60 protein-coding genes, 3 pseudogenes and 3 riboswitches (1 of these 66 cut by a window edge) are annotated in these 57,145 nt (G+C 37.0%); of the genes and pseudogenes, 39 read left to right on the top strand and 24 right to left on the bottom strand.

The genetic code is table 11. The features are described from left to right. The 4 genes and pseudogenes from ACFFHF_RS19065 to ytvI form a co-directional block, all read left to right on the top strand. Positions 1-444: the 3' portion of a hypothetical protein gene (locus ACFFHF_RS19065; RefSeq protein ID WP_377058825.1), read on the top strand. Its footprint begins 333 nt before the window's first position; only the last 444 of its 777 coding nucleotides appear in the window; its start codon lies off the left edge, out of view; the stop codon is at positions 442-444. A gap of 13 nt (positions 445-457) precedes the next feature. Beyond that, positions 458-1,601, top strand: a pseudogene (locus tag ACFFHF_RS19060) (alcohol dehydrogenase catalytic domain-containing protein). Between the two features lie 92 nt (positions 1,602-1,693). Continuing rightward, positions 1,694-2,422 carry a spore coat transglutaminase TGL gene (gene tgl, locus ACFFHF_RS19055; RefSeq protein WP_377058824.1) on the top strand — a complete coding sequence of 243 codons (729 nt, stop codon included), beginning with the start codon at positions 1,694-1,696 and terminating at the stop codon, positions 2,420-2,422. A gap of 135 nt (positions 2,423-2,557) precedes the next feature. Next, on the top strand, positions 2,558-3,589 hold the full coding sequence (gene ytvI / locus ACFFHF_RS19050; protein WP_377058823.1) for a sporulation integral membrane protein YtvI: 1,032 nt from the start codon (positions 2,558-2,560) through the stop codon (positions 3,587-3,589). A 32-nt stretch (positions 3,590-3,621) separates the two neighbouring features. Here ytvI and ACFFHF_RS19045 read toward each other — a convergent pair whose 3' ends face one another. Continuing rightward, positions 3,622-3,918, bottom strand: coding sequence for a hypothetical protein (locus tag ACFFHF_RS19045; protein WP_160546352.1), 297 nt, complete (start codon positions 3,916-3,918; stop codon positions 3,622-3,624). Between the two features lie 293 nt (positions 3,919-4,211). Here ACFFHF_RS19045 and ACFFHF_RS19040 point away from each other — a divergent pair, with 293 nt between their 5' ends. From ACFFHF_RS19040 to ACFFHF_RS19030, 3 genes are all read left to right on the top strand, one after another. Then, positions 4,212-4,613 carry a hypothetical protein gene (locus ACFFHF_RS19040; protein WP_160546351.1) on the top strand — a complete coding sequence of 134 codons (402 nt, stop codon included), beginning with the start codon at positions 4,212-4,214 and terminating at the stop codon, positions 4,611-4,613. 162 nt (positions 4,614-4,775) lie between these two features. Further along, positions 4,776-4,883, top strand: coding sequence for a YjcZ family sporulation protein (locus tag ACFFHF_RS19035; RefSeq protein ID WP_119707305.1), 108 nt, complete (start codon positions 4,776-4,778; stop codon positions 4,881-4,883). A 33-nt stretch (positions 4,884-4,916) separates the two neighbouring features. Next, entirely contained in the window at positions 4,917-5,054 is a 138-nt protein-coding gene (locus tag ACFFHF_RS19030) for a YjcZ family sporulation protein (RefSeq protein WP_160546350.1), read from the top strand. 39 nt (positions 5,055-5,093) lie between these two features. Here ACFFHF_RS19030 and ACFFHF_RS19025 read toward each other — a convergent pair whose 3' ends face one another. From ACFFHF_RS19025 to ACFFHF_RS19005, 5 genes are read right to left on the bottom strand one after another with little or no spacing between them, the layout of a single operon-like run. Continuing rightward, complete coding sequence (locus tag ACFFHF_RS19025; RefSeq protein WP_377058822.1) at positions 5,094-5,864, bottom strand: TatD family hydrolase; 771 nt, start codon at positions 5,862-5,864, stop codon at positions 5,094-5,096. Beyond that, positions 5,861-6,607, bottom strand: coding sequence for an ABC transporter ATP-binding protein (locus ACFFHF_RS19020; RefSeq protein ID WP_340902963.1), 747 nt, complete (start codon positions 6,605-6,607; stop codon positions 5,861-5,863). Before ACFFHF_RS19020 ends, ACFFHF_RS19025 begins: the two co-directional genes overlap by 4 nt. Beyond that, entirely contained in the window at positions 6,594-7,367 is a 774-nt protein-coding gene (locus ACFFHF_RS19015) for an ABC transporter permease (RefSeq protein ID WP_340902966.1), read from the bottom strand. The genes ACFFHF_RS19020 and ACFFHF_RS19015 overlap by 14 nt, the downstream gene beginning before the upstream one ends. Beyond that, positions 7,364-7,657 (bottom strand): thiamine-binding protein, encoded by a 294-nt coding sequence (locus ACFFHF_RS19010; RefSeq protein ID WP_377058821.1) that lies wholly within the window; start codon positions 7,655-7,657, stop codon positions 7,364-7,366. The genes ACFFHF_RS19015 and ACFFHF_RS19010 overlap by 4 nt, the downstream gene beginning before the upstream one ends. Positions 7,658-7,668: 11 nt before the next feature. Continuing rightward, positions 7,669-8,664, bottom strand: coding sequence for an ABC transporter substrate-binding protein (locus tag ACFFHF_RS19005; RefSeq protein WP_340902969.1), 996 nt, complete (start codon positions 8,662-8,664; stop codon positions 7,669-7,671). Positions 8,665-8,766: 102 nt separating this feature from the next. Next, positions 8,767-8,877, bottom strand: a riboswitch (TPP riboswitch). A 190-nt stretch (positions 8,878-9,067) separates the two neighbouring features. On the opposite strand from ACFFHF_RS19005, the gene ACFFHF_RS19000 reads away from it, so the two are divergent. The 5 genes from ACFFHF_RS19000 (at position 9,068) to ACFFHF_RS18980 (ending at position 14,168) form a co-directional block, all read left to right on the top strand. Then, positions 9,068-10,648 carry a peptide chain release factor 3 gene (locus ACFFHF_RS19000; RefSeq protein ID WP_340902971.1) on the top strand — a complete coding sequence of 527 codons (1,581 nt, stop codon included), beginning with the start codon at positions 9,068-9,070 and terminating at the stop codon, positions 10,646-10,648. 171 nt (positions 10,649-10,819) lie between these two features. Then, positions 10,820-11,296 (top strand): hypothetical protein, encoded by a 477-nt coding sequence (locus ACFFHF_RS18995; protein WP_377058820.1) that lies wholly within the window; start codon positions 10,820-10,822, stop codon positions 11,294-11,296. Positions 11,297-11,422: 126 nt separating this feature from the next. Further along, positions 11,423-12,244 (top strand): DUF5667 domain-containing protein, encoded by an 822-nt coding sequence (locus ACFFHF_RS18990; protein ID WP_377058819.1) that lies wholly within the window; start codon positions 11,423-11,425, stop codon positions 12,242-12,244. Between the two features lie 116 nt (positions 12,245-12,360). Then, entirely contained in the window at positions 12,361-13,110 is a 750-nt protein-coding gene (sigI, locus tag ACFFHF_RS18985) for an RNA polymerase sigma factor SigI (protein WP_377058838.1), read from the top strand. Then, on the top strand, positions 13,107-14,168 hold the full coding sequence (locus ACFFHF_RS18980) for an anti-sigma factor domain-containing protein (RefSeq protein ID WP_377058818.1): 1,062 nt from the start codon (positions 13,107-13,109) through the stop codon (positions 14,166-14,168). Before sigI ends, ACFFHF_RS18980 begins: the two co-directional genes overlap by 4 nt. On the opposite strand, the gene ACFFHF_RS18975 is transcribed toward ACFFHF_RS18980, so the two are convergent. Both ACFFHF_RS18975 and ACFFHF_RS18970 read right to left on the bottom strand, forming a co-directional pair. Next, positions 14,165-14,362 carry an alpha/beta-type small acid-soluble spore protein gene (locus tag ACFFHF_RS18975; protein WP_119707319.1) on the bottom strand — a complete coding sequence of 66 codons (198 nt, stop codon included), beginning with the start codon at positions 14,360-14,362 and terminating at the stop codon, positions 14,165-14,167. The genes ACFFHF_RS18980 and ACFFHF_RS18975 overlap by 4 nt on opposite strands. A 113-nt stretch (positions 14,363-14,475) precedes the next feature. Then, positions 14,476-14,826, bottom strand: coding sequence for a DUF3905 domain-containing protein (locus ACFFHF_RS18970; RefSeq protein WP_160546341.1), 351 nt, complete (start codon positions 14,824-14,826; stop codon positions 14,476-14,478). A 135-nt stretch (positions 14,827-14,961) separates the two neighbouring features. Here ACFFHF_RS18970 and ykzP point away from each other — a divergent pair, with 135 nt between their 5' ends. Continuing rightward, positions 14,962-15,123 carry a protein YkzP gene (gene ykzP / locus ACFFHF_RS18965; protein ID WP_162927708.1) on the top strand — a complete coding sequence of 54 codons (162 nt, stop codon included), beginning with the start codon at positions 14,962-14,964 and terminating at the stop codon, positions 15,121-15,123. Next, entirely contained in the window at positions 15,123-15,263 is a 141-nt protein-coding gene (locus tag ACFFHF_RS18960; RefSeq protein WP_377058817.1) for a hypothetical protein, read from the top strand. The genes ykzP and ACFFHF_RS18960 overlap by 1 nt, the downstream gene beginning before the upstream one ends. 35 nt (positions 15,264-15,298) lie before the next feature. Here the strand turns inward: ACFFHF_RS18960 and ACFFHF_RS18955 are convergent, their stop codons facing one another. Together ACFFHF_RS18955 and ACFFHF_RS18950 are read right to left on the bottom strand one after the other, a co-directional pair. Beyond that, positions 15,299-17,044, bottom strand: a complete 1,746-nt coding sequence (locus tag ACFFHF_RS18955) for a B12-binding domain-containing radical SAM protein (RefSeq protein WP_377058816.1) — start codon at positions 17,042-17,044, stop codon at positions 15,299-15,301. 113 nt (positions 17,045-17,157) lie between these two features. Next, complete coding sequence (locus tag ACFFHF_RS18950; protein WP_377058815.1) at positions 17,158-18,192, bottom strand: acyltransferase family protein; 1,035 nt, start codon at positions 18,190-18,192, stop codon at positions 17,158-17,160. Positions 18,193-18,456: 264 nt separating this feature from the next. On the opposite strand from ACFFHF_RS18950, the gene ACFFHF_RS18945 reads away from it, so the two are divergent. The 4 genes from ACFFHF_RS18945 (at position 18,457) to ACFFHF_RS18930 (ending at position 23,887) form a co-directional block, all read left to right on the top strand. Continuing rightward, complete coding sequence (locus ACFFHF_RS18945) at positions 18,457-19,467, top strand: 2-oxoacid:acceptor oxidoreductase family protein (protein ID WP_160546339.1); 1,011 nt, start codon at positions 18,457-18,459, stop codon at positions 19,465-19,467. Further along, a complete protein-coding gene (locus tag ACFFHF_RS18940; RefSeq protein WP_377058814.1) occupies positions 19,467-21,761 on the top strand; it encodes a thiamine pyrophosphate-dependent enzyme in 2,295 nt (764 codons plus the stop codon). The genes ACFFHF_RS18945 and ACFFHF_RS18940 overlap by 1 nt, the downstream gene beginning before the upstream one ends. A gap of 147 nt (positions 21,762-21,908) precedes the next feature. Beyond that, a complete protein-coding gene (locus ACFFHF_RS18935) occupies positions 21,909-23,375 on the top strand; it encodes a PAS domain-containing sensor histidine kinase (RefSeq protein ID WP_377058813.1) in 1,467 nt (488 codons plus the stop codon). A gap of 14 nt (positions 23,376-23,389) precedes the next feature. Beyond that, positions 23,390-23,887 (top strand): methylated-DNA--[protein]-cysteine S-methyltransferase, encoded by a 498-nt coding sequence (locus ACFFHF_RS18930; protein ID WP_377058812.1) that lies wholly within the window; start codon positions 23,390-23,392, stop codon positions 23,885-23,887. A gap of 24 nt (positions 23,888-23,911) precedes the next feature. Here ACFFHF_RS18930 and mtnK read toward each other — a convergent pair whose 3' ends face one another. Both mtnK and ACFFHF_RS18920 read right to left on the bottom strand, forming a co-directional pair. Continuing rightward, on the bottom strand, positions 23,912-25,099 hold the full coding sequence (mtnK, locus tag ACFFHF_RS18925; protein ID WP_377058811.1) for an S-methyl-5-thioribose kinase: 1,188 nt from the start codon (positions 25,097-25,099) through the stop codon (positions 23,912-23,914). Positions 25,100-25,171: 72 nt separating this feature from the next. Next, a riboswitch (SAM riboswitch) is annotated at positions 25,172-25,330 on the bottom strand. 68 nt (positions 25,331-25,398) lie between these two features. Then, positions 25,399-26,175 carry a carbon-nitrogen family hydrolase gene (locus ACFFHF_RS18920; protein ID WP_377058810.1) on the bottom strand — a complete coding sequence of 259 codons (777 nt, stop codon included), beginning with the start codon at positions 26,173-26,175 and terminating at the stop codon, positions 25,399-25,401. A gap of 131 nt (positions 26,176-26,306) precedes the next feature. Between ACFFHF_RS18920 and ACFFHF_RS18915 the strand changes: the two genes are divergently transcribed. The 6 genes from ACFFHF_RS18915 (at position 26,307) to ACFFHF_RS18890 (ending at position 31,293) form a co-directional block, all read left to right on the top strand. After that, a complete protein-coding gene (locus tag ACFFHF_RS18915) occupies positions 26,307-27,479 on the top strand; it encodes a pyridoxal phosphate-dependent aminotransferase (protein WP_160546334.1) in 1,173 nt (390 codons plus the stop codon). A gap of 83 nt (positions 27,480-27,562) precedes the next feature. Beyond that, a riboswitch (SAM riboswitch) is annotated at positions 27,563-27,669 on the top strand. Between the two features lie 86 nt (positions 27,670-27,755). Further along, the gene (locus ACFFHF_RS18910) at positions 27,756-28,988 is read left to right on the top strand and encodes a 2,3-diketo-5-methylthiopentyl-1-phosphate enolase (protein WP_160546464.1); all 1,233 of its coding nucleotides are present in this window, start codon (positions 27,756-27,758) and stop codon (positions 28,986-28,988) included. After that, positions 28,985-29,647, top strand: a complete 663-nt coding sequence (locus tag ACFFHF_RS18905) for a 2-hydroxy-3-keto-5-methylthiopentenyl-1-phosphate phosphatase (protein WP_160546333.1) — start codon at positions 28,985-28,987, stop codon at positions 29,645-29,647. The genes ACFFHF_RS18910 and ACFFHF_RS18905 overlap by 4 nt, the downstream gene beginning before the upstream one ends. Beyond that, the gene (locus ACFFHF_RS18900) at positions 29,644-30,258 is read left to right on the top strand and encodes a methylthioribulose 1-phosphate dehydratase (protein ID WP_340902998.1); all 615 of its coding nucleotides are present in this window, start codon (positions 29,644-29,646) and stop codon (positions 30,256-30,258) included. Before ACFFHF_RS18905 ends, ACFFHF_RS18900 begins: the two co-directional genes overlap by 4 nt. 21 nt (positions 30,259-30,279) lie before the next feature. After that, positions 30,280-30,813 (top strand): acireductone dioxygenase, encoded by a 534-nt coding sequence (gene mtnD, locus ACFFHF_RS18895; protein WP_377058809.1) that lies wholly within the window; start codon positions 30,280-30,282, stop codon positions 30,811-30,813. A gap of 240 nt (positions 30,814-31,053) precedes the next feature. Further along, positions 31,054-31,293 carry a Spo0E family sporulation regulatory protein-aspartic acid phosphatase gene (locus ACFFHF_RS18890; protein ID WP_377058808.1) on the top strand — a complete coding sequence of 80 codons (240 nt, stop codon included), beginning with the start codon at positions 31,054-31,056 and terminating at the stop codon, positions 31,291-31,293. Positions 31,294-31,345: 52 nt separating this feature from the next. Here the strand turns inward: ACFFHF_RS18890 and ACFFHF_RS18885 are convergent, their stop codons facing one another. Next, positions 31,346-32,224, bottom strand: coding sequence for a YitT family protein (locus ACFFHF_RS18885; RefSeq protein WP_377058837.1), 879 nt, complete (start codon positions 32,222-32,224; stop codon positions 31,346-31,348). Positions 32,225-32,386: 162 nt separating this feature from the next. Further along, positions 32,387-32,881: pseudogene (locus ACFFHF_RS18880) on the bottom strand (ZIP family metal transporter); the annotation flags it as partial. 376 nt (positions 32,882-33,257) lie between these two features. Between ACFFHF_RS18880 and ACFFHF_RS18875 the strand changes: the two are divergent. From ACFFHF_RS18875 to ACFFHF_RS18855, 5 genes are all read left to right on the top strand, one after another. Continuing rightward, positions 33,258-34,079, top strand: coding sequence for an electron transfer flavoprotein subunit beta/FixA family protein (locus tag ACFFHF_RS18875; protein ID WP_160549489.1), 822 nt, complete (start codon positions 33,258-33,260; stop codon positions 34,077-34,079). 34 nt (positions 34,080-34,113) lie between these two features. Next, complete coding sequence (locus ACFFHF_RS18870; protein WP_160549488.1) at positions 34,114-35,142, top strand: FAD-binding protein; 1,029 nt, start codon at positions 34,114-34,116, stop codon at positions 35,140-35,142. Then, positions 35,135-36,430 carry an FAD-dependent oxidoreductase gene (locus ACFFHF_RS18865; protein ID WP_160549487.1) on the top strand — a complete coding sequence of 432 codons (1,296 nt, stop codon included), beginning with the start codon at positions 35,135-35,137 and terminating at the stop codon, positions 36,428-36,430. Before ACFFHF_RS18870 ends, ACFFHF_RS18865 begins: the two co-directional genes overlap by 8 nt. Beyond that, positions 36,430-36,714 (top strand): ferredoxin family protein, encoded by a 285-nt coding sequence (locus ACFFHF_RS18860; RefSeq protein WP_160549486.1) that lies wholly within the window; start codon positions 36,430-36,432, stop codon positions 36,712-36,714. Before ACFFHF_RS18865 ends, ACFFHF_RS18860 begins: the two co-directional genes overlap by 1 nt. A gap of 182 nt (positions 36,715-36,896) precedes the next feature. Continuing rightward, positions 36,897-37,145 (top strand): hypothetical protein, encoded by a 249-nt coding sequence (locus ACFFHF_RS18855; protein ID WP_160549484.1) that lies wholly within the window; start codon positions 36,897-36,899, stop codon positions 37,143-37,145. Between the two features lie 109 nt (positions 37,146-37,254). Here ACFFHF_RS18855 and ACFFHF_RS18850 read toward each other — a convergent pair whose 3' ends face one another. The 3 genes from ACFFHF_RS18850 to ACFFHF_RS18840 form a co-directional block, all read right to left on the bottom strand. Then, complete coding sequence (locus ACFFHF_RS18850) at positions 37,255-37,596, bottom strand: SAM domain-containing protein (protein ID WP_160549483.1); 342 nt, start codon at positions 37,594-37,596, stop codon at positions 37,255-37,257. Positions 37,597-37,892: 296 nt separating this feature from the next. Next, positions 37,893-39,122, bottom strand: coding sequence for an MFS transporter (locus ACFFHF_RS18845; RefSeq protein ID WP_160549481.1), 1,230 nt, complete (start codon positions 39,120-39,122; stop codon positions 37,893-37,895). A 168-nt stretch (positions 39,123-39,290) separates the two neighbouring features. Continuing rightward, positions 39,291-40,784, bottom strand: coding sequence for an ATP-binding protein (locus tag ACFFHF_RS18840; protein WP_160549480.1), 1,494 nt, complete (start codon positions 40,782-40,784; stop codon positions 39,291-39,293). 181 nt (positions 40,785-40,965) lie between these two features. Here ACFFHF_RS18840 and ACFFHF_RS18835 point away from each other — a divergent pair, with 181 nt between their 5' ends. After that, positions 40,966-41,415, top strand: coding sequence for a MarR family winged helix-turn-helix transcriptional regulator (locus tag ACFFHF_RS18835; RefSeq protein WP_377058807.1), 450 nt, complete (start codon positions 40,966-40,968; stop codon positions 41,413-41,415). A gap of 112 nt (positions 41,416-41,527) precedes the next feature. Next, positions 41,528-43,222: a M3 family oligoendopeptidase gene (locus ACFFHF_RS18830; protein WP_340903017.1), complete on the top strand. Its 1,695-nt coding sequence runs from the start codon at positions 41,528-41,530 to the stop codon at positions 43,220-43,222. Positions 43,223-43,267: 45 nt separating this feature from the next. Here ACFFHF_RS18830 and ACFFHF_RS18825 read toward each other — a convergent pair whose 3' ends face one another. Next, entirely contained in the window at positions 43,268-45,409 is a 2,142-nt protein-coding gene (locus ACFFHF_RS18825) for an ATP-dependent Clp protease ATP-binding subunit (RefSeq protein WP_160548696.1), read from the bottom strand. Positions 45,410-45,619: 210 nt separating this feature from the next. Here ACFFHF_RS18825 and ACFFHF_RS18820 point away from each other — a divergent pair, with 210 nt between their 5' ends. Further along, positions 45,620-46,666: a YkvI family membrane protein gene (locus ACFFHF_RS18820; RefSeq protein WP_340903019.1), complete on the top strand. Its 1,047-nt coding sequence runs from the start codon at positions 45,620-45,622 to the stop codon at positions 46,664-46,666. 23 nt (positions 46,667-46,689) lie between these two features. On the opposite strand, the gene ACFFHF_RS18815 is transcribed toward ACFFHF_RS18820, so the two are convergent. The 3 genes from ACFFHF_RS18815 to ACFFHF_RS18805 all read right to left on the bottom strand — a co-directional run bounded on the left by ACFFHF_RS18815 (position 46,690) and on the right by ACFFHF_RS18805 (position 48,380). Beyond that, positions 46,690-47,346: a DUF8580 domain-containing lipoprotein gene (locus ACFFHF_RS18815; RefSeq protein WP_160548697.1), complete on the bottom strand. Its 657-nt coding sequence runs from the start codon at positions 47,344-47,346 to the stop codon at positions 46,690-46,692. A gap of 78 nt (positions 47,347-47,424) precedes the next feature. After that, positions 47,425-48,036, bottom strand: coding sequence for a CPBP family glutamic-type intramembrane protease (locus ACFFHF_RS18810; protein WP_160548698.1), 612 nt, complete (start codon positions 48,034-48,036; stop codon positions 47,425-47,427). A 155-nt stretch (positions 48,037-48,191) separates the two neighbouring features. Then, the gene (locus tag ACFFHF_RS18805) at positions 48,192-48,380 is read right to left on the bottom strand and encodes a YkvS family protein (protein ID WP_066058257.1); all 189 of its coding nucleotides are present in this window, start codon (positions 48,378-48,380) and stop codon (positions 48,192-48,194) included. A gap of 213 nt (positions 48,381-48,593) precedes the next feature. On the opposite strand from ACFFHF_RS18805, the gene ykzS reads away from it, so the two are divergent. Both ykzS and ACFFHF_RS18795 read left to right on the top strand, forming a co-directional pair. Next, positions 48,594-48,764 (top strand): protein YkzS, encoded by a 171-nt coding sequence (ykzS, locus tag ACFFHF_RS18800; protein WP_377058836.1) that lies wholly within the window; start codon positions 48,594-48,596, stop codon positions 48,762-48,764. 16 nt (positions 48,765-48,780) lie between these two features. Next, the gene (locus ACFFHF_RS18795; protein WP_160548700.1) at positions 48,781-49,512 is read left to right on the top strand and encodes an SDR family oxidoreductase; all 732 of its coding nucleotides are present in this window, start codon (positions 48,781-48,783) and stop codon (positions 49,510-49,512) included. A 29-nt stretch (positions 49,513-49,541) separates the two neighbouring features. Here the strand turns inward: ACFFHF_RS18795 and ACFFHF_RS18790 are convergent, their stop codons facing one another. Then, a complete protein-coding gene (locus ACFFHF_RS18790; protein WP_160548701.1) occupies positions 49,542-49,925 on the bottom strand; it encodes a PilZ domain-containing protein in 384 nt (127 codons plus the stop codon). 467 nt (positions 49,926-50,392) lie between these two features. Here ACFFHF_RS18790 and ACFFHF_RS18785 point away from each other — a divergent pair, with 467 nt between their 5' ends. Both ACFFHF_RS18785 and ptsP read left to right on the top strand, forming a co-directional pair. After that, positions 50,393-50,656: a phosphocarrier protein HPr gene (locus ACFFHF_RS18785; RefSeq protein ID WP_160548702.1), complete on the top strand. Its 264-nt coding sequence runs from the start codon at positions 50,393-50,395 to the stop codon at positions 50,654-50,656. A 2-nt stretch (positions 50,657-50,658) separates the two neighbouring features. Beyond that, positions 50,659-52,374, top strand: a complete 1,716-nt coding sequence (ptsP, locus tag ACFFHF_RS18780; protein ID WP_160548703.1) for a phosphoenolpyruvate--protein phosphotransferase — start codon at positions 50,659-50,661, stop codon at positions 52,372-52,374. A gap of 24 nt (positions 52,375-52,398) precedes the next feature. On the opposite strand, the pseudogene ACFFHF_RS18775 reads toward ptsP, so the two are convergent. Continuing rightward, a pseudogene (locus ACFFHF_RS18775) lies at positions 52,399-53,075 on the bottom strand (GNAT family N-acetyltransferase). 135 nt (positions 53,076-53,210) lie between these two features. On the opposite strand from ACFFHF_RS18775, the gene ACFFHF_RS18770 reads away from it, so the two are divergent. Together ACFFHF_RS18770 and ACFFHF_RS18765 are read left to right on the top strand one after the other, a co-directional pair. Next, a complete protein-coding gene (locus ACFFHF_RS18770; protein WP_160548704.1) occupies positions 53,211-53,660 on the top strand; it encodes a hypothetical protein in 450 nt (149 codons plus the stop codon). Between the two features lie 67 nt (positions 53,661-53,727). Beyond that, positions 53,728-54,603: an NAD(P)-dependent oxidoreductase gene (locus tag ACFFHF_RS18765; protein WP_160548705.1), complete on the top strand. Its 876-nt coding sequence runs from the start codon at positions 53,728-53,730 to the stop codon at positions 54,601-54,603. 38 nt (positions 54,604-54,641) lie between these two features. Here ACFFHF_RS18765 and ACFFHF_RS18760 read toward each other — a convergent pair whose 3' ends face one another. Then, positions 54,642-55,796, bottom strand: a complete 1,155-nt coding sequence (locus tag ACFFHF_RS18760; RefSeq protein WP_160548706.1) for an aminotransferase A — start codon at positions 55,794-55,796, stop codon at positions 54,642-54,644. A 284-nt stretch (positions 55,797-56,080) separates the two neighbouring features. Here ACFFHF_RS18760 and ACFFHF_RS18755 point away from each other — a divergent pair, with 284 nt between their 5' ends. Then, on the top strand, positions 56,081-56,986 hold the full coding sequence (locus ACFFHF_RS18755; RefSeq protein WP_160548707.1) for a chemotaxis protein CheW: 906 nt from the start codon (positions 56,081-56,083) through the stop codon (positions 56,984-56,986). Positions 56,987-57,145: the final 159 nt, after the last annotated feature.

The raw sequence follows: 57,145 nt of genomic DNA, 5'->3' as shown, positions 1-57,145 counted from the left end.
GTATATGAAGAGGGAACGCCTGTACCCCTACCTGAAAATCCAAAAGTAAATGTGATAAAAACAACACCTGAACAAGAGCAGTTGCTTCAACTAGCTTGGGGATTTTCGAATACAAAAGGAGCCTATAAAACGATTAGCCTTTATAACCTCTCTAGAAGTGCTCCTTACTTACACGATGGCGGAGTGGCTGTTGGACCAAATGGAGAGGTTGGGGTAACCGAAACCATTTTACAAGGGAAGCTTCCTGATCCGTACCATAGTCTAAAAGCGATGGTTGACTCAAGGTTAAGAGAAATAGTGATTGAAAGCAATGCAACGAACAAGAGTTTATTCTCAGCGAATGTGACTGGTGAAGGACATTCCTTTTGGGTAGATGAAACGACAGGATTTTCTAAATCTGAGCAGGATGCACTTATTCACTACTTGCTCACTCTCACTGATTAGAAGGAGGAATAAGGTGAAGGCTGTTACTTATCAAGGGTTATTACATGTAGAAGTGAAAAATGTACCTGATCCAGTGATTCAACTTCCCGATGACATCATTGTACGAGTGACTGCATCTTCGATCTGTGGTTCAGATCTGCATTTATATCATGGAATGATCCCAAGCCTTGAAAAGGATTATGTGATCGGACATGAAGCGGTCGGAATCGTTGAAGAGATCGGGAGAGAGGTAACAGGAATCAAAAAGGGTGATAAAGTAGTTATCCCTTTTAATATTTCTTGTGGACATTGTTTTTACTGTGAGAATGGTTTGGAAAGCCAGTGTGATCTGTCGAATAAGGAGAAAAAGCCAGAAACTGGGGCGATGTTTGGCTGTTCACGTCTGTACGGAGATTATTCTGGAAGCCAAGCAGAATGGTTAAGAGTTCCGTTCGCTAATTTTACTCGGTTTAGAGTACCTGATGACAATGAGCTACAGGATGATGCATTAGTTCTACTAGCTGATGCGGTCCCAACTGCCTACTGGGGAGTAAGCAATGCAGATGTTAAGCCTGGTGATACGGTTATTGTTTTCGGAAGTGGTCCGATTGGGTTGTTATCACAGAAGTTTGCTTGGCTAAAAGGAGCAAGCCGAGTGATTGCTATTGACCGAATTCCTTATCGATTGGAACATGCAAAAAGAACGAATGGGGTTAAGGTATTTAATCTTGAAGAGATACATGAGCTAACAGACCTTTTGTTAGAGATTACAAAAGGTGGAGCGGATGTTGTCATTGATTGTGTTGGAGCAAGCGGGAAAATGACACCAATTGAACTAGCTGAAACAGCACTTTTTCTACAAGGGGGCGGCCTTACAGCGATTAAGATGGCGAGCCAAGTAGTTAGAAAAGGGGGAGTTGTTCAACTTGTTGGGGTGTATGGTCTTAGGTATAACGGATTTCCTTTGGGGGATTTTATTGCTAGAAATATTACTTTAAAAATGGGCTTTGCCCCTGCAATACGTAATATGCCATTCCTTTATGAGCTAGTTTTAGAAAGAGAAAATAAAGGTACACGATATTATCACTCATCGTATACCATTATCTGATGGTGTAAAAGCATATAAGTTATTCAATAAAAAGCAAGAAAATTGCTTGAAAATTATATTAAAACCGTAAGAGGGGCTCATGCTCTCTTTTTGCGTATTATGGATGCCTCTTTTCCCATTGGAGCATAGCATGTAGTAATGGAGAAAGGAGGTCAAGGATTTGTGATTATCGTTGCGGGAATGAATATAGAGATACCCCCTTTTCAATTATCCAGCAAACAAGCAGAAATTTTTCACTTCTTAAAAAACAGTAGTGAAGTGCATAGATATGTTCATAGTAGAGAGCTGTTGTTTGAATTGATATTACGAGAAAACATGATCAATAGTGCTATTGAAATGAACGAAAGTGAAGTGGAATTTTCCATATTTCATACATCAAAGTTCAACTCCATGTATTGGTTGAAAACATCAAGAGGTTATATTCTTAAGCCAAATGTATTGCCCTCCGATGCAATAAAAGATATTTTTCATAATGGGAAAGAGTACGGTTTTGAATGTACGACGGCTATTGTTGTCATTTTTTATTATGCTGTTCTTCAATCTATTGAGGAGAGAGCTTTTAATCGGCTTTTTAATCATCTTCTCGTTTGGGATTGGAGCTATGATGAGGACCTAGGAATTATTACAAGAGTCGGCTCGGATTTTATTCCGGGGGATGTAATGTATTTTTACAATCCAGATTATGATAATCCGGTTTGGATAGGAGAAAATGTTGTATTTTTAGGTGAAGGTAAATATTTTGGTCATGGAATTGGAATTGGTACAGCGGAAGAAACGATTAAAGCCCTTAATACTTTGCGAAAAGAAGGTGCAACGAGATCTGCTCACTTAATCCATCAGCATAGTCGCTTAAATTATAAGTATTTATCTCAGTTTTCTACGCAAATTTAAATTATTTGAAAAGGACAATTGATCCATTTGTCAGAAAAGGTCAGTGTCCTTTTATATTTATTTCATGTTAACTCTTTTTTCCATATGAAAATCGCTGTATACTAATACTATGGAAGGAAAGTAGGAGAGAAATACATGCTAAAAAAGCTTCTTATCGTTATCGTTTTGTGCAGTATTGGCTTTTTTTTACTGCCGTATAGTTTGCCGTTGGTTTTTGCTTTAATTACAGCTCTATTTTTAGAAGGATTAGTGGAGTTTTATAAAAATAAACTTAGGATTGCACGAGTGCATGCGGTATTAGCAGCATTCTTAACGTACATATTAGCTTTAGTAATCATTGGCTATCACTTTTTTACTTTAATCATTCAACAAACTCTTCGTTTGTCAGAGAGCACACCAACTTTTGTGAAAGATTTCTATCGAAGTACTATTTTACCAATAATGGGTAGCTTAGAGAGATATTTACAAACACTACCAGAAGAAGTATTAAACTCGATGGAAAACACCATAGAATCAAGTATCGCGTCCTTAGATGCCTTCTTACAAACTCTATTTGAAACGATCATATCTTTATTAACAGCCATTCCTGGTTTTTTAATTGAATTTTTAGTATACTTGGTTGCTTTATTCCTGTTTTCCCTAGAGCTACCTAGACTAAAAGAAAATATAAAAAGACATCTAACAGAGGGAAGTTTAAAGAAAGCATCCCTTGTCATAAACCAGCTTACCTGGGCAGGAGTTGGGTTTATAAAGGCTCAACTATTTTTAAGTGTAATTACCTTTGTGATGGCATTCACAGGATTATGGATTTTAGGAGTTTCAAATAAAACTCTTTTATCATTATTAATTGTCATTGTTGATATATTACCTATTTTGGGAACAGGCTCCGTTTTAGTCCCTTGGGGAATTGTGGCCATATTACAGGAGAATCAATTATTAGGAGTTGGCTTAATTATTTTATTTGGGCTAATCACCGTAATTAGAAGGATCATTGAGCCGAAGGTATATTCGAGTAGTCTAGGGATTTCACCTCTAGCATCCTTAGTAAGTTTGTACATAGGCTTTAAACTTATTGGTTTTCTTGGCTTATTTTTAGGCCCGGCTATCGTAATTGTTTACGATACGTTAAAAAAGGCAAATGTTATTAAAGTAAACTATAAAATATAAAAATGAAGCCATCGAAGGATGGCTTTTCATTTTTATTCCCAATCTTCATATTTGACAATTCCGCCTGTTAAATCAAGCTCTGATCGATCTCCTTTGTAGTACAGCTTTCCATTTTCAGATACAATCAAGTTTTCATACGTATAAACTTTTTTCCCGCTTGGTAAGATGATAATAATCTTTTCCCCTGGTTCGTCCTCCTTAGGTTGAACAGGGACGATAGTATTATTATCGTAAAGCTTTGCTACTAAAAGGAAAAGTACGATAAGACAAACTAGTAAAAAAACAATCCTCAAACTTACCCAAGTCATGTATCGCTTTAATCGACTCACGCTTTCTCCGCCTTTACTTCAATCTACCTTTAAATCTATGCAGGAATAAGATGAAAGTTTCCTTTTTTCATAAAATCTATTAAACTACTTTAGAATGGTATTTTTGAAAGCAAATGGTGAATTTACATCAATATTGGGAATGAATGATAGAAACATACAACAAACGTCCTGATATTGAATGAGAAAAAGAAATGTACGTGTATTCGTTAGGTCAATTGTCCAATTTTTTTATTCGACAAATTGTGATATGTTATGCATACATACGAAAATGAGGAAATAAAGGATCTGAAAAAATGAAAAAAAATATGGAATTAATTTTTAAAACAATTGATGGTGTTTCTCTTTGGAAAATTAATAGAATGCTAAAGAAGCTTTCTAAATCGAAATTAATGATATTAGAGCAAATGAAGGACGAAAAAATTGTTATTCATCTTCCTTCCAAACCGGAGAGAGAAGTAACGAGTCTTGAAATGAAAAGGGAATTACTTAGTGAAGTAGTTCAATTAGATGGTTTTGAATCCTTTAATGTAAGTGTATTAGAAAATTGTCGACCAGTTTACAAAGAACAAATCACTAAATATGGTCTGTATCGCTGGATTGAACTTCCCCTGCCAAATCAAATTCAATACGAATATAATTTTGCAGAAATGAAAGAATCTATTATTAATAATTATGAAGTGAGACCGATCATGTAGAAAACAAGAGCCTCCCAATTTTGGGAGGCTCTTGTTTATTATTCATAAAAACCACTGTACAAGTCGCCTCCGCTTTTTACCTAAAAAAGGGCGATTGACTATTCGCACATTTTGGGTTTCTTACATAGGATATATTGACTTACAACTAAGGAGGTAATTTAAATGTCAGAAACATTTGGTGGCTATGGCGGAGGTTTCGCTCTGTTAGTAGTTTTATTTATCCTTTTAATTATCATTGGTGCTTCTTGGGGCTATGGTTTCGGTTATTAATAATTAACTAAACAATAAAAGGGAGGAATATAAATGTACGGATACGGATATCCTTACAGCGGTTGCGGTTATCCAGCAGTTGGTGGAGTTGGGTACGGTGGTTGCTTCGCGCTAATTGTTGTACTTTTCATCCTATTAATCATTGTTGGTGCTGCATGCTTTAAGTGGTAATAAAAAAGAATGAAGGTGGGATTTCTCACCTTCATTCCTTTATAATCGAAAGAATTGTTTTGTATTTACATACAGTGTTTCATATGTCTTTTCCAGTGAGATAGCTTTCAATTCAGATAGCTGTTTTATTGTTTGATGAATCATATTAGGATGCGTCATTCTGCCACGAAATGGTCCTTCAAAGGGCCAGGGACCGTCTGTTTCCACCATGATCTGTGAAAGAGGAAAATGCTTAGCGATATGTTGAATTTCTTCTTCGTAAAAAAGGTCAGGAGTAAGTGATATGAAATGTCCATTTTGAATGATACGATCCATATCTGTTTCTGCTCCTTTAAACCAGTGGAAAAGTGCATGTTCAATACTATGTCTTTCTATCAGAGAGCAAACGGTGGGCACGTCATCATAAATGGCATGAAGCGAGATAGGCAAGTTTTTCTTGCTAGCCAGCTTTACCCACTCTTCAAGTAGTTCTAGATACGGTTCCAGAGAGGAGTTCCAGGAAGTTGAAGTCCGTAAATAAAAGGGGAGGCCAACCTCTCCAACCGCTATCATCTCATCAAAATGTGAGTACACCCATTGAAAAAGGTCTGCCATTTCTTTGTCTGAGCCTATTGCTTGTTCAGGGTGAAATCCAAACGCTGTTTTGACCTGCGGGTATACCTTTGAAATATGAGAGTTTCTTTTACAGGATTCTAAGTCATAGGAAACGCTTATGAGCATTTCAACTTCGTCAAGTGTCTCCATCATCGTATGAATTTCCTCATCTAGGTACTTATCTAGATGGATGTGGCTGTCAATTATTTTCCTCATTTTTGACCAACCTTTACTTTTAAAAAATCATGAATCCTTTTTTTGTAACCGAGAAATTCTTCAGAGAACATTATTTCCTCGTTTCTAGGTCGTGAGAAGGGAACAGTGACCTCCTGTTTGATTCTTGCAGGTTTATCGGATAATACAAGTATGCGGTCGGAAAGAAAGAGTGCTTCCTCGATATTATGGGTAACAAAAACAATTGTTTTTTTGTACTGTTCCCAAATCGAAAGTAGCCATAACTGCATTTCCTGACGAGTTAATTCGTCTAAAGCTGAAAATGGCTCATCTAAACAGATGATGGGCTGGGGACTAAGAAGTGCCCGTAAAAATGCCACCCTTTGCTTCATACCTCCTGAAAGTTCGTGAGGAAAAGCATTTCTATATTCTAATAGCCCCGCTCTTCGCAGCATCTCCATAGCCATTTCGTAATCTTTTTTAGCTTGTAGCTCTTGTCCAAGAACAACATTTTGAATAATTGTTCGCCATGGAAATAAGGAAGGGATTTGGGGCATATAACTAATATGTCCTCTGTTACCTGTAATGTTGTTTCCTTCGAGGATAATAGACCCTGTAAGAGGAGCCCGGAGCCCGCCGATTAACTGGAAAATCGTACTTTTTCCACTTCCAGAGGGACCAAGGACGGTTACGAATTCCCCGTTCTTAATAGAGAGGTTGAGATTCTGTAATATTGGTTTATCTCTATAAGAAAAAGACACATTATGTAATTCAAGATGCTCCACGATTTTTCCCCTCTGCTTTCCAACGAATAATAAATCTCTCTAACCAATTGATCATGATAAAAAATAACAAACTTAAAGCCATAATGAGAAATATGGCAACAAAGACACGATCTGTTCGAAATGATGAGGAAGAGAGTGTCATATAGACTCCAATCCCATTTTCTGATCCTAACCATTCAGATATTACAGCACCCATTACACTATATGTCGCTGAAATTTTCAGCCCTGAAAAGATGGAGGGCAGGGCAAACGGAAACTCGAGTTTCCAAAATAACTGACGTTTGGTTGCTCCTGCCATTTGCATATAATGAAAAAGCTCAGGAGCAACCTGGCGAAATCCATCCATGGCTGAAATCGTAATAGGAAAGAAACAAACCAGAGTAATAACAATTAGTTTTGGTAATAGGCCAAAGCCGAACCATATAACCAGAAGTGGAGCAAGTACAATAATAGGTATATTTTGCGATAATATAAGAAGCGGATATAAAGATTCTTTTAAAAAAGGAATATTATGTAATATAAAGGCAGTTAACAGACCTACGGTAACTCCAGAAACAAAGCCTAGTAAAATAAGCCGAATGGTGGAAGAAAGATGTACAGAAACACTGCTCCAGCCATTGATAAGTTCATTAAAAATTTGTGAGGGAGTTGGGAGCAGCCAAGTTGGAATCTCAGTGATTCTTGCAGTGAATTCCCAAACAAGGAATAAAAGGAGGAGAACAAAAGTTGGTCTCCACCCTTTTTGTAATTTTTGTATCATGAACGATATTTCTCCGTAAGAGTATCCATTGTTATACCAGTTGGCTGGTAAAGAATCTTCACCTGTGAAATAACATTACTGCTTCCCATTTCAATCATCTTTTCATTCATTTTCGTAATCACTGAAAATAGTTCCTGAAGATCACCCTCCATAGTTGTTTCTAAGGGATGAACCTCATACTTTACTCCTGACGCATCAATAACGGCTATTGCTTCATCTACGTAAGGAATCACATTTTCACCGTTTATTGTCTTAGGGATAATTTGTATACTAACAAGTGCGTTTGCCATATGAACAACTCCTATTGTGGTAAAAATTCATTAGTAAAGGCTTTTTCTGCATCTAACTCTGATTCTAGCAACCCGTTCTCAAGCATCCAAGAAGCATAGTTTTCCCATACTTCTAAACTTTGCTCACCCCATTGGTCTGCATCGTCTTGATATTTGGTAGCAAGCCATTCCTGACTTTTCTTTACAAGCTCTGCGTCAAGTTCTGGAGCAGCTTTGATTAAGACGTCAGCGGCATCGGAAGGATTGTCGATAGCAAATTCATAGCCTTTTGAAGCGGCATTAACAAAAGCTCTTACTGTTTCAGGATCGTTGTTAATCATGTTTTCGCTAGTGGTTAAAACAGGTGTATAGTAGTCTAACTTTTCGGAGTAATCGGTTAAGTAGACCATATTAATGTCTTCTCCTCGTAATTCCGCTTCTACGCCTGTCCAACCGTAGTATATCCAAGCAAAGTCAATATCACGTTTAACAGCGGTAAAGAAGTCCGCATCGCCTATGTTTACAATATTCACCTTTTCTACATCTGCTTGTTCTTGCTTCATAAGTGAGTCGATGACGGATTCTTCAACAGGTGAACCCCAACCACCGTATGTTTTTCCCTCAAAATCTTTAGGGGATTGAATATTTTTAGATGCCGGTGATGCGAAACCAGAAGTGTTGTGTTGAATAACCGCAGCTATAGAAACAAGCGGTACTCCTTGTACTCTTGCCTGTGTAATTCCTTCTTGATAACCTACACCAAAATCAGCTTTCTCAGAAGCAACAAGTTGGTCAGCACCAGCTTCTCCAGGCATCTGAATGGTCACATCAAGACCTTCCTCTTCAAAAAAGCCCTTTTCTTTTGCAACATATAGTCCTGTGTGATTCGTATTTGGAGTCCAATCAAGAACGACAGTCACTTTTTTTAAGTCAGCGCTTGACTCCTCTTGTTCTGTTTGCTGTTCATTTGTTTCTGAACAACCTGCGAGTAATACAGAAGCTGTTATTGCAGCTATCCATTTTTTCATTACTTTCTCCTCCAATGGTATAAGTAGGAACATGACCTGGCCCCATAGACGACAAAAAGCGCCGCAGTTTTTGAACCGGGCGCATATGTTTAAACAATATGATTGTCTAAAGAATATGTTCCCTACGCTGGTTTCATCCAGATCAGGTTCAAAGGGTCAGCATCAATGGGATGCACTCTCAACCGGTCTTCATCGGTTCCCCTACAATTCTTACCTATTTAGTTTCATTTCTATCTCATTATAGCAGAAATTATTTTCTTGAAAAGGAAGAACTTTCTTGGAAAATGAACATAATGATATGTTTGTTGTTGCTTTTGTAAAGAACACATTGCAAACTTTAAACAGTCACGATAAGATTGAAGTTATGGATGAATTTGTGTAAGGAAAGAAAGGAATTTCTATAATGGCAAAAAATTTTAAAGATGATGTACAATCGCGTCGCACATTTGCGATCATTTCCCACCCAGATGCTGGGAAAACGACATTAACTGAGAAGTTATTGTTATTTGGTGGAGCCATTCGTGATGCGGGAACAGTTAAAGGAAAGAAAACGGGTAAGTTTGCTACGAGCGATTGGATGGAAATTGAAAAACAACGTGGTATTTCCGTTACGTCGAGTGTGATGCAATTTGATTATAATGACTGTCGAGTAAATATTCTTGATACACCAGGTCACCAAGACTTCAGTGAAGATACGTATCGTACTCTTACAGCTGTTGATAGTGCGGTCATGATAATCGATTCAGCAAAAGGGATTGAGGAGCAGACCTTAAAGCTATTTAAAGTATGTCGAATGAGAGGCATTCCGATTTTCACCTTTATTAATAAGCTTGATCGTCAGGGGAAATCTCCATTAGAACTTTTAGCTGAACTAGAAGAGGTTATGGGAATAGAATCATATCCGATGAACTGGCCGATTGGAATGGGGAAAGAATTTCTCGGTATATATGACCGTTTTTACAAGCGAATTGAACAATTCCGAGTAGATGAGGAAGAACGTTTTGTTGGGTTAAATGAAGATGGAGAAATAGAAGGAGATCATAAATTAAAGCAATACTCCTTATATGACCAGACGTTGGAAGAAATCATGCTATTAAATGAAGCGGGGAATGAGTTTTCTCGTGAAAGAATAGCAAATGGGGAACTAACACCTGTATTCTTTGGTAGCGCCCTAGCGAACTTTGGTGTTCAAACTTTTCTAGAAACCTATCTTCAATTTGCACCTGCACCTCAAGCACGGGAATCTACAGAAGGAAAAATCGATCCATTATCAGAGGATTTCTCAGGCTTTATTTTTAAGATTCAAGCTAATATGAATCCTGCTCATAGGGATAGAATTGCCTTTTTACGTGTATGTTCAGGAAAATTCGAAAGAGGGATGACAGTCAATATCCCACGCTTAGGAAAGTCAATGAAGCTTTCTCAATCAACACAGTTTATGGCGGATGACCGAAACACGGTTGATGAAGCGGTTAGTGGAGATATTATTGGTTTGTACGATCCAGGTACGTATCAAATTGGAGATACATTGACTGTTGGAAAAAACAACTTTCAATATGAAAAGCTTCCACAGTTTACACCTGAACTCTTTGTTCGAGTTTCAGCTAAAAACGTAATGAAGCAAAAGTCTTTTCATAAAGGAATTCAGCAACTTGTACAAGAGGGAGCCATTCAGCTCTTCCGTACGGTTCGAACAGATGATTATTTGCTAGGGGCCGTAGGTCAACTTCAATTTGAAGTGTTTGAGCATCGAATGAGAAACGAGTACAATGCTGAGGTATTAATGGAAAGATTAGGCTCAAAAATTGTCCGTTGGGTCGAAAATGAAGAAATTAACGAAAATCTTTCTAGCAGTCGAAGCCTCTTAGTTAAGGATCGCTACGATAAGAAAGTATTTCTATTCGAAAACGATTTTGCCCTTCGCTGGTTCCAAGAAAAAAATCCAGATATTACACTTTATAATCCTATGGATGATTATCAATAAGTATAAGGGAGCCCTCAAGATTGAGGGCTTCTTTATTTTATATTCATTAGGAAGAGTGGTATGGAAAAAAAACCTAATGTCGAAAAATGTAGGAAAAGCCTTGCATGTTCAAGTGATAATTTTCTTTATTTCGTACAACCTATAAGTAATGAAAATTAGCTGGTGATTAGGATGAAAAAACAAGGGAAGTTAGAAGCTGTATTGTGGAGTATTGCGCTGCCTGGATTTAGTCAGCTTCTTAGTGGAAGCTACGTGAAAGGGGTACTATTTGTACTACTTGAGTTTGTTGTTAATGTAATGAGTAATTTTAATGAGGCCATTATGTTAAGTTTTTTATGGGAGATAGATAAAGCATTTGCAGTACTTGATTATCAATGGCTGATGTTTTACCCTTGTCTTTATATGTTCGCTATGTGGGATGCATATCGATCTGCAATGCCAGAAACGGAGGAATATTCTTATCTGCCTTTTGCCTTCGGAGCTTATTTTATTACGGTCGGGTTGATGTTATCTAAAAAAGTAAAATTATTTGGTGTCGTTTTTGGGCCAATTTTTCTTCCAATGATTTTTTTGGTTCCTGGATTGCTAATTGGTTTTGTAATCAGATACTTAATTTTAAGAGCAAAGGTACCAAAAGTGAAGTTCTAACTTTTTGTTAGAACTTTTTTTTGTTTTTTCTACTTTTACACCCCCATAGCATTCATTATTTGCTCGTAGGTATTTAGTGACTAGAAGATAGCGGCCGCTTCTTACAATACAACTGAGGTGAATGAAATGAACAAACATACTATTTTCGATTTTAACAAGATTACTAAAAGTGCCTTTGCTTTTGTTTTAGCAGGTTCACTTTCATTAACAGCAACAACTGCATTCGCAGAAGAAAATGAGAAGAATGAGTCGCAAGTAGTTGAAGAAACAGTAACAAACGAAGAAACAAATACGAACGAGGAAGTTATTTCTTTAGATGACGCACTTGTTGATGAGAATACAGACAAAGTAGAAGAACCAAAGTTGTTACCAGGAGATTTCTTTTATTTTGCAAAAACTGCATTAGAGAAAATCCAGTTAATCTTAACCTTTGATGACGTAAAGGAAGCAAAGTTACTAGCTGAATTAGCAACAGAGAGATTAGCAGAAGCGGAAGCTCTTTTCTCAGCTGGTCAAGAGGAAGAGGCTTTAGCTGTCATGGAGAAAGCTTTAGAAAACCTATCTGTGGCTGAAGAGACAGTAAGTGAAAATACAGATGCAACAGAGGAAACAACAGAGGAAGAAGTTGATCCTACAGAAGCAACAGAAGAAGATGTAGATGCAACGATTGAAATAGTTGAGAATGATGAAGTAGTTGAAGAAACAGAAGTACCAGTAGTAGAGGAATCAACTACAGAGGAAGTAGCTGTCGAAGAAAAAACTGAGGTAGTAGCGACTCCTGCTCCAGCAGCAAAGGCAACAAACCAAGTAAAGGTTGATCAAGCTCAAAAGAAAGCTGAGAAGCAAGTGGTAAAACAGGAGAAAAAGGGTGAAAAGGAACAAGGAAATAAGGCAAATAATCAGCAAAAATCAAATGCTGGTGAACAAAAAGGAAACGGAAAGAACTAAACATCTCTCTCTAAAAGAGGCCATTATTTGAATGGCTCTCTTTTTTTCCAATAGCTTACCCTTAAAAATCACAACAAAGTATCGTATGATATATGGTGATAAGTGAGGTGAAGCTGTTGTTAGGTTTATTGTTTTTACCTAAAAAGAAGAAACGTTCATTAGAAGAGACGGTATTAGCCATCCAAAATGGAGACCAAGTACTTCAAAATGAACTTATTTATCAATATAAACCCTTTATTGCAAAAACGGTATCTTCCGTTTGTAAAAGATATATTAGTGAAACAGACGATGAATTTAGCATTGGTTTAATTGCATTTAATGAAGCAATACAAAAATATAGTTCGGATAAAGGCAGCTCCCTGCTTAGTTTTGCAGAAGTTATTATAAAAAGAAGAGTGATTGATTATATCCGGCAGCAAATTAAGCACCAAAATCTGTCAATGGATGCAAATGACTTTGAAGAAAACGAGGATGAGGTTTCTCAGTCTAGTCTTGAAGCGAATATGTCACTTGAGGAATATCATAAGCAAACAGATGATGAATTAAGAAAACAAGAAATTATCCGTTTTTCAAAACTTTTAACGGAGTTTGATCTAACTTTTAAAGACTTGGTAGAGAATTCTCCAAAGCATGCAGATGCTAGAAAAAATGCCATGCTAGTTGCAAGGGAAATTGTTTCTAATGAAGAAATTAAGCAAATTTTAGTAGAGAAAAAGAGACTTCCAATCAAACAAATTGAGAATTCTGTAAGTGTTAGCAGGAAGACGATCGAACGGAATCGAAAATATATTATTGCTATTGCTCTTATATTAATGAATGACTATCTATATTTACAGGAGTATATAAAAGGGGTGTTGGAAACGTGAAACAAGGAATCATAATGGAAGTTAATGATCGTTTTTTAACATTATTAACCCCCGAAGGTGAATTTTTAAAGGCCCGTAATCAAAGTAGAAATTATCAAATAGGACAAGAAATCTCATTTGTTCCGTTTGAGAAAGAAAGTTTCTTGAGTGGTTGGGGCAAAGTTCTTCATAAAAAAACAGCAGGGGTACTTGTCGCGGCATCTCTTCTTCTAATATTTTCTTTCGTTCCATCTAGAGTGGATAATGAAGTGTATGCTTTCATGTCAATAGATGGAGAATCAAGCATTGAACTTGCTGTAAATAAAGATCTCGAAGTTATAGACGTAATTGCTTATAACGAGAGTGGAAAAGAAGTTATTGCTGACATTGATTGGGAAAATGAGCAAGTTGATAAAGTATCAACGGCAATTTTATCTAGTATTGAAAACCAAGAAGTACATTCTGATACACAGGAAATCGTCGTTGGTACGGTCTTGGCTGGTACTCAAGTAAACAAAACGGATGAAAAACTTCATCAAGTGATTGATTCCTTAAAGAAAGAGACAGAAGTGGAAATTGCTGATGTTCAAGCGACTGCTGAAGAAAGAAAAGAGGCAAAAGAACAAGGCGTTTCTGTTGGTAAATACAAAGCTCAGCAAGCAAAAGAGAAAGCAAAGGAAAAGAAAGAAGATAACGCGAAACAAGAGGAACCATCAGTAGAAACACCTGCACCTAGCGTGAATAATCCAGTTAACAACTCTACTGATACACCTGCAATGAATAATAACGGTAATGGAAAGGCCAACCCTAACTCAAATGCTCAAAAAAAAGATTTAAATAAACAAAATTCAGGGAATGGCAATTCTAAAAATAACAATCCTGGACAACAAAAAAAAGAAGTTGATTGGCAAGCTAAACAAAATGGTAACTCAGGAAGAAAACAAGAAATGAATCGGCAAGCTAAACAAAATAGTAACTTAGGAAAAAAACAAGAAGTAAAGAATAACGAAGTGCATAGTAATGAAGAAAAGCCCCGCAACAGCGGAGGCTTTTTGCCATTTGATATGAAGTTTTATTAAAAATTACGACCTGACATTTGTGCTTGTGCTTGTTTTACAAGTCGCTTTGTAATTTCTCCGCCAACTGAACCGTTCCCTCTTGATACTGTATCTCCACTTAACGTAACACCGAATTCTTGAGCGATTTCGTACTTAACTTGATCTAAAAATTGTTCCACGCCTGGAACTAAAAGCTTGTTACTATTTCTTGCCATAATATCAGCTCCTTTTTTTGTATTTACAGAGAAATCTTCTCTGTATGTGTAGTATGCAAGCATTGACTTGTTAACATAAGTGGTAAGTTTTCGTATTTTAGGGAAAAGTCGTATTAATCTTTTCCATGACTAACATCTTTTGTTGGGTGCATAAAAGGGTATCCCTTCGGTTTTTTCTTACTTTCCACAAGGTCTCTATTTTCACTTGTGTTCCAACCAATATCATTTGTCGGATGTACCCATTCGTCACCGGACATAACGGCTGGATCCGTATCTTCACTCCATTGTTCTAATGGGGAATTAGGTGAAGCATACAGGCTATCTCCAATAACAACGCCTTGAGAGTTAATAAATGGTGGTTCTATGGTAATGCCTGTTCCCTTAAAATCTGGAGAGTTTATTTGATGAGGTAGAGTTCCGTCGATTGAATAATTTTCTTCCAATTTTTTTCTCTTTTTGCTCATAACAATCATCCCTTTTTCTTTTATATTTTGTTGTCCATGGATTTTTATAAGTAGAAAATGAAGACAAAAAAAGGAAGAGTGAAACATAAAAGAAAAGTGAAACATATATGTAATTCCATTAAGGAGGAATGAAAAATGGCTAAAAGAAAAGCAGAGCGAGATGCTGCCGTAAAATATAGCAAAACACCTAAGAAAAATGTAAATGAATCTGAATTTTCAGCGGAATTTACTTCTGATGAGAACACGATGAAGGGATTTAATCGAAACTCTAAACAAGGAAGAAAAGGTAGATCCTAATGAAAAAGAAAAAACAAACCCCAAACGTTGAATTTGGAAGTGAGTTTGGTGATATCAATGCAGCCAAACATTATGAAGTCCTACTGATGAATAGTGATAAAAAGCAAGGCAATAAGAAAAAGCAAAATAAGAAAAACTAAGGAGGAGCTTATAAAGCCCTCCTTAGTTTTTCTTATCATTTTTTTGTTCCAAATAATTGCGATTGTTGCTTTGTCGGTTCAAAATAGGCTAAAAGACTCGTTTTTCCTCGTGAAAATATTCCTGAATGCATATACTCTTGATAGTCAAAAGAAAGCTCTTCTACGATGGAATGCTTGTAAAGCTCTTTTTCTTTAATCTCTAAAGCAGCAAAATCTTCTCCTAATATGCGAGGTTCCTCAAGGATCATGTGATATAGAGCAGACCTCTCATCCTTCTCAAGACGATCCTCCCACCACGATTTTCGTGGTTTGAATTTTGCGTTCTCCAAATAGTCAATCTTCATTAAGCTTAAGATAACATCTTGGTCAGGAAGATCTATGGATTTGATGAATTCAAACAAACGCTTAAATAAATCTTCAAGCTGGTGACCAATTCTAGACCAACCTCTATCTTCCCAATAAGAACCAAATTTTTGGAAAAATTCAAAAGGAGAAGAGAAGGAGTTCGTAACTAAATATTCAATCGTATGGTCCATACGATGATCATTCCAATACTTCTCTAGCACATCTTCCACTTGCTTGATTTTAATAATATCATCAAAGGACAGAACATTATTACCTAGAATTTCATACGGTGACTGGTCCATATAAATGTATTGGTGGTCATCGGCTCGTAAACGCAAGCCAGTACCTCTAAGCATTTTTAAAAATCCTAATTGTAGTTCTTCAGGTCTCATCTCAAATACATCGTTAAAGGTCTTTTTGAACGTATCATAATCTTCTTCAGGGAGACCCGCGATTAAGTCAAGATGTTGATCAATTTTCTTACCGTCTTTAACCATTGTTACCGTTCGAGTAAGCTTCTCAAAGTTTTGTTTTCTCATCACAAGCTCATTTGTATAATCATTTGTAGACTGAACACCAATTTCAAAGCGGAATAAGCCTGGAGGTGCTTCTTGGTTTAGAAATTCTATAACCTCAGGTCGCATGATATCGGCAGTTATTTCGAATTGAAAGACTGTCCCAGGTAAATGTTCGTCTATTAGAAAACGGAACATTTCTAGAGCATAACTACGGCTAATATTAAAGGTACGGTCAACAAACTTGATCGTTTTTGCACCGTTTTTCATTAAGTAACGGATATCTTCTTTAATTTTTTCACGATCAAAATAACGTACACCTACTTCAATAGAAGAAAGGCAAAATTGACAACTGAAAGGACATCCTCGGCTAGTTTCAATATACGACACACGCTTTCCTAGGTGCTCCATATCTTCTTTAAAACGGTATGGAGAAGGAAGTTCACGTAAATCAAGCTTATGACGCTGTGGATTTAATTTGATTTCTCCTGTTTCGGTACGGTAGGAAATTCCCGGCACTTGATGAAAATCTTTCTCAGAGTCTAGCTGCTGAAGAAGATTTTTAAATGTTTCCTCACCTTCACCAATGACAATAAAATCAAATTGAGGCACTTTTTCCATCCATTCCATCACATCATAAGTAACTTCGGGACCACCTACGACAATTTGAATCATAGGATTAATCTTTTTGATCATACTAACAACTTTGATTGTTTCTTCAATATTCCATATATAACAGCTAAACCCAATAATATCCGGCTTTCTTTGGACAAGATCGGTTACTATATTCATTGTTGGATCCTTAATTGTATATTCAGAAAGCTCGATCTCAAATTCAGGTTCAGCATAAGCTTTAAGATAGCGAATAGCTATATTTGTATGAATATATTTTGCGTTAAGTGTTGCTGCAATAACTTTCATTTTTTACTCCTTTATGTCTCTTTATACAATCAGTATATTTTATCATATTTTCTCCAAATATAGAGAAGGGAAAACATAACATACAAACGATAGAAAAAAAAGGAAGCCGAAGTCTAATGACTGAGCTTCCTTTTTTCTATATGTTTATGAAATCTTGTAACGAATTGCCTCAGGCGTGACATCTTTAGTTCTATCAATGGCTGTGCAAAAGTCGTAAAAAGCTTACTCGATAGTAACACTGTAATTACAAATGAAATTAATAGAAGCAGAAAGAAGGTTTCCACATTATAAAAATAATCCTGTACATCACTTTGCCTAAATGGCTGAACAATAAATCCGTGTAGCAAATATACGTAAAGTGTATTTTTACCAAACGGAGTAAAGAATAACTGCCTCTTAGGAATGAGTGAGAAAAAGGCTAGAACCAGCATAGTGCTAAGCAAAAGTAGCCCAAACCTCATGATAGGTGCAGTATAGATTTCTGCGCCTAATGCTTCGTATGGTTTTGATCCAAATAGCCATTGATAGTTCATATCAGGTGCTACAAAAAAACCAGTGAAGACGATAGCGAACAGTATAAGTGATGCAACTCGGTAAGGTGTACTTGAAAGAATTTTAAAATGCTCCTTTTTTAAATAAAACCCAAGTAAAAAGAGTGGGAAAAATACAAATGTCCTTGATAGACTTAAATAATTTGTCATCCAATCTACATACCCAACAAGTAAACTGAGAATAACAGCAAGCATCAGGGCAATTTTCCTATTCACTTTTGTAAAAGCAAATAAAAATAGATTCCAAAAGAATAGACTGATTAAAAACCAAAGTGACCAATGGGGATCAAATGGGTCCATCACAAAGGTCTCTTTTGAATCTAAAAAGAAATAGAAAATGGAATAGATTAGTTGAAAAATTAAATAAGGGATAATTAGTTTAAAGGAAATTTTCCTTAAGTAGCCTTCCTTCTCAAATCCTTTGGCAAAGTACCCTGAGATGAGAATGAAAGCTGGCATATGAAAAGTGTAAATCGTTTTATATAAAGTATAGACCGTATAGTGGTCTTGAATGAATGATTGAATTAAGTGACCAAACACAACAAAAAAGATTAATATAAATTTCGCATTATCAAAGTAAAAGTCTCGTTTTTTCATCTTATCCTCCTTCCGAAAGTCTACTATTTCTTACCCTCTTTTTCTAGTCATAAAACCTGACACTTTCTTCCAAGCCTCCCTTCTAACTGTTTTAATACATGTAAACGTCTGTTATATAACGGTTTTTGCTTGGCTTTATTGGAAAAATAACAAAAAAAAGCAGCTGTTTCATAAAAAAATTGCAATTGTTTGATATTTATCACAGCGTAAAGTGGCTCATTACCTTAAAATTTAAACAATTAACTTTCGTTTTGGGGGGAGCTTATGTCAATTTTACCTGTTAGAAATGAGTTAGGTTTTTTTGAAATACGATTGGAATCTATTGGAGGATTAGGTGCAAACCTAGCCGGAAAAATGCTAGCTGAATCTGGGGTGCTTGGGCACGGATTGAATGGTTCAAACTTTTCATCCTATGGATCAGAAAAGAAAGGTTCACCAGTAAAGAGTTTTATCCGGTTTTGCGATGCTGAAGTTGCCATCAGGGACCATAGCCCAATAGAACAGCCTCATGTAATTGGAGTTTTTCACGAGGCTTTATATAAAACGGTTGATGTGGTAAGTGGATTAACGGGTGACGGTATTGTACTGGTTAATTCAACTAGAGATTTTGATGACGTGAAAAAAGACTTGAAACTAAACTATGGTACACTGGCCATCGTTGATGCTCTCGGCATTGCTGTTGAAGAAAAAACAAAAGTGAATACTGCGATGCTTGGTGCCTTATTCCGCATTTGTAGTTTTTTAAACCCGGAAACCATGAGGAATGTTATACGAAAGACGTTTGAAAAGAAATATCCGCACTTAGTAGAACCAAACATTCGCACATTTGATCGTGGATATAATGAAGTACAATTCAAAACTTATGAGGTACCAGATCATGCGGAAGGACGATCCTTTACTAGACCTGTACCGCAGCTCGGATATAACACACAGGCTATTGGGGGAGTAATGATTTCTCAAGCGAATAGTATTTTGAAGGACTTAAGTGGATCTAGACAAGGGTTTGTCCCTGAATTTCATCAAGAAAAATGTATTAATTGTGCTGCTTGCGATACAGTTTGTCCTGACTACTGCTTTGTTTGGGAAGAAGGAGAAGATAAACGAGGTCGAAAGCAGACGTTCCTTAAAGGAATTGACTATCAATATTGTAAGGGGTGCTTGAAGTGTGTAGAGGCATGTCCGACAGATGCATTAAATGACCTTCGAGAAGTGATTGGTTATGCAAAAGAACATTCAGTAAAACAATACTTTCCATTTGTAGGGGGTGTAAGGTAATGGCAACTTTAGAAAAAGAATTACAAGCAATGGGTTTGCCTAAACAATTAGCTACATTTGAATCTGGAAATGAAATGGCCGCTATGGCTGCAGCTCAAATCAACTATCATTTAATGGGATATTTTCCTATTACCCCATCAACAGAGGTGGCACAGTATTTAGATCAGATGAAAGCTCGTGGAGAGCATACTATTAAATTAATAGCAGCGGATGGAGAGCATGGTTCTGCGGGCATTTGTTACGGAGCAGCTGTGACAGGTGCACGTGTGTTTAATGCGACAAGCGCAAATGGATTAATGTATATGCTTGAACAGCTCCCCGTTCAATCCGGCACTAGATTTCCGATGGTTATGAATCTCGTTACAAGATCTATTAGTGGACCGCTAGATATAAGAGGAGATCACTCTGATTTATATTTTGCGTTAAATACGGGTTGGGTGATCTTAACAGCAGGAACACCCCAGGCAGTTTATGATATGAACATAATGGCTTTAAAAATAGCTGAGCACTCAAAGGTTAGATTGCCGGTGATTGTCGCTTATGATGGCTTCTTTACCTCTCATCAAAAGCGTAAGGTAAACTATTTTAAAGATCGAAAAGTTGTACAAAATTTTGTTGGCGAATGTCCAACTAATTATCATTTTGCTCGAGACCCTAAAAAACCAGTCACTATCGGTGCTCATATGAATGGTGACGATCTATTAAACAACCATTTCCAGCAATCGGAAGCCATGTATGCGGCTGGCGAGGTTTTTAAAGAGGTAGCAGAGCAGTACAAAAAGATATCTGGAAGGGAATATCCGGTACTTGACTTGTACGGCATGGAAGATGCAGAAGTTGCTTTATTCTTATTAAATTCTGCGGCAGAGTCTGCAAAAGATGTAGTAGACCAACTCCGAGCTAAAGGAATAAAAGCTGGAGTAATCAGCCCAAATATTATTCGTCCATTTCCAAGCGAACAGATTCGTGATGCACTGAAAAATATAAAAGCACTTCTTGTTGGGGAACGAGCAGATTCATATGGAGCAAACGGACCAAACCTCACTCATGAGGTGAAATCTGCTTTACAGGAGGATAAAGAAAATCAAACACTTGTATTAAGTCGTGTTTTCGGACTGGGAGGAAAGGATTTTTTCGCGGATGATGCGACCAAGTTTTTTGAGATGACCCTTGATGCAAAGGAAAAAGGCTATGTTGAGAAGGCATTTGATTACTATGGTCATGTACCTGGTGAAGTTGAAAATGTGCTGAAACCAGTTATTGAACCTCAGTCTGGCGATGCATTCAAAACGGGGTTAATTGAAGTGAACCAAGATGAAGAGACGAAAAAGCTCAAGGTGAAAATTCCACCTTTACGAGCTTTGACGACAAAGCCAAAGAGACTAGCATCAGGTCATGGTGCATGTCCTGGTTGTGGAATCTTCCCAGGCCTTGAGTTATTCTTTAAAGGAATTGAAGGAGACGTGGTCGTTCTATTCCAAACAGGTTGTGCGTATGTAGTCACAACTGCTTATCCACATTCATCTCATAAGCAAACGATGATTCATAACTTATTCCAAAATGGTCCTGCAACTCTATCGGGAACACTAGAAGCATTTTTAGAGTTAAAGGAAAGAGGAGAAGTACCGGTTTCAGACGATGTCACGTATGTAATGATTACAGGTGATGGTGGGATGGACATTGGTATGGGATCTGCCATTGGAACGGCTTTAAGAAATCATAAGCTGATTATGCTTGAGTATGATAATGAAGGGTATATGAACACCGGATCACAAATGTCATATTCTACGCCATTGGGTCATATGACAAGCACAACAAATGTAGGGAAAGCACAACAAGGAAAGGCATTCCATCATAAAGATACAGCACAGATAATGGCTTCTACAAATATCCCGTATGTGTTTACGGGTACAGAAGCATTTCCACAAGACTTGATTAAAAAAGCAGCAAAAGCTCAGTGGTATGCCCAAAACGTGGGAACAGTTTACGGGAAGATCTTAATTACTTGCCCCTTAAACTGGAAGTCAGAGGAAAGATTTGGTCAAACTATTATGGAAGCAGCTGTTAATTCATGTTTCTTCCCACTGTATGAAGTGGAACAAGGGGAAACGACCATTACGTACAATCCAGAAGACAAGAAAAAGCGTATACCTTTAGCAGATTGGTTAGCCTACATGGGTAAAACCAAACACTTACTAAAGGAAGAAAACAAACCAATGCTAGATGAGTTTGGTAAGGAAATAGAGGCAAGATGGCAACGTCTTAAGGCGAAGCACGAAAATCCATTATTATAATAGTAAAGAGCAAAGTTAACTACTTTGCTCCTTTTACTTTTGGGTTTGAAATATTTTTCATTAGAAAACGTTCTTTTTTCCTATAGAGGAGTTTTGGGAATAGTGTAGAATTCATAATTAAGAAGTTCCTTTATAAGGAGAGATACCGTGAATACGTTCCTTTCAAGTATAGGTATAGAGAATGTGCGAATCAATCAAATGAAGAAAAATAATATAGAGATACCCATTGCAGACCTCTTTAAATCATTTTTTATAGAGTCTCTTGATGCAATTATTTTCTGGAATGAAAATATGAGCGTCATTAATGCAAACGATGCCGCCTGTCGCTTATTCGAATGTAGCCTTGATATATTAAAGCAATATCCAATAGATGCTTTTGTGTACGAAAAGGATGAAAAATATCATGCGATCATTCAAGACTTAAACAGAAGAGGTTCCGTTCGTGACGAATTGCTATTTCAAATGTACAATGGTCAAATGAAATATCTTGAGTTTTCAACCAAGCTTTATGTCGTTGATGGATATCATATGACCATTTTTAGAAATGTGACTGAACGGTACCAAATGGAAAAAAAGCTAAGAGAGAGTGAGCAAAAATTTCGAAAGATTTTTGAAGGCTCCCTTGACGGAATGTTATTATGGGATGAAAATCAAAGAATCATAGATGTGAATCCAGCCGGTGAAAAGTACTTGAAAGTATCTAAATATGAAGTTGTCGGAAAAACAATGCGTGATTTGCTGATCAATTGTCATTTTCCGGATGACGAGTTAAATGAAGTTATGAAAAATCTCATGATTGAAGGTCATACAACAGGTACGATAACATTAACGACAAGAAGTGGCAAGACTTTACATTATGAGTATTCCACCAAGCAAAATGTAGTAAGTAACCTAAGTTTAACAACTTTTAGGGATGTTACGGAAAAGCTTGAAATGGAGGCTAATCTTCATAAATCTGATACCCTTAGTGTAATCGGTCAGTTGGCAGCTGGAGTTGCACATGAAATTCGTAATCCTATGACTGCGTTGAAAGGTTTTATTCAGCTTTTAGAAGACTCCAGTGAAGGAAAGCATTCGATGTATTTTGATGTAATTTCAACAGAACTGAATCGTATTGACGCGATAATAAATGAATTTTTAATTTTAGCCAAACCACAAGCGATTAAATTTGTGGAGCATAGTATTACTCAAATCATGTCTGAAACGGTTAATCTATTAGGTGCACAAGCTGTTTTGTACAATGTTCAGTTCCTCCTTCATTATGATGATGATTTACCATCGTTAATCTGTGAGCCTAATCAGTTGAAAAAGGTTTTTATAAATATGATTAAAAATGGAATAGAAGTTATGCCGAGCGGTGGATTTATCACGATTACAATGAATCAAACTACAGATAATCGGATCCATATTTCGATAAAGGATGAGGGTTATGGTATTCCAGAGGAAAAGTTAAAGAAACTTGGTCAGCCATTCTATACGACAAAGGAGAGGGGAACAGGCCTAGGTCTAATGGTTTCTTATCGGATTATAGAGGAGCATGAGGGTACGATTAAAGTCGAAAGTGAAGTTGGAAAAGGGACGGTATTTCATGTGTATTTACCAGTCGGAAAATAAAGGTGGAGTCATGTATGAACAGATTGTATGGAACGGTTGAATCGGAGTTAGGGACCATTTATATAGTAGTTAAAGATGGACTGGTATCGGCCGTTCATATTGGAGTTGAAGATTTTAAGAGGCATGAAAGAGTTCACCAGCCGATTTTTTCACTTGATAATGAACTGGTAAAAGAAGCAGTGCAGCAAATGAAGGACTATTTTTCAAAGAGAAGACAGGACTTTGATTTGCCACTTCAGTTGGAAGGTACTGAGTTTCAACAATCTGTTTGGAACGTCCTCCACTCGATTCCATTTGGAACAACTTACAGCTATCAAGAAGTAGCAGAAAAGATAGGAAATAGTAAGGCGGTTCGTGCAATCGGACAGGCGAATAAAGCAAATCGTCTTCCTGTTATTATTCCATGCCATAGAGTAATAGGGAAAAATCAGAAGCTAACAGGTTATGCAGGAACACGTACAGATATAAAGGAAAAGCTCCTTACATTAGAAGGAGCTGGCTTTAAACGATAGTAAGATTACGAGTAGAGAATCATTCTACTCGTATTTTTTTGTTTGTAAAAATGTAACTAACTCTTCAATGGATGTGAATTCATTGCGCTTGAGAATTAATTCTCTACCTAACGCTAATGATTTTTCCTTCGCTGCAATTCGTTCCTTTTCATCTGGAAGACCATCCAAGTCTGCTACATGGGCAAGACCGATTGTTCTTCTTATTAGTTCGCATCCAGCAAAACCAACTGCATCCTGAAAGTATTTTTGTAGAGTAGAAGAAAGGAAACCGTCAATACGAGCAAATGGTTCTAAATTGTCATGTTCCCATAGGATTGAAAATTGATTTTGATACACATTCCAAAATGTTCTTACCTGTGAGTATATCGAATCGGATTTTTCTTCGAAGGCAATTGCTTGGAACAATAAATTGGCAATGACTTGACCAATATCAAAACCTACAGGACCAAAGTATGCAAATTCTGGGTCAATTACTTTTGTTTCTTCCTTCGAAACAAATAAGCTGCCTGTATGAAGATCACCATGTAAAAGTGCTTCCGCTTCCGTTAAGAAGCTTTTTCTCAGTAAGGCTACCTGAAGTTTTAACTCTGTATCCTTCCATAGTTTTTCAACGGTTGAAGTGAGCTGTGGTTCAAAATCATTGGTCTCTGCATCAAAGTAAGGATCGGAGAAAATTAGGTCCTCAGTAATTTTACATAATTCTGGGTTGATAAATTTTCCAACAAGCTCTTTCTTTTGTCCCTTATCCACCCCGAACTCTGATGTGAAAAAGGTTGTATTGGCTAAGTATGTGCCAAGATGACTTGCAAGCAGGGGATATTCGTTTCCGTCAATTAACCCTTTTCTAGAGATAGTCAAATGTGATAAATCTTCCATAATCGTAATAGCTAATACTTCATTCGTATAATACACGTCAGGAACAAAGTCAGGAGCATGCTTTTTAAATAGTTTTAATGCTTCTGCTTCAATAGTGGCACGTTTTAAAGTGAGTGGCCATGACTCACCTACTACTTTTGCATATGGAAGAGCTTGTTTTATGATGATGCCTTTTCCATCTTGATCTTTAATATGAAAAACTAAATTTAAATTGCCATCTCCTATTTCTGTACACGATAGAGTACTATTTTCGGAGAATAAATTTCTCTCTTTTGCTAATAAGATGGCTGTTTCTTCTGTTAATGGTTGATAAGTTTCTTGTATTACTGTTGACATAATGATTATCCTCCTATTGCATAAAAAAACCTCTTTCTACTAGAAAGAGGTTTGAGGCTTTAGTCAACAAACCTCTTATCTACCAGAAAGGAAATTTCTTTCTGTTGGAATTAGCACCGTGCCTTACGGATTTATCCGGCGCTAAATTGATAGCGCCCCATTTCACAATGGAATTACGGTCGGTTGCTGGGCTTCATCGGGCCAAATCCCTCTGCCTACTCTTGATAAGAGATGTAATTTTCAGTTAATATTCACTGATCAGAATCATATCAGCATAGTGTTAAAGTTGTCAACAGTTTTTAATATAAGTCTGTCCGACGGTCTGAAAATATCGGAATCGTGTTGCGGACTTTCTTTACTTCTGCCAAATCGATTTGACCAGTTACAATAGATTCAAGTTCGTCTCCCTCAGCAATTACTTCTCCCCAAGGATTAATAATCAATGAATGCCCAGCAAACACATTGTCGGGATCTGAGCCTGAACGATTGCATGCTATGACAAAGCATTGATTTTCAATCGCTCTAGCAATTAATAAAGATCTCCAATGGTTCAATCGAGGGAGAGGCCACTCAGCAACAACAACGATAGTTTCCGCTCCTTCTGTCGTATGAGCACGAATCCATTCAGGAAAGCGAATATCATAGCATATGAATCCTGCAAATAAATTCTTGTCTAGAGCAAACATCCCGTTTGTACTGCCTGATTGAAGATGTTCATGCTCATTCATTAGCTTAAAAAGATGCGCTTTACTGTATGTGGAAACAAGTTCTCCTTCGTTACTAATAACCAGCATGGTGTTGTATACACCGTTATTTTCTTGAGAAGCAACAGATCCTCCAACTATGTGCACATGATGTTTTTTAGCTAATTTCTGCAAAAATTCAATGCTCTTTTTTGCTTCTAAGTCAGCAAGAACATCGAGGCGAGTTAAATCATAGCCTGTGGTCCATAGCTCTGGAAGAATGACTAAATCAGGTTTTTCAGCCATTGCTGACTCTATTAATCTTTCCGCTTTTTGAAAGTTTTCTTCTACATTCCCAAAGCTTATATCCATCTGAATACATGAAACTCTCATAAGAAACCACCTTTTCTAAAAAATATTAGTAAAAATACTTTACAAGTTGTCATTTACGATATACATTTGTGACTAGTTTTTCAATATAAAAATTGCCAATTACCCGAATATTTAAAGTAGGTGGAAAAAAGATGATATATCCTCAATCAAAATTATTAAAAAGCTTACCTAAACAATTCTTTGCTTCACTTGTTGCTAAAGTAAATAAGCAAATCAGTGATGGCCATGATGTGATAAACCTGGGACAGGGAAACCCTGATCAACCGACAGCAACACATATCGTAAAAGCCCTGCAAGTGGCAGCAGAGAATCCGAATAATCACAAATACTCTCCTTTTCAAGGCTTTGCATCATTAAAAGAAGCTGCTGCGACCTTTTATAAAAGAGAATATAACGTAGATATCAATCCTGAGAAAGAAGTTGCCATTCTTTTCGGAGGAAAAGCTGGGCTTGTTGAAATCCCACAATGTTTATTAAACCCAGGTGAACATGTTCTCGTCCCGGATCCGGGCTATCCAGACTATTGGTCAGGGGTAGCACTTGCACAAGCAGAAATGATTACAATGCCATTGAAAGAGGAAAATCATTTTCTTCCCGATTATACGGCTCTTTCAGATAGCGATCTTGAAAAAGCGAAGCTTATGTTCTTAAATTATCCGAATAACCCGACAGGCGCAATAGCAAACGCTGAATTTTTTGAAGATACGGTTGCACTAGCTAAAGAACATGAGATTTGTGTTGTACATGATTTTGCATACGGAGCGATAGGCTTTAATGGTCATAAACCGATTAGTTTTCTTGAAACAGAAGGTGCAAAAGACGTGGGAATTGAAATATATACTTTATCGAAGACGTATAACATGGCTGGTTGGAGAGTAGGCTTTGCCGTTGGCAATGAGAGTGTCATTTCAGCTCTTAATTTGTTGCAAGACCATTTATATGTAAGTCTTTTTGGAGCTGTCCAAGAGGCGGCAGTGGCAGCATTAACAGATTCTCAAAGTTGTGTACGTGAGTTAAATGCATTGTACGAATCTAGAAGAAACGTGTTTATCGGAGGACTTCAAGAATTAGGTTGGAATGTCGAAGCACCGGAGGGTTCATTTTTTGCATGGCTGAAGGTTCCTAATGGTTATACATCTGAGCAATTTTCAGATTTATTACTAGAAAAAGCACATATTGCAGTTGCCCCTGGAATTGGATTTGGAAACTGGGGAGAGGGTTATGTTCGGGTGGGGTTACTAACTTCGGAAGCTCGTTTGCAAGAAGCGGTTGAAAGAATTTCAAAGCTCCAAATTTTTAGTTAATGTATTGACAGTTGAATTAAATTCTGGAATAATCAAAATCAATTGAAAGTATAAACAATAATACCATAATGAAAACATTCGTTTTCTTATCAAGAGCAGGTGGAGGGACGAGCCCGACGAAGCCCGGCAACCGACTTACAGTTTTGTAAGCACGGTGCTAATTCTTGCAGCAAAGGCTGATAGATAAGGAGATGTTAGTTTACGATACTAACCTCTTCTGATGACCAGAAGAGGTTTTTTATGTATACCCGTGTCGGAGAGAAAGGACGAAAGCAAATGAGTGAGATCATCGCAACGTACTTAGTACATGACGCCAAACACAACCCAGAAAAAAAAGCAGAGGAAATTGCGCTTGGTTTAACGGTTGGTTCATGGACTCAATTACAAAAGCTTGAGCAAGAGCAATTGAAAAAATATAAAGGTAGAGTTATTTCCGCAGAAAAATTACACATAGATGAACATACAAATGAAACGGTAGCGGTGTTAAAAATCGCTTATCCTTCAAATAACTTTTCGCTAGATCTTCCAGCTATTTTAACAACAGTGTTTGGAAAGCTTTCACTTGACGGGAAGATTAAGCTATTAGATCTTGATTTTTCAGAAGAGTTAAAAACAGCTTTTCCAGGTCCTAAGTTTGGTATCAATGGCCTAAGAGACAAGCTGGGTGTATATGATCGTCCGTTATTAATGAGTATTTTTAAAGGAATTCTTGGTAGAGATCTTCCATTCCTCATCAGCCAATTGCGCGAACAGGCATTGGGTGGAGTCGATTTTGTAAAAGATGATGAAATATTGTTTGAAAACCCATTAACTCCATTTGAACAAAGAATTACTGGAGGAAGAGAAGTTCTACAACAGGTCTATGAAGAAACTGGACATCGTACTTTGTATGCTGTGAACTTGACAGGACGTACGTCTCAATTAATTGACAAAGCTAAAAAAGCAAAAGAACTTGGTGCGGACTTACTATTGTTTAATGTGTTTGCGTATGGACTTGATGTTCTTCAGGAATTACGCGAAGAAGAGAATGTCGATCTTCCGATTATGGCACATCCAGCTGTGAGTGGAGCGCTCACTTCATCTGATGTGTACGGAATTTCTCATTCCCTACTACTTGGGAAATTGTTGCGTTACGCTGGAGCTGACTTGTCTTTATTCCCGTCTCCATACGGTTCTGTGGCTTTGGAAAAGAATGCAGCATTATCAATTGCTAAAGCGTTAACAGATCAGTCAGAATCTATGAATAAGAGTTTCCCAGTGCCTTCAGCTGGTATTCATCCTGGACTTGTTCCACTTTTACTACAAGATTTTGGCTTAGATAGTGTCATTAATGCTGGTGGTGGTGTACATGGTCATCCAGCTGGTGCGAAAGGTGGAGGTCTAGCTTTCCGCCAAGCTATTGATTTAAGTCAAAAAGGTCTGCCATTGAGAGAAAATTCACAGCAATATCCTGAACTTGCAAAAGCGATTGAACTGTGGGGAGTTACTGAGGTGGCAAAACCATCATGAGCAAGAAGATAGCTGTATTTTGTGATTTCGATGGCACAATCACCGAGAAGGATAACATTATTGCCATTATGAAAAGATTTGCTCCACCTGAATGGGAAGCACTAAAAGACGACATTTTGTCAGAGCGTATTTCCATTCGGGAAGGAGTTGGTAAGCTATTCTCGTTGCTTCCTTCATCTAAAAAGGAAGAAATCATTACGTATGCAATTGAAAATGTGAAAATACGTGAAGGATTTGCTGATTTTGTGAAGTTTTTGAAGGAGAAGAATATTCCTTTGTATGTTGTTAGTGGAGGTATTGATTTCTTCGTTTATCCTATTCTACAAGCTTATGGTCCTTTTTCAGGAGTCTATTGTAATGCTTCCGATTTTAGTGGAGAGTATATCAATATTCTTTGGCCAAATGCATGTGATGAGCATTGTCAGAACGATTGTGGCTGCTGTAAACCTAGTATTATTCGTGGACTTAAAGAAGATTTCTACAAAGTCGTTATCGGTGATTCAGTAACCGATTTGCAAGCAGCTAAGCAAGCTGATCTAGTGATTGCAAGAGAACTGCTATTAGAAAAATCGATAGAGTATGGATTGAATCATAGAGAGTTTGTTGATTTCTATGATGTGATCAAGCATATGTCGCAAGTAGAGGAGTTGATTGGATGAGTCAGTTAACTGAACGTTGGGAAGAGCTTGCTGATGTGAAGGATGAACTTGCTGTTCGAGATTGGTTTATGGGAACGAGCGGGAATTTAGCCATAAAGGTTAGCGACAATCCTTTACAATTCTTAGTAACAGCAAGTGGCAAGGATAAGAGGAAGCGAACGTCAGAGGATTTTCTGCTCGTCGATGAGAATGGAAAACCAGTAAATGAGACGCATTTGAAGCCATCTGCTGAAACCTTATTACATGTGGAAATCTATAATAAAACAGCTGCTGGGTGTAGTTTACACGTTCATACAATTGATAATAATATCATATCTGAATTATATGGCGATCAAGGAGAAATCACTTTTACTGGCCAGGAGCTTATTAAAGCATTTGATTTATGGGAAGAAGATGCCGTACTTCGAGTTCCTATTATCAGTAATCCAGCTCATATTCCGACACTAGCACAGGAGTTTAGTGAACATGTAAAAGAGGACAAAGGCGTTGTGTTAATCAGAAACCATGGAATAACAGTGTGGGGGAAAAATGCATTCGAGGCAAAAAAACTACTAGAAGCATCCGAATTTTTATTTCGTTATCATCTAAGACTTTTAGAATATAAAAAATAAAATATAAAGGAGTATGAAAAAATGGCACATATCGTTTTTCAAAGTACAAAAGAAGAGATTAGAGATCAAAAAGAAGTAGCAGCGTTTTTACAATCACAAGAGGTAATCTATGAGAATTGGGATATTACAAAACTACCTAGCAATCTTCAAGAGAAATATATTTTAACAGATGAAGAGAAAGCAGAAATCTTATCCGCATTCTCAACTGAAATTGCTGAAATTTCAGAGAAGCGTGGATACAAGGCCCAGGATGTTATTTCTCTTGCTGAACACACTCCAAACCTAGAGCAACTATTAAAGAACTTCCAACAAGAACACCACCATACAGACGATGAGGTACGCTTTATCGTTAGTGGACACGGGGTATTTATTATTCAAGGGTTAGACGGAGAATTTTTTGAGGTATTTCTAAATCCTGGTGATCTTATTTCAGTTCCTCCTAATGTTAGACATTATTTTACTCTTCAAGAGGATAGAAAAGTGGTAGCTATCCGTATTTTTGTAACTACTGAAGGATGGGTTCCAATCTACGAAAAGAACGAAGTAGAAGCTTAATAATAGTTATCAAGGCACTAGAGTCTATACTCCTAGTGTCTTTATTACTTTTGGTGGATAAAATCGATAATTGTCGAAAAGTAATAGGAGTTTTAGGGTGGTTTTTTGTCGTATTCCGAAATATTTAGAAAAATTTGTCTTATTTTGCGATTCTATTTACTTTTATTCGAATTCTTGCAATAATTCATCAAGTGATCATTTTTTTTAGGGGATTTAAGGGAGTATTAGGAGGTTAACGGGGTGCAGCAGAATAGCAGTGAAATGCTTGCCACGATTCAACAAATGAGAGAGAAAATGATTGAATCTGCACAAGCAAATGGTTTAGGTGGGCAAGAGACGATCGAGTGTAGTCAGGAGCTTGATAAGTTGATTTTTGAATATCAATGCTTATCACAAGAGAAAAAGAAAAGTAAGAGAGAAATAAAGATAACCAGAAAACAAGCTATGTTTGTATGGCCAAATAACATCATATGCGTATAAATAGATTGAAAAGGAAGGAGTCGTTAGTGCTCCTTCCTTTTTGGTAGATATTCTAATGTATGGCTCGTTTCTTAAATCTTCCTCCGCTTACTTCAGCAATGTCTGCAACAGCTAGAAACGCATTGCTATCAAGATCCTCTACAATGAGCTTGAGCTTTGCTTCTTCAAGTCGGGTAATGACACAGAAAATAACCTTTTTATCATCTCCTGTATAGGCTCCTTCTCCTGAAAGAAAGGTCACACCCCGGCCGAGACGGGCCAAAATCGCCTCACCAATTTCTTTATGCTTATCGCTAATGATCCATGCAGATTTTGATTGATCTAAACCTTCAATAACGATATCAATGGTTTTAAAAGCAATAAAATAGGCTAAAATCGAATACATCGCTCGGTCCCATCCAAATACAAATCCCCCGGTACCAAAAATAAAAATATTAAAAAACATAATCACTTCTCCAACGGAAAAAGGAATCTTTTTATTGATCAATATGGCAAGGATTTCTGTACCGTCCAGTGAGCCTCCGTACCGGATGACTAGTCCTACACCTGACCCTAAGGCAATTCCTCCAAATACCGTTGCTAAGAGGATGTCATCAGTAAAAGCAGGAACGGGATGAAGATATACGGTTGTAATTGATAATATGGTGATAGCGAAGAGTGTAGATAGTGCGAAGGTTTTTCCAATTTGTTTATATCCGATGAAAAAGAATGGAACATTTAACATGAAGATGATTAGACCAATTTTAATCGCAGTAATATGAGACAGAATAATTGAAATCCCAACGATTCCACCATCCATAATTTGATTGGGTATGAGGAAAATTTCTAATCCTACAGCCATTAGGATAGCGCCAATAAAAATAAAAACAGCTCTTTTAATAATACTTTTTTTCGGTAATTTTCGGTGCTGTATTTGGTTCTCTAAATTCATTTGAATGGCTTCGTGAATAAGTTGTTTTTCCATTAAGTCACCTCCATTTGTATCGATCTTTGTTATTTATTATACAATAAATCGTTTCTATGTAAGTAAATCTGGAACTTAATCATACAAAGGAAATAAAAAATCGGCATGTATAAGCATGCCGATTTTTTATTATGAAAAGAGGTCAATTAGCAATATCATAAATAGTAAACCAAAGATAAAGGAGTAAGTTGATGTGCGTTCATTGCCATCCCCATGACTTTCAGGTATTAACTCTTTATATATAATGAACAGCATAGCTCCTGCTGCAAAGGCTAGACCATATGGAACGAGACTTGCAACATAGGAAGTTAAATAGAAACCTAATAAACTTGTAACAATTTCGATTGCACCTGTTAAAGTAGCCACTACAAACGCTTTGCCTTTTTCAATTTTTTGATTCACTAAAAATAGGGCTACTAAAAATCCTTCAGGAGCGTTTTGGAGTCCGATGGCAAAAGCAATTAGATTGCCTGTATTCGCTTCAGCAGTTGTAGCATAACTAACTCCGACTGATAATCCTTCGGGAATATTATGGAGCGTAATCGCTGCAATAATCAACATCGCTTTTTCATCAAATTCCATTTCGTATTTTTGAGTCGTATGCTGTAAATCTATATGAGCGATTGCTCACACAATTACATATATGAAATTTGAATGACATCTGTGATTTTTATCATATGGGAAAAGTTGAATTTCTTTTAATATAATAACTAGAATGGTAAGTACTGGACCATTCCCTTCAAAAAATAAATGTTATTCCATCCTAGTGGATAAACCCCACCATTTAAATATGTAGATATACAAAAATGAAGATTCCGTAAGCCATTCACTTCTAACTAACTACACTTTAATGAAAACGCATACAAAAATTATTATACACAAAAAATATCATCTAATTTGTTTGTACTATGCTCGTAAACCGATACATATATCGTTATTACGAAGCTTTGCAAAATATATATAGCTGATTTAGCCTTTAGTCATTAAGGAGGGGATTTGTATGCACATTGTAGTTTGTGTCAAGCAGGTACCAGACACGAAGATCATTAAGATTAATCCTAAGACGAATACGCTTGATCGTCGAAGTGCCCCAGCAATTTTAAATCCTTACGATGCACATGCTGTCCAAGAAGCCGTTCGGATGAAGCGTTTCATCAAAGAAGTATATATTTCTGTTTTATCGATGGGGCCACCACAAGCAAATGCGATTATTAAAAAAAGCGTTGAAATTGGTGCTGACGAGGGATATTTGATTTCTGACCGCGCATTTGCAGGTGCAGATACATTAGCAACAAGCTATGCATTATCGAAGGCTTTAGATAAAATCGCCAGTATCAGACCGATTGATATGATTCTTTGTGGAAAGCATGCGATTGATGGAGACACTGGGCAAGTGGGACCTGGAATTGCAAGAAGATTGGATATTCCTCCAGTTACAAACGTGATCGAAGTGACAGAACTTAATGAAAAGGAGCAAAACGTAGTTGTTAAGAGAAAGCTGTCAGGAGGGTACCAGTTGCTTCAAATCCAAATGCCATGCTTATTGACTGTCGAAAAAGAAATCAATGCGATAGAATATTCCCCTCTTCCTAATATGTTAAAAGCTGCAAGGTACGAACCCGTTGTTTGGACGGTAAACGATCTAGGAGACGTGGACCGAACACAGCTAGGACTTAAAGGATCACCTACCATCGTTGGTAAAATGTTTACTCCTCCAAAGCATGAGGGTGGGAAGCGTTTAGAGGGCTCTTCAGATGAACAAGTAAGAGAGCTGATCAAATGCTTACTTGAAGAGAAAAAAGAACTTTTTCATGTGAAGTGATACACATTAATACGTGATGATGGGGGTGCCTAAAATGAGTAAAGAATACCGTGGCGTGTGGGTATTCATTGAACAGAATGAAGGCGAAATTGAAGGTGTTTCGTTAGAATTGCTTGGAGCAGGAAGAAAGTTAGCAGATAAGTTAAGTGTTTCGCTTTGTGGAGTCCTGCTAGGTAAAGATGTTAAAGCCCTATGTAATCAAGTCATCTCCTACGGGGCGGATAAGGTGTATGTGATTGATCATCCAGTATTAGAAGAGTACCGGACAGAATCCTATATGAAGGGCGTGGTTCTTCTCGCTGAAAAATACAGTCCTGAGATATTTTTATACGGAGCCACACCAAACGGTAAGGACCTTGCCAGTGCTGTAGCAACTGATTTAAGTACGGGTTTGACTGCAGATACAACCATGTTAGATGTGGATCTTGATAAAAGGTTATTGGAGGCAAGTAGACCCGCCTTTGGTGGAAATATTATGGCTACGATTTTATGTAAAAAGCATCGACCTCAAATGGCAACCGTTCGACCGAAAGTAATGAAAGCTCTTGAACGAGATAAAGAGCGGCAGGGAGTAATCATTGAAGAAAATATCGAATTGTATGAGGACGATATGAGAACAAAAGTGCTCAAAGTTGTGAAGGATGTAACGAAAAGAGCCAATCTTGCGGATGCACATATCATTGTTTGCGGTGGAAAGGGATTAGGGGATCAGCAAAATTTTTCATTAATCTATGAGCTTGCAGAAGTGATTGGTGCAAGTGTTGGTGGAACGAGGGATGTGGTAGAAGCTGGCTGGCTCCCACATGAGTTACAAATTGGGCAAACGGGTGAAACGGTAACACCAAAAATATACTTCGCAGTCGGTATCTCAGGTGCTATTCAACACGTAGTCGGTATGAAGAATTCAGAAATTATTATCGCCATTAACAAGGATGCAAGTGCACCTATTTTTGATATAGCAACCTATGGAATTGTAGGGGATGCTTTGGACATTCTCCCGAAACTCATCCAACAATTTAAAGAAATACGTACAGAAAAGGGTGGTGAAATCAGTTATGCCTGAAAAATTTGACGTCATTGTTGTTGGTGCTGGACCTGCAGGAACTTCATGTGCCTATACATGTGCAAAGAACGGATTGAAGGTGCTCCAACTCGAGCGTGGGGAATATCCAGGAAGTAAAAATGTAATGGGTGGAGTATTATACAGGAAACAAATGGAGGAGATTATTCCTGAGTTTTGGAAGGAAGCGCCATTAGAAAGACCTGTTATTGAACAACGCTTTTGGATGATGGATAAGGAGTCTACCGTCTCTTTTGGCTACAAAGGATTAGAGTGGGGAAAGGAACCTTATAATAACTTTACCGTATTAAGAGCTCCGTTTGATCAATGGTTTGCGGCAAAAGGGGTGGAACAAGGGGTATTGCTCATCAATGAAACAGTAGCCAATGAGTGTATTGTAGAAAATGGAAAAGTGGTAGGTGTTCGCACCGATCGTCCTGATGGAGATGTGTATGCGGATGTAGTCGTATTAGCTGATGGTGTAAACTCTCTGTTAGGAAAGCAGCTTGGCTTTCATAAAGAATTTCGTCCTGATGAAGTTGCTCTTACGGTAATGGAGGTTATTAATCTATCAAAAGAAAAGATTAACGACCGCTTTAACCTTGAGGAGAACCAAGGCTGTACGATTGAAATCTTTGGTGATTCAACAAAGGGGAACCTTGGTACAGCCTTTATATATACGAATAAAGAAAGTATTAATATAGGTGTAGGAACAACTCTATCCAGCATGATAAAGGCAAAGCTCAAGCCGTATGATTTACTAGATTACTTGAAAAATCATGCCATGGTAAAACCACTACTTGCGGGTGGGGAGTCTGCAGAGTATTTGGCGCATTTAATTCCAGAAGGAGGATATCATTCGGTACCCAAAGTGGCAGGTAATGGGGTTGTAGTTGTCGGAGATGCGGCCCAATTAGTAAACGCTATCCATCGAGAAGGCTCAAATATGGCGATGTCATCAGGAAAGATGGCAGCTGAAGCCATTATTCGTGCAAAGGAAAGAAATGATTTTAGTGAGGCAAGTTTAAATAGTTACCGTGAAGCTTTATATAATAGCTTTATTATGAAGGACTTAGAAAAATATAAAGATGCTGCCCACACATTTGAGCATCATCCTCAGTATTTTAAAGAGTATATTCCAATGATGAATCAGGCAATGAGTAAATTCTTTACAGTCGACGGAACACCAAAGCGTGAAAAACAAAAACAAATCATGAGAAGTGTAACTGGGACCAAAGGAACGTTTAAAGTCATTCAAGATGTCTATCGTGCTTGGAAGGCGGTGAAATAATGTCAACGAAAACAATCGAGGAAAAACAGTACTTATTGCGTTTTAAGTGTGACACGAAATCTCATCTAACAGTGCTTGACCACGATATTTGTATGACAAAATGTCCTGATAAAATTTGTACCGTATTCTGTCCAGCAGAAGTATACAAGTGGGAAGGCACGAGAATGCAAGTAGGGTACGAGGGCTGCCACGAATGTGGAAGCTGCCGCATTGGTTGCCCATACCAAAATATTAAATGGGAATATCCAAAAGGCGGCCATGGAATTGTGTTTCGATTAGCGTAACAGCAAATAAATAGTTGAGCAAAAGACACCTTCATGGATATGATTGGTGTCTTTGTTTTGTTATGTCCTGAATATTGTGTATAAAATGTGAATTATTTAAAGATTCCGATAATATGGTTGAAAACGAACAAACATTCCGTTACTATTAAAATAGGTTCTATTAATAGATAGGAGGAGACAGTATGGATCGAACATCGTATTTAGCTGGAATACTCTACTATTTAACTTGTGATGTACAAGTTCAGGAGGCAGCCATTGATATATTAAATGGAGAATTAACAGTGAAAGAGGCGGGGACTCGTCCTACTTTGCAGCCCTATGTTCTGAAGGCGAAAAAGCGGCTAAAGGAACTTGAAAAGAACAAAACCGATAAGCAACATTTAGAAATTGTTCAGTTTGTTGAAAACTACTTATATAGCTACCAATTATAGATTTACTTCTTCGATAGACCTCTATGAATTCCATCCTATTTATCGTTATGTATAAATTTTCACATAGTAGCCTAAAAAGGAAAAGCCAAAAGTATTGATTAAAATCTATTTAGCTTATTCTTACTCTTACCGTGTATTTCATCATCTCGTCGTTAAGTCCACTAACCATAAGATCTTTAGCTGTATTGCAAGCCTGTTCAAAGCAGGAATAACTTTCAGAACAATAATGTGGTTGACTTAACTCAAAGTTTCCATGATGGTCTGCAAGGTAAACAAGAACATTCCAAACATAAAAATCTTCTGTTCCATTTTTAGGATGACCGTCTAATGCGACTAGCCAGTGTACAGAAGCCTCAGACATGAATCGACTTCCTTTTAGCATGGACTGGTCATTCTCTCCAATTCGAATAAATGCGGTTGGGTAAAATTCTTGTAGATTACATTGATACATTTTAACCCCTCCTAACCTCTCGTGTTTACAATAGAAACTTCTTATATTTTTATTATATGAGCTTTACAAAAAAATTACCTCCTAAATTGTTAAAATTTTTAGAATTTTAAAAGCGTTTACATTATTTTCTCTGTGATAAGCATCACAACAGAAAAGCACTTACTTTCTTATAATCAAAGTAACAATATGAACTATTCCCCATAATACAAAACTTCTTTACAGAAGATGAAAAAGAACAATTGAAAGAAAGAATTAAAAAATAAAACGGAAGAGGGTGCACCTGCACCTCTTCCGTTTTATTTGTATATATCTGCAATTTGTTTGTCTGAAGGAAGAAGAAGTGTTAGAAACCCAAGTAATGGGAGAAAACCGGTGGATATAATTGTTAAAGTCAATCCAATTGTATCTGCTAATACACCTAAAAATACTGACCCTAAAGCCCCCATTCCAAAAGCTAATCCTACTGTTAAACCTGCCATTGTCCCTATCTTCCCGGGAACGAGTTCTTGGGCATAAACAACGGTTACTGAGAAACTAGACATAAGTATGAAGCCCGCTATTGCAAGTAAAACGACTGCGAAATAATGAGGCACGAAGGGAAGCAAAATGGTGATTGGAGCAGAACCAATCATGGATAACAAGATAATGGTTTTTTTTCCAAACCTGTCAGCTAACGGTCCACCGAAAAATGTACCCAATGCTCCTGCAACTAGAAACACAAATAAATAAAGCTGAGCTTGCTGTATAGAAAAGCTGTACTTGTCAATTGCATAAAAGGCGTAGTAATTAGTGATTCCTGAAATATACCAGGAACGAGCGAAGATTAAGAATAAGATCACAAGCAGATAGAAGCGAATTTGTCGTTGAAATGAAAATGATGCAGGCGCTAGATTCTTCATTTCTTTTGGTTTATGACCATCTATCTTTAGCTTGTTCGCGTACCAAAAAGCAATGTAAACAAGTAACCCCACTGCAACTGCTGCCACAATTGTAAACCAGCCTGCCCCTTTTTGACCAAAAGGGACGAGTATAAGAGCCGTAATTAATGGAGCTAGTGCTTGCCCGGAATTACCGCCAACTTGATAAATGGACTGTGCAAGCCCTCTTCTAGGTCCAGCTGCCATATAGGCAACCCTTGAACCTTCAGGATGGAAAACCGCTGATCCTAAGCCAATAAAGACCACAGATATGACAATTAGTAAGAAGCTAGGGGCAAAAGCTAGCCCTAGAACTCCTATTAAAGTAAACATCAAGCCGATGGGTAAGGCAAATGGCATAGGCTTACGATCTGTAATCATTCCAACAAAGGGCTGCATGATCGAGGATACAATATTTAGTGAAAAACCAATGATTCCTAATTGAGTAAAGCTTAGACCCATTGATTGTTCAAGGATAGGGAACATAGCGGGTACAACCGACTGAATTGAATCGTTTAATAAGTGACATAATGCAATGATGAATAAGATTTTATACGTTGTTGCACTGTCAGTTTTTTTAAATTCTTGAACAGTAGCAGTCTGTGCCATAATAAAAAGATCTCCTTTGATTATTGAAGAATGGTATAAAGATATCTTACTAAATTTCCAGTGATTGTGAAATGGTTTATTTCGTGAGGCAAAGTATATGATATAGAAGTAGATAAGTATATAATTTCCAATAGTGCTCATAAAAAAATAGAGAGCCAAACAAGCTCTCTATTTTCTCATTAACGGAAATGTAACAAGCACTGTTGTTCCTTTGTTTTCGATACTTGTAATATCAATTTCTCCATGAAACGATTGGACGATTCTTTTGCAAACAACTAGACCTAAGCCAGTACCTGACGCCTTTGACGTATAAAAAGGGTGGAAAATCTTTTCAAGCTTATCTTTTCCAATCCCAACTCCCGAATCAGAGATCGTAAGAACACATTTTTCCCTTTCTTTTGAAATACGGATGCCAAGTGTACCACCTGTGGGCATGGATTCAAATGCATTTCTCGTAATATTTAAAATGACTTGCTTCATTTGATCCTTTGTACATGAAACAACAACCGGTTCTTCAGGAAATGAATAATGGCATATCACATTGTTTAAGTTTGCTTCAGATGAAATAAGTGGTTGTAGCTCTTGAATAATCATTTTTATATCGATCGGCTCATTTTTCATGGCTGTCGGTTTTCCGAGAATTAGAAACTCGCTCACAATTTGATTAATTCGCTTAATTTCGTTATTGATAACCGAAAAATAAAATTGATCTTCTTCACCTTTATGCTTTTCACTTAGCAACTGGATAAGGCCGTTAATTCCAGTTAATGGATTTCGAATTTCATGTGCGGTGCCAGCAGCTAATGTACCTACCAGCTCAAGTTTTTGGGCCTCATTTTGTTTTCTTTCCTTAATTGATTGTCTTTTTAGTAAAATATATTTAACTAAAAGAAACAGGATATGCGTCAAAATAAAGAACAAAGTGATTGTTCCCACTAAATGAGAAATATTTGTACGTGCTGCGTTTTCATCTACCTTTACTTTAATCGTCCAGGGTAGCTGATTCATAGGAGTTGATACCCAATGACCACCTTGTTTATATAAATGTTCGGAATCGAAATCAATGATCACCTGATCTTCTTGGTTGAGGATGACTATAGGTGTTTCGGGTGTAAGTATTTTCATTATGTTTTGAACATGGTCAACCCTCAGTAGTGCAAGCGTGATAAATGTCAGTTGACTATGCTCATCCAACACAGGTGAAGCAAGTCCGATCACCTTTTGGTTATTTTTTAATGTATTCACCTGTGCAGATATAATGATATCTTTCGTACGTATGACTTCTTGAATATACGAGTTTTTGTACAGATTGTCGTCTAGTAGATTGTTAGAGCCAACAATCAATCGTCCTTCTTCGTTTAATAAAAATAAGCCACTGTATCTAGGATCTGTCTGAAACGCCTTTTGAAGCAATGGGGCCATTTTTTCTGGGCTGTTAACGTATATCTCTGACGTGAGAGACAGAGTTTGAATAGAAGTGACTGTTTCACTTATAAATTGATCCCAATGTGATTTATGAATAGAAGCAATCCATTCTGCATGTTGAACTTGCTCTAACAGGTTTTTTTCTTTTTCACTCTGCGAAAAAATATAACTGCCACCTAGTGTTGGTAGTACTACGATGAGGCTATATAAAAGTAGGTTTTGTAAGTGTCTTTTCATGTAATGACTCCAAGCACATAATTTTTTTCCATAGCTTCGCTTATTATATCACTATATTAGTAAGCTTTTTATAGGAATTACGGATTAAACGGGAATTTGACAGAACAAAGATAGTTTTTCTATAATAGTCTTAATTAAAAATATTTTATCAAATAAGGTAAAAATATTGGATATTAAAGGGATGAGAATCATGGAAGCTGAAATCAGTCAATCTTTAAAACTTTTTATTGTGCTATCTAGAGCATATCGGTCAGTCAATGAAAATGTAAATAAACTTATTCAAACATATGGACTTAATCCAACAGAGTTTGCTGTTCTTGAACTTTTATACCACAAAGGAGATCAGCCGTTACAACAAATAGGTGAAAAAATCCTCCTTGCGAGTGGAAGTATTACGTACGTGGTGGATAAATTAGAGCAAAAGTCTTTACTTGCTAGAGTCGCTTGTCCTAGTGATCGAAGAGTAACATATGCTCAAATCACTGAACAAGGGAAGAAATTTATCGAAGATATTTTTCCTGACCATGCCCAAAAAATACATGAATTAATGAAAGAGCTTACAGCTGATGAAAAAGATCAAGCAACAGAGCTCCTGAAGAAATTAGGATTATCTATAGAAAATAAGAAATAATAGTAAGCAAAGGCATCGACTGGGGTGCCTTGTTTTTTTTGTGCTTCTTTGTCGCCTGAGTTATAATAAAAGAGAGATTTTTTCGAAATTTTTAAACAAAGGGGGATTTACTTTGCAATTTGAACAGTATACATATGAGAGACCTAATTTTGAGGTTGTTGAAAAGAAATTTTTAGATGCATTAGAGGTTTTTTCAAAAGCAGCCTCTGCAAACGAGCAAAATGAGGCAATGAAAGAAATAAATAAAATACGTAATGATTTAGGCACGATGTTTAACCTCGTTTATATTCGCCATTCAATCGATACGAATGATGAGTTTTACAAGGCGGAACAAGATTATACGGATGAAATTCAACCAAGTGTTGAGGGATTAGTTACAAAGTATTACGAAGCGCTTGTAAATTCACCTTTTAAGCTCGAGCTAGAAGAAAAGTGGGGAAAACAGCTTTTTGCCTTAGCAGAAGCACAGCTAAAGGTTTTCTCTCCTGCAATCATTCCTTTGCTTCAACAAGAGAATAAACTTACGACGGAATATACAAAGCTACTTGCTGCTGCAAAAATTCCCTTCGAGGGAGAAGAACGGACATTAGCACAAATGGAACCGTTTACAGAATCGAAGGATCGAGGTATGAGAAAAAAGGCAAGTGAAGCTCGTTTTAATTATTTTTCAGAAAACGAAAGTGAGTTAGATCGTATTTATGACGACTTGGTCAAGGTACGTACAGAGATTTCTCAAAAACTTGGATATAAAAACTTTGTTGAACTAGCATATTACCGTATGTATCGTACCGACTATAACGCGGAAATGGTCGCAGGGTTTAGAAAACAAGTGGAAGATTATATTGTACCGATTGCTACAAAACTAAAGGAACGACAAAGACAAAGAATTGATGTTGATACTCTCAAGTATTATGACGAAAACTTCAAGTTTAAGTCAGGGAATGCGGTACCGAAGGGTGATCCTGAATGGATTATTCAAAATGGACAAAAGATGTATGATGAACTATCAAAGGAAACAGGCGAGTTCTTTCATTATATGGTAGAGAATCATTTAATGGACTTGGTGGCAAAGAAAGGAAAAGCTGGTGGCGGATATTGTACGTATATTGAAAACTACAAGTCTCCATTTATCTTTTCAAATTTTAATGGAACGTCAGGAGATATTGATGTTTTAACCCATGAGGCAGGGCATGCATTCCAGGTGTACTCAAGCAGTCATTTTGAAATTCCTGAATACAATTGGCCGACATATGAAGCAGCTGAAATTCATTCGATGAGTATGGAATTTTTCACATGGCCATGGATGGAGCTATTTTTTAAGGAAGATACGGATAAATATAAATTTGCTCATTTAAGCTCAGCCCTTTTATTCCTTCCATATGGGGTAAGTGTGGACGAATTCCAGCATTGGGTGTATGAAAACCCTACCGCTACACCAAAAGAAAGAAAGTTAGCTTGGCGTGAGATTGAAAAGAAATACATGCCTCACAAAGATTACGATGGTAATGAATACTTAGAGGGGGGCGGATTCTGGCAGCGTCAGGGGCATATTTATACGACTCCGTTCTATTATATTGATTACACTTTGGCACAAATTTGTGCATTCCAATTCTGGAAACGTTCTGGAGAGGATCATAAAAAAGCATGGAATGATTATCTACATCTCTGTACTTTAGGCGGTAGCATGCCTTTTACTGAGCTTGTAAAAGCAGCAAACTTAATTTCACCTTTTGAAGATGGTTGCGTACAATCTGTTGTAGGTGAAATTGAGGCTTGGTTAAACTCAATCGAAGATCAAAAGTTATAAGAAAAAGAGCGAAGCCAACATAATGTGGCTCCGCTCTTTCTATTTCTATGCTTTCTTAATAATAACCTTATCATCCTCTACAACCGCGATTAATTCTTTACAATCAGGATCGTTTATAATAAAGTCCGAAATTTGATCTTCAATTTGGTCTTGAATCACTCTTCTTAACGGACGTGCTCCGAAAGAAGGAGAGTAACCTAAGGTAGCAAGTTTTCTTTTCACTTCATCAGTTACTGTTACAGCCATCTGTTGCTCTTTAAGCATACTATTTAAGTCTTTAATCATAATATCAACAATTTGAAGTAAATCCTCTTCTTTTAATGATGAGAATTCGATAATGGCATCAAAACGATTGAGGAACTCAGGCTTAAAGTATGATCCTAATGTAGCTAATAAATTGCTTTCGAATTCGTGATGATCATTTCCAAAGCCAACCTTTACCGTCTTATGGCCGACACCTGCATTGGAAGTCATAATAATAACCGTATCTTTAAAACTGACTGTTCTGCCTTGGCTATCCGTTAATCTACCGTCTTCAAGGATTTGAAGGAACATATTTAGAACGTCTGGATGTGCTTTTTCAATCTCATCTAGCAAAATAATATTATAAGGATTTCGTCTGACTTGTTCCGTTAACTGTCCAGATTCCTCATGTCCCACATAACCAGGAGGAGAACCAATTAGTTTAGATACGCTGTGCTTTTCCATGTATTCACTCATATCTAAGCGAATCATAGAGTTTTTTGAACCAAATAGTTCTTCAGCTAATGACTTGGACAATTCTGTTTTTCCGACACCGGTTGGACCAACGAATAGGAAGGATCCAATAGGACGTTCTTTTGCTTTTAAACCAGCTCGACTTCGGCGAATAGCTTTAACTACTTTTTTCACAGCTTCCTGCTGTCCAATTACCTTATTTGATAAGTAACCTTCAAGTTTTTGTAGCTTTTCTTGTTCAGATTGCTCAAGTTTACCTACAGGAATTCTAGTTTTCTTTTCAATTAATTCATGGATATGCTCTACTTTTACCATTGGTCTATGATCAAGGTCTACTTGAGAAAACTGTTGCTCAAGTTCTTTTTCTTCTTCACGTAGCTTGGCAGCGAGCTCATATTTTTCTTCCTTTAAAACTTTTTCTTTTTCTATAGCGATTTCCTTCAAGCGATTTTCAATGCCTTCCTTATTAGAATAATTAGATATTAAGTTCAGCTTTGAACCGGCTTCATCAAGTAAATCAATCGCTTTATCAGGAAGAAATCGATCTTGAATGTATCGATGGGATAAATTCACACATGCTACGATTGCCTCGTCTGTAAATACTACCTCATGATAGTCCTCGTATTTCCTTTTTAAACCTTTAAGGATTTCAATCGCCTCGGATATTGTTGGTTCTTGTACTTGAACCGGTTGGAAACGTCTTTCAAGAGCGGCGTCCTTCTCAATTTTTCTATACTCTTTTAAAGTTGTTGCGCCAATAAGTTGAAGTTCGCCACGTGCTAATGCTGGCTTTAATATATTCCCAGCGTCCATCGAGCCTTCTGCACTCCCGGCACCAACTAACTGATGAATTTCGTCAATAAATAGGATAATATTTTTCTTTTGCTGAAGCTCAAGGATTATTTCTTTCATTCTCTCTTCAAATTGGCCACGGATACCTGTGTTTGATACTAAAGAAGCTACATCCAAAAGGTAAACTTGGCTGTTTTTAAGTTTGTTTGGAACATTTCCTTCAGCAATCTTAACTGCCAGGTGCTCTGCAATGGCTGTTTTACCAACACCAGGTTCACCTATTAAGACAGGATTATTTTTATTTCTTCTATTTAAGATTTCAATGACACGGTTAACCTCTTCTTCACGGCCAATCACTGGATCAATTAAACCAGCCTGTGCCATTGTCGTTAAGTTTCGTCCGAATTGATCAATGAAGCCCCCGTTCCCAGTGTTTTTCTGTGGAGTCTCCATATTTCTTTGTGGTTTGCCTTTTTGATTCATATTCATAGGTTGAAAGAATGATTCGAAAGGGGGGAAAGGTTGAAAACCAGATAGGTTTGGTCCCAAAGTTGATAACATCTTGTCGCGCTCCTTCTGGAAGCAGCTTTGACAAAGATGTAGTTGATTTTCATTCCCATTAATCGTCATTCTTACAGCAATAGTTGCTTCTGTTATTTGACATGTTTGACAAAGCATACATTTCTCCTCCTATTTTTAAAGTTGACTTTGACTAACTTTGACCTTTTGTATTTTGATTATACTTTGACCTTTTTTGACTTTCAAGTATTTTGATTACATTTTTTTTGTAAGATTGTTCCAAGGATGGTTGATATTCTTTTCATCCTGAAAAAGCTCGTCATTGTTTGTCCTTCTTTTCATATAATTAAAAGGAAGGGGGGAGATGGGGTGAAAAAGAAGTGGGGGGCAGCGCTTCAGCTTGCTGCAGTTTACGTAGGAACTGTTGTAGGTGCTGGGTTTGCCACAGGAAAGGAAATCGTAGAGTTTTTCTCCCGATTTGGTTTTATTGGACTAATAGGGATTTTAATTAGTGGTTATATTTTTATCTTTTTAGGCTCTAAACTCATGCGGCTAGCAGCAAGAATGCGAGCTAAATCATATCAGGAGTTAAATACATTTTTGTTCGGCCCTTATTTAGGCGGGGCTATAAATATTTTAATGTTATTCATGTTACTCGGAGTGAGTGCTGTTATGTTAAGCGGTGCCGGTGCCGTTTTTCAGGAGCAGCTAGGTCTTTCGAGAAGTTTAGGAATCATGCTAACGATAGCTCTTTCTTTTATCGTCATGATTGTTGGAACCAAAGGTTTATTTGCCGTTAATACTTTTGTGGTACCGATGATGATTTGTTTTAGTTTTATGTTATTTTTGGTTACGATTCAGCAACCTCATTTTCTTGAACAGCTTTTGTTTATTCCTCCGGCTGACGATGGATGGAAGTCTGTTGTTAACCCGTTTTCCTATACGGCTTTTAATATTGGGCTTGCCCAAGCGGTGCTTGTCCCAGTTGCAGCAGAAATAGAAGATGAAGATACGGTAAAGTGGGGGGGAATTATTGGGGGTGCTGCGTTAACGCTTATTCTGCTTTCTAGTCATGCGACATTAATCATGCTCCCTAATTTAGAAATATACGAGATACCAATGGCTGCTATTATGAAAGATCTAGCTTATGGTTTTTATTGGATTTATGTACTGATTATTTATGGAGAGATTTTTACATCCGTTATTGGTAATGTATATGGTCTTGAGAAGCAACTCAATCATTACTTAAAACTTCCTAGCATTGTTTGGGTATGCATTATTTTTGTCATTTCATACTTAGGTAGTTTTGTAAATTATGGAACATTGCTTTCCTACCTATACCCGATATTTGGTTACGTCACGATCATATTTATTGTTCTTTTGTGGATGAAGCCTCTGGATTCCGTCAAAAAATAAGACTCGGAAAAAATCTCCGAGTCTTATTTGGCTTCGTTAACTATGGTTTCTGCCATTTTTATAAATGAGTCGCGATAATCTAAAGATTCTTTTGTGAAAGAGGTTAGTTTGATTACTCCTTCATTGTTTTTAACCAGGTAAGAAGTAATAACCTCTTCATTTATCCTAGCTTCATACACCTTACTATTTGCAAAAAACTCAAGCTCCGGTGGGTTGATTTCATTTACTTCAGAAGCTACAGCCTGTAACTGTTCGACCGCCGTCTGTTCAGTAGAATCCCAGTCCACATCCTTTGGTAAGAGTTCGACCCTCATAAAAATTTCACCATCATTTGAAAGCATGACTACGTCCTTATTTGGTTCTTCTGCTGTTAGTTCATAATCTGGAAGGATATACATTGAATATCCTTGATTATCACTATGTTTTAAAAATGCTGTTTGTTCTTTTGTTTCTCCATTTAGTGTATAGGTTAAATTATTTTCAAGAAGGCGAATCATTGTATCCGATGGATCCGTTTCTTCATTATTATCCTCTTGAAGCGAATCTTTTTCCGGTTCTACGTTTTCCTGTTGTGGGGATGTCCCATTTTTGGCTTCCTCTAGGCTGGTTTCTCCAGTTCCACAGGCTGTTAACACTGCAGCGAGTAAGCCAATGGTTATATACAAATTAATAAATTTCACTTACATATCCTCCTAATTGTTTATTTGAGAGTCTTATCATAATAGACGGAAGTGGTTTAGAAAGGTTACATAGCCAATCTAACTTAATGGAAGCAGGACTAACAAAAATAAATCAAATACAAGGTGTGAAACAATTAGTAAAGGAATGCTCCTCTTCCAAACGTAGAGGCTTGACCAAACTAGACCGGCAACAATTGAAGCGAGGATCAGGTGGCTTGACCCTGAGTATATGTTGACAGAAGTATATAATAAAGTTGATAGCAAAATACTCGGTAGGATTTTTAACCGTCCAATAAGTCGTTTTAAAATAAATCCTCGCCAGAAGATTTCTTCCCCAGGAATGATGATAAGAAATAAGACGATGTATTGCCATATTTGAGTAGGAGACATTTGTTTATAAAGCTTAGCAACCGATCCTTTTAACGGAAGATCAATGATATGTATGATGATATTACCTAGGTAAAATAAGCCAAATAAACTTACTCCTGATAACACACCATACGTCAAATAAATTTGAATGGGTTGCTGGTCATCCATTTCCTCTTGAAGAATGGTGTAAGTAATTAGAAACAGCATCGAAGCTGTGAATAGGTACCAAAACACATTTTTTTCTTGAAAAGTAATGAATAACAATACATGGGCAAGTAAAATACCGAAAATTATTCTTGCATCCAATTTTTTCTGAAGCATATTATGGCTCCTTTCCTAAAGCATGGTCTTACATTTATTGAAAAAAAGAAGAAACCTCTTACATAAGAGGTTTCCCACATTATAACCTATTTTTATTTTCGAGACAAAAAAGGATGCTACTAAACATGTAGAATGCGCTTCCAATTAGTTCGTTTCTAAAATGAAGATTCTTTAATAACCTTATAGTTTTTATGATTTACAACAGTTCTTTGGTCTAATTCAAGATCCCGATAATTGTCCATATAAGTAAGGTCTACAATTACTGAATTTTCGTTTACTTTTTCAACAATTCCCTGTAACCCGTCTCTAAATTCGATCACGTTCCCCACTTCAGCTCTTTTCAATGTCGCTCTCTCCTTTTCTTTCCAGATGACGATATTATAAACATTTTGCACTACTTTTTCCTGTACGTAAAGAATTTTTTGTAAATTTTAATAATTATTTATTATATTAATAGTTTTTAAGAGAATGTATAGTCGATTTTGAAACCCTTTATCTTTTATATATAATAAATCTATAAGGGGGGATTGTATTTGGAAAAAGATTTGATTTTAGAAATGATTGAAAAATTAAGAAGTGGACAAATAAATGAGTGGAATGTAAATAAAGAAGTATTCCTAGATGTAAGGGCTGTGATTGTAACTTTGGAAGATTTTAAACATTTCAGAGGGATTGCCCAAAGAAGTGGGGGTGTGATTTATCAGTACTTACAAGAACCTAGAAGCTAGGGAAAGGTGGACAAATATGTATAATGAAAAAATCGTAATTATTACAGGTGGTGCCAGTGGGATTGGTGCAGGAATTGTTCGTGCTTTTTATGAAGCTGGTGCAAAGGTAGTTATTGCTGATTACAATACAGAAAATGGTAAGCAAGCAGAGAAGAAATATAATTGTGAGAGGGTAAGTTTTTTTGAAACTGATGTTTCAGACGAGCAATCAGTTGTTTCTTTGGTTACTTTTGTAATGGAGAGATACGGTCGAGTCGATATTCTGATTAATAATGCAGGTATTTCCTCTTTTTCAAATTTCTACGAAATGACCGTGGAACAGTGGGATAGAGTAATAAATACCAATTTAAAGGGTGTTTTCCTCTGTTCGAGGGAGGTTGCCAAGGTGATTGAAGAAGGAGGATCGATCGTTAATATCTCTTCAACTAGGGCCAATATGTCCGAACCACATTCGGAAGCATATGCAGCATCAAAAGGTGGAATTGTAGCATTGACCCATGCATTAGCAGCTACATTATCTGAAAAGAAAGTGAGAGTCAATTGTATAAGTCCAGGTTGGATAGAAACGAATCATTACGATGAGCTTCGTGAAATCGACCATTCACAGCATTTTTCTAAAAGGGTTGGTAAGCCAAGTGACATTGCGCGAGGATGTATATTCTTATGTGACCCGAATAATGATTTCATTACTGGTATAAATATGACCATTGATGGAGGAATGACGAAAAAGATGATTTACGAGGAGTAAGTAAAAAGCTACCAAAGTTAGGTAGCTTTCTAGTCTTGATTTTTTGATTCATTGTGAACCATTTTTGTATAAATTTTAAGGACGTTGACGATTTCTTTTTTGGTTTCCTTATCATCTAAACCAGTAAATCCGTATACCCACATTTTGCCTTCGGTCTTTTTCCATTTTGGCTTTCCAAGCACATTAATGAATCGGTCAGCTAATAAAAATGAAATCTCTAGCAAAAAATCATTTTGTTCAATGGGTAAATTAATCGGTGATCTGAATTTGATCCCATTTGGGCTAATATCTACTATATAAGCAATTGCGGATTTAACATCCCCTTGCTTTCCATTTATGCTTACAATTTTAAATGTTCCATGAATAGGCTGTTGAAATTGAAATCTAAAGGCCTCTTGTCTTTTATAAATCACGTTTATCACCTTGTAAGAAAATGTAACAAATAACTGATTACTAAAATCATACATTTACCATTTATTGATTACAAGTATTTTATTTCCACGATTTTTATCAAACACCCACTTTATTGGATAATATTTACCATTCTAACTCATGTTGGAAAATTTGAATATTATGAGTAAAAATGTAAGCGGTTAAATAAAAAAACTGTGAAATTTCCTCTACAATTGTGGCTTTTTCATTGTATACACGCTAAGGAAATGCTATTCTTTTTTTTGAGATGTCGATTGTCTGATAACCCTAAGAACTTTAGTCGGCGTTAACTATCTATATTTAATGAATAAAAACGACAGTGGAAAAAATACTAAAGTATGCTGTATATTTTTCAATGTCGGATTGAATAGGTAAAGTGAAGGAATTAGACAATTAACGAGAAACATCTTAGCAAATATATGTATAGGAAAAAGGAGTTTGATTAACCATGGCAGAAAAACAATTTAAAATTATAGCTGAAACAGGAATTCACGCTCGTCCTGCAACATTATTAGTACAAGCAGCTAGCAAGTTCGATGCTGATATTAACCTTGAGTACAAAGGGAAAAAAGTAAACCTTAAGTCAATCATGGGTGTTATGTCTCTAGGAGTTGGACAAGGAGCTGACATTACTATTTCTGCAGTAGGTGGAGATGAGCAAGAAGCACTAGCTAGTCTTGAAGAAACTTTGAAAAAAGAAGGTTTAGCATAAAAATGAACTTTTTAAATGGAATTGCTGCATCTAGCGGAATAGCAATCGCAAAAGCATACCGTTTGGTAGAACCTGATTTAACCTTTACAAAAAAGTCAATCGACAACGATACAGTTGAAATTGATCGTTTCCGTGCGGCACTTGATCAATCAAAGGTTGAACTTGAAGGTATTAGAGAAAAGGCAAAAGTAGAATTAGGTGCTGATAAGGCAGCTATTTTTGAAGCGCATTTGCTCGTACTAAGTGATCCAGAGCTTGTTTCTCCAATTGAAGATAAAATTAAAACAGATAAAGTAAATGCTGAATTTGCTTTAAAAGAAACAGCGGATATGTTTGTAGCGATGTTTGAGTCAATGGACAATGAATACATGAAGGAAAGAGCTGCTGATATTCGCGACGTAACAAAGCGCGTTCTTTCTCATTTACTAGGTGTACAACTTGTTAACCCTAGTATGATTTCAGAAGAAGTTATTATCGTTGCTGAAGATCTTACACCATCAGATACTGCACAGCTAAACCGTCAATTTGTGAAAGGCTTTACAACTGACATCGGAGGTAGAACTTCTCACTCTGCAATTATGGCCCGCTCTATGGAAATTCCTGCAGTTGTAGGTACTAAAACTGCAACAGAAGAAATCCAAAACGGCGATCTTGTAATTGTAGATGGATTAAATGGACAAGTCTATATTAATCCGACTGCTGAGGAAGTTGAACGTTTCAAGTCTGAGCACGCTGCTTTTGAAGCACAAAAAGCTGAGTGGGCAAAGCTTGTTAACGAGCAAACGGTTACTTCTGATGGTCACCATGTGGAGCTTGCTGCAAATATTGGAACACCTAAAGATCTTAAAGGTGTTATTAACAATGGTGGCGAAGGTGTGGGACTTTACCGTACTGAATTCCTTTACATGGGTCGTGACCAACTTCCAACTGAAGAAGAGCAGTTTGAATCGTACAAAGCTGTTCTAGAAGGAATGGATGGAAAGCCAGTTGTTGTTCGTACATTAGACATTGGTGGAGACAAAGAGCTTCCTTACTTAAACTTACCGAAGGAAATGAATCCATTCTTAGGATTCCGTGCGATCCGTTTATGTCTTGAAGAGCAAGACATGTTCCGTACGCAACTTCGCGCACTTCTTCGTGCAAGTGTATATGGAAACCTAAAAATTATGTTCCCAATGATTGCAACACTTTCTGAATTCCGTCAAGGAAAAGCCATTCTTGAAGAAGAACGTCAAAAGCTTCAAGCTGAAGGAGTAGCTGTTTCTGAGAAAATTGAACTTGGAATCATGGTAGAAATCCCTTCTACTGCTGTTATTGCAGATCAATTTGCTAAGGAAGTTGATTTCTTCAGTATTGGAACAAATGACTTAATTCAATACACAATGGCTGCAGACCGTATGAACGAGAGAGTATCTTACTTGTATCAGCCATACAATCCAGCTATTTTACGCTTAGTAAAAATGGTTATTGACGCTGCACACAAAGAAGGCAAGTGGGCTGGAATGTGTGGAGAAATGGCGGGCGACGAGCAAGCGATCCCTGTTCTTCTCGGGTTAGGTTTAGATGAGTTCTCTATGAGTGCAACATCTATCCTAAAAGCACGTTCTCAAATCCGTAACCTGTCAAAATCAGATATGGAAACATTAGCTTCAGAAGTGCTTCAAATGAGCACGACGGAAGAAGTGTTAGAAGCAGTAGCGAAAGCAACTCAACGCTAAAAAAAGAGACCCAACTGATTCATATCAGTTGGGTCTTTTTGATAAGAAAGGATTGTTCCATTCCATCAGAAGTCCGTAATTCAACGAATGTTCATCCTCTAAATAATCCTTTACAGCTACGACAGGTGTTCTTCCACATCTCAATAAAAAGGTGATAACAGGGTCCTGTAATTCTCCTATTATCAACTTCTCAACATATTCCTCTACCGAAAGTTGATCCGCATGCTTATGATACCCGGGCATCCGTCCTCCTCCTAGCAATCGCTCGAGCTTAAGTTGAACCACTGTTTCATACATGGACTGCATAAGCCATTTTCCTAACCCTAGTTTTCGATAAGAGGGTGAAATGCAGATATCGACTATGTCAAGGAATTACCACTTTCAGCATGGTTAGTAATGTATCCATTATCAGTTGCTTCCTCCCAAGTATGGCTTGGATGGTTTTTATCAAAATTGGTAATCAATCCTGTGATCGAACCGCATATCACACCTTCTACTTCTACACATAATGCTCCTTCAGGAAACAGTTCGACATGATTGGTTAACTGCTCTTCATTCCACCAAAGCTCAGAAGGAAAGGGGGGAGGAAACGCCTCCTGTTGAATCCGAATTAATTCTTGAAAGTCGTCTTTTGTATACGTGCGAATAATTGCTTTGGTTGGTTTGGAGGAGTTAAAAACATACAGTTCTTTATAATACATAATATCTCTCCCTTCTTCCTTGATTGTAAAATGAATGGAGTTCTGCAGTCAAATAAGGATGAATTGTAAACTTTAATTATTACCCGTTTATATATTACCTTTCTAGGCAATGGTAGGTGATAAAGGAGGACGATCATGAAGAAAGCCATTTTCGTATTGTGTTGTTCACTTATTTTAGTAGGATGTGATGGAAGCCAAAAACAATCGTTTATTAATCATTATGCAGATGTATTACTTACAAAAAATAATGAACTTCAGTTTCGGTTTAAATTTGATGAACGATTATTTTCTAAAGAAGAAATGTACAAAGTAAAGGTCTTAATCGAAAATAAACAGTTGGCAAAAGCGTTAGGAACAACAGAAATATATTACGGTGACCAATATGTTCATGATGGAAAACTACTGCATTTAGGAAATCAGGAGGAAATTTATTTATCAATGGATCCTATCCCTTTACAAATTGACTTACATACATTTGTATTAGAAGAGATGATTCAGCAAAAAAATGCAGTCAAGGTACAGATTTTTAATGAAGAGGATATGATCGTTTCAGGGTATGTCCAGAACTTTCAAACTCAGCTATAGTCATTTCTTTGATCAAATTGGTAATAAGTGATAAAATACTACTTATTTCTAACGGGGAGAAGTGAGTATGGAACTGAAGGCAAATAGCACAATCGGATTTATTGGTTTAGGTGTCATGGGGAAAAGTATGGCGAGAAATCTAGTAAAAGCAGGTTACGAGGTTGTTGCCTATACCCGTACAAAAGAAAAAGCGCTAGATATTTTAGATGATAATGTAGTTTGGATTGAATCACCAGAAGCTATGACTAAAAAGGCTGATATTATCATAACAATGGTGGGTTATCCATCAGATGTTGAACAAATATATCTCGGAGAAAAAGGAATTGTACATACAGCGAGACCCGGTTCTTTCTTAATAGATATGACGACCTCCACACCTACATTAGCTAAAAAAATAAATAACGAGTCTAAGAAAAAGGGAATCTATGCTGTAGACGCTCCTGTATCAGGTGGAGATATTGGTGCGAGAGAAGGCAAGCTTTCCATAATGGTTGGAGGAGATCAAGAGGTTTTTGAAGCATTAAACCCTATTTTTCAGGTGTTAGGAAGTAATATCGTGTATCAAGGAAGTGCTGGAGCTGGTCAGCATACTAAAATGTGTAATCAGATTGCGATTGCATCTAATATGCTAGGTGTTTGTGAGGCAGTGGTATACGCGGAAAAGGCTGGGCTTGACCCGACAACGGTACTTAAAAGTATTTCATCTGGAGCAGCAGGAAGCTGGTCTCTTTCAAATCTTGCACCAAGAATTATAGAAGGGGATTTTTCTCCAGGGTTTTATATCAAACACTTTATTAAAGATATGACCATTGCATTAAGTGAAGCGGAACAAATGGGAATGATGACTCCTGGTTTATCTCTTGCCAAATCGCTATACGAAAAATTAGCGGAACAAGGCGAGGAAAATAGTGGCACACAGGCTCTATATAAAAACTGGAAATAAATGAGACCCAAGCTTGAATTAGAGCTTGGGTTTCACTTTTATGACTGATGATCCTTTAAAAATGCCTCGAGCCTATTCAATGCCTCAGTAAGTACATCCATTGAGTAAGCAAATGAGATTCGTATATAGCCCTCACCAAGGGGTGAAAATGCGCTTCCGGGTACGACAGCTACGCCTCGTTCTCGAACTAATTGTAGGGCAAAGTCAAACGAATTGGTAAACGGTTCTGGAAGCTTCACAAAGAAATAAAAGGCTCCATCTGGTTTCACAACTGACAAATCCATGGTGGTTAATCTCTCAAATACATATTCTCTTCGTTCCATATAGGATTGTTTCATCTCAACAGCATCATTTATGCCCGCAGTAAGTGCCTCTAGTGCAGCCATTTGAGAAACAGAGGAAGCACAAGAGACATTATATTGATGTACTTTTAAAATATGTTCAGTTATAGAACTAGGAGCAAAAAGCATACCGATTCTCCAACCGGTCATCGAATGTGATTTTGAAAGACCATTGATAACGATCGTTTTTTCTTTTAAAATCGTGCCAATTGAGAAATGTTTATGGTCAAATACTAATTCACTGTAGATTTCGTCTGCTAATACAAAGATTTCTTTGTCTTTTAGTAATTCTGCAATAGCGCTTAATTCTTCCTTAGTTAAGCTCACTCCAGTAGGGTTAGACGGATAAGGTAAGACGATACAACGAGTTTTATCTGTTATGTAGTTATTAATAATGTCCGCGGTCATTCGAAAGTTGTTTTCTCTTGTATCCGCATATACAGGCCGAGCTCCGCATAATTTGATAATTGGTTCATAGCCAGGATATACGGGTCCTGGTAAAATAACCTCCACGCCTTCTTCTAAAATGGTCCGAAACGTAATATCTATCGCTTCGCTAGCTCCCGAGGTAATAATAATTTCATCGTTCGGATTGTAAGATAAATCGTATTTAGTTTGAACAAATTGGGCAGCTGCTGTTCGCAGTTCTATGTATCCAGCATTATGAGTATATGTAGTGAAATTTTCATCAATTGCTTTTTTTCCTGCTTCTTTCACATGCTCTGGGGTTGGGAAGTCTGGTTGGCCAAGCGTAAGCGAAATCATATCCTTTGTACCTGCAACCATATTAAAAAACTTACGAATTCCTGATATTTCAATGTTTTTTACTTTTGAATTAATCAAATGTTCCAAGTGATCACTCTCCTATGGGTTTATTTTATCATGTGAAGGAAGAAGAGTGAAAAATTCCTCTGAATTTTCATATTAATACGTGAATATTTTGTAGACTTCATTCAGCATGACTATCATCATAAAAATCAAATAGACGTGTTACTTTCATAGTATGCTAGTTGTCTAAAGATGGTAGAAAAGTAACATATTTTATATGAAAGTTAACTGTTAATTAGACCGTTTCGTGGTATAGTATTTGTATGCTAACACAGATATAATGCTAGCCAAAAGGGGTCGAACCGTTAATGGATAATAAAAAGGGAATTTTATTAGAAAGTGGAACAAATGAACTAGAAATTGTTGAATTTAGTATTGGCAAAAATAAATTTGGGATTAATGTGATTAAAGTGAAAGAAATAATAAATGCCGTTCAAGTTACCCAAGTACCTCATTCCCATCCCCATGTAGAAGGAATCATTGAGCTAAGAGGGGAAGTATTACCAGTAGTGAATGTGGCTAATGCATTAGGTTTCCCTCCTTCACAATCTCCCGAACAGGATAAGTTTATTGTTGCTGAATTTAACAAACAAAAAATTGTCTTTCATGTTCATACTGTTACACAAATTCACCGTATTTCTTGGGACCAAATTGAAAAGCCTTCAGAAATGTATCAAGGTCCTGAGAGTCAAATAATTGGAGTTGTAAAGCTTCATGGTGAAATGATCTTACTACTTGATTTTGAAAAGATTGTAGTTGAAATTAACCCAGAAACAGGGATTAACGTACAACAAGTTAAAAAGCTTGGTCAAAGAGAGAGATCAACAAAGAAATTGGTAGTTGCAGAGGATTCACCACTATTAAGAAAGCTTCTTCATGACACACTAAATGAAGCAGGGTTTACCAATATTGAGTTTTTTGAAAATGGAAAAGATGCCCTTCAATATTTAGAAGCCATCACTTCTCAAGGGAAAAGCATAACAGATGAAGTTCAACTCGTTATCACAGATATTGAAATGCCACAAATGGATGGACATCATTTTACAAGAAGAATAAAAGAAAATAGTCAAACGGCTAAATTGCCAGTTATTATCTTTTCTTCGTTAATTACCGATGATCTTCGTCATAAAGGGCAAATGGTTGGTGCAAACGCACAGGTTAGTAAACCTGAAATAGCTGAATTAGTTCAATTGATTGACAAGCATATTCTATAATGACAAAAGGGTGTTCCTAAGTTTAGGGACACCCTTTTGTGCGTGTGGCAGCACGCTTCGCTATAGGGTGAAAGTCCCGAATACAACCGCCGTTCAGTCGGGAAGTATTAGCTGACAGACAGTGCGAAGTCCGTGAGGATTCGTGCGGAGGGTCTGAAG

The sequence above is a fragment of the Robertmurraya beringensis genome (assembly GCF_042433785.1).
GTDB classification, from domain to species: Bacteria; Bacillota; Bacilli; order Bacillales; family Cytobacillaceae; genus Robertmurraya_A; species Robertmurraya_A beringensis.
Note: the sequence above shows the minus strand (reverse complement) of the source record. Positions and strands in the feature narration are given on the sequence as shown.

Coding starts and splice junctions, on each gene's coding strand:
- ACFFHF_RS19035 (WP_119707305.1), top strand. CDS start 4,776: ATGTCAGAAACATTTGGTGGCTATGGCGGAGGTTTCGCTCTGTTAGTA.
- ACFFHF_RS18910 (WP_160546464.1), top strand. CDS start 27,756: ATGAGTGAGATCATCGCAACGTACTTAGTACATGACGCCAAACACAAC.
- ACFFHF_RS18845 (WP_160549481.1), bottom strand. CDS start 39,122: ATGGCACAGACTGCTACTGTTCAAGAATTTAAAAAAACTGACAGTGCA.
- ACFFHF_RS18970 (WP_160546341.1), bottom strand. CDS start 14,826: ATGAGCAAAAAGAGAAAAAAATTGGAAGAAAATTATTCAATCGACGGA.
- ACFFHF_RS18840 (WP_160549480.1), bottom strand. CDS start 40,784: ATGAAAAGACACTTACAAAACCTACTTTTATATAGCCTCATCGTAGTA.
- ACFFHF_RS19030 (WP_160546350.1), top strand. CDS start 4,917: ATGTACGGATACGGATATCCTTACAGCGGTTGCGGTTATCCAGCAGTT.
- ACFFHF_RS19005 (WP_340902969.1), bottom strand. CDS start 8,664: ATGAAAAAATGGATAGCTGCAATAACAGCTTCTGTATTACTCGCAGGT.
- ACFFHF_RS18940 (WP_377058814.1), top strand. CDS start 19,467: ATGGCAACTTTAGAAAAAGAATTACAAGCAATGGGTTTGCCTAAACAA.
- ACFFHF_RS18920 (WP_377058810.1), bottom strand. CDS start 26,175: ATGAGAGTTTCATGTATTCAGATGGATATAAGCTTTGGGAATGTAGAA.
- mtnD (WP_377058809.1), top strand. CDS start 30,280: ATGGCACATATCGTTTTTCAAAGTACAAAAGAAGAGATTAGAGATCAA.
- ACFFHF_RS18835 (WP_377058807.1), top strand. CDS start 40,966: ATGAGAATCATGGAAGCTGAAATCAGTCAATCTTTAAAACTTTTTATT.
- ACFFHF_RS18950 (WP_377058815.1), bottom strand. CDS start 18,192: ATGAAAAAACGAGACTTTTACTTTGATAATGCGAAATTTATATTAATC.
- ACFFHF_RS18755 (WP_160548707.1), top strand. CDS start 56,081: ATGGATAATAAAAAGGGAATTTTATTAGAAAGTGGAACAAATGAACTA.
- ACFFHF_RS18960 (WP_377058817.1), top strand. CDS start 15,123: ATGAAAAAGAAAAAACAAACCCCAAACGTTGAATTTGGAAGTGAGTTT.
- ACFFHF_RS18915 (WP_160546334.1), top strand. CDS start 26,307: ATGATATATCCTCAATCAAAATTATTAAAAAGCTTACCTAAACAATTC.
- ACFFHF_RS18995 (WP_377058820.1), top strand. CDS start 10,820: ATGAAAAAACAAGGGAAGTTAGAAGCTGTATTGTGGAGTATTGCGCTG.
- ACFFHF_RS18870 (WP_160549488.1), top strand. CDS start 34,114: ATGAGTAAAGAATACCGTGGCGTGTGGGTATTCATTGAACAGAATGAA.
- ACFFHF_RS18990 (WP_377058819.1), top strand. CDS start 11,423: ATGAACAAACATACTATTTTCGATTTTAACAAGATTACTAAAAGTGCC.
- ACFFHF_RS18850 (WP_160549483.1), bottom strand. CDS start 37,596: ATGTATCAATGTAATCTACAAGAATTTTACCCAACCGCATTTATTCGA.
- ACFFHF_RS18825 (WP_160548696.1), bottom strand. CDS start 45,409: ATGCTTTGTCAAACATGTCAAATAACAGAAGCAACTATTGCTGTAAGA.
- ACFFHF_RS18885 (WP_377058837.1), bottom strand. CDS start 32,224: ATGAATTTAGAGAACCAAATACAGCACCGAAAATTACCGAAAAAAAGT.
- ACFFHF_RS18900 (WP_340902998.1), top strand. CDS start 29,644: ATGAGTCAGTTAACTGAACGTTGGGAAGAGCTTGCTGATGTGAAGGAT.
- ACFFHF_RS18770 (WP_160548704.1), top strand. CDS start 53,211: ATGAAGAAAGCCATTTTCGTATTGTGTTGTTCACTTATTTTAGTAGGA.
- ACFFHF_RS18905 (WP_160546333.1), top strand. CDS start 28,985: ATGAGCAAGAAGATAGCTGTATTTTGTGATTTCGATGGCACAATCACC.
- ykzP (WP_162927708.1), top strand. CDS start 14,962: ATGGCTAAAAGAAAAGCAGAGCGAGATGCTGCCGTAAAATATAGCAAA.
- ykzS (WP_377058836.1), top strand. CDS start 48,594: ATGATTGAAAAATTAAGAAGTGGACAAATAAATGAGTGGAATGTAAAT.
- ACFFHF_RS19010 (WP_377058821.1), bottom strand. CDS start 7,657: ATGGCAAACGCACTTGTTAGTATACAAATTATCCCTAAGACAATAAAC.
- ACFFHF_RS18865 (WP_160549487.1), top strand. CDS start 35,135: ATGCCTGAAAAATTTGACGTCATTGTTGTTGGTGCTGGACCTGCAGGA.
- mtnK (WP_377058811.1), bottom strand. CDS start 25,099: ATGTCAACAGTAATACAAGAAACTTATCAACCATTAACAGAAGAAACA.
- ACFFHF_RS18955 (WP_377058816.1), bottom strand. CDS start 17,044: ATGAAAGTTATTGCAGCAACACTTAACGCAAAATATATTCATACAAAT.
- ACFFHF_RS18930 (WP_377058812.1), top strand. CDS start 23,390: ATGAACAGATTGTATGGAACGGTTGAATCGGAGTTAGGGACCATTTAT.
- ACFFHF_RS19025 (WP_377058822.1), bottom strand. CDS start 5,864: ATGAGGAAAATAATTGACAGCCACATCCATCTAGATAAGTACCTAGAT.
- ptsP (WP_160548703.1), top strand. CDS start 50,659: ATGAACTTTTTAAATGGAATTGCTGCATCTAGCGGAATAGCAATCGCA.
- ACFFHF_RS18860 (WP_160549486.1), top strand. CDS start 36,430: ATGTCAACGAAAACAATCGAGGAAAAACAGTACTTATTGCGTTTTAAG.
- ytvI (WP_377058823.1), top strand. CDS start 2,558: ATGCTAAAAAAGCTTCTTATCGTTATCGTTTTGTGCAGTATTGGCTTT.
- ACFFHF_RS19040 (WP_160546351.1), top strand. CDS start 4,212: ATGAAAAAAAATATGGAATTAATTTTTAAAACAATTGATGGTGTTTCT.
- ACFFHF_RS18945 (WP_160546339.1), top strand. CDS start 18,457: ATGTCAATTTTACCTGTTAGAAATGAGTTAGGTTTTTTTGAAATACGA.
- ACFFHF_RS18765 (WP_160548705.1), top strand. CDS start 53,728: ATGGAACTGAAGGCAAATAGCACAATCGGATTTATTGGTTTAGGTGTC.
- ACFFHF_RS18875 (WP_160549489.1), top strand. CDS start 33,258: ATGCACATTGTAGTTTGTGTCAAGCAGGTACCAGACACGAAGATCATT.
- ACFFHF_RS18810 (WP_160548698.1), bottom strand. CDS start 48,036: ATGCTTCAGAAAAAATTGGATGCAAGAATAATTTTCGGTATTTTACTT.
- ACFFHF_RS19015 (WP_340902966.1), bottom strand. CDS start 7,367: ATGATACAAAAATTACAAAAAGGGTGGAGACCAACTTTTGTTCTCCTC.
- ACFFHF_RS18975 (WP_119707319.1), bottom strand. CDS start 14,362: ATGGCAAGAAATAGTAACAAGCTTTTAGTTCCAGGCGTGGAACAATTT.
- ACFFHF_RS18795 (WP_160548700.1), top strand. CDS start 48,781: ATGTATAATGAAAAAATCGTAATTATTACAGGTGGTGCCAGTGGGATT.
- ACFFHF_RS19000 (WP_340902971.1), top strand. CDS start 9,068: ATGGCAAAAAATTTTAAAGATGATGTACAATCGCGTCGCACATTTGCG.
- ACFFHF_RS18855 (WP_160549484.1), top strand. CDS start 36,897: ATGGATCGAACATCGTATTTAGCTGGAATACTCTACTATTTAACTTGT.
- ACFFHF_RS18785 (WP_160548702.1), top strand. CDS start 50,393: ATGGCAGAAAAACAATTTAAAATTATAGCTGAAACAGGAATTCACGCT.